Genomic DNA, 57,671 nt, shown 5'->3' with positions numbered 1-57,671 from the left:
TCGTCGCCGCCGGCGCGCAGGGCCTGGTTGGTGGTGGCGTCGGAGACGTTCCCGGTGGCCTGCACCTCGATGTTCGGGTGGAGCTTCTCGAAGCGGGCGATCGAGTCGTCGATCGCCTTGACCTCGCCGGGCGCCGACCAGCCGTGCCAGAACTTCAGCGTGACGGGCTCGGCCGGGTCGTCGTCGGCGCTGCCGGTGCTCGGGTTGGCACAGCCTGCGAGCAGCAGTCCGGCCGCGGCGAGCGCCACGGGCGCGCGCAGGGTTGTACGCCATCGCGGCATGACGAACGTCCTTTACGTATACGGGGATCGGGGGAAGCGGGTGGGAGCGGGGAAAGCGGGTGGGAGCGGGGAAAGCGGGGGCAGGGAAGGCGGGAGGTTCTCGGGCGTCAGGCGTCGCTGGTGTCGAAGACGGTGTCGCGGGCCTGGGTGAGGGCCAGGCGCAGCGCGCCGGTGAGGATGGGGTCCTCGTCCAGGGTGCTCAGGCGCAGCAGCGGCCGGGGCAGGGCGAGTCCGGTGAGCTCCTCCTCCACCCGCGTGCGCAGGGCGTCGCCGCCGGCCCGGGCCACCTGCCCGGACAGGACGACGAGTTCGGGGTCGACGACGGCGACCACGGCGGCGAGCCCGGTGGCCAGGCGCCGCGCCACCTCGTCGAGTACGGCGGCGTCGGCCAGTGCCTCGGCCAGGTCCCGCGCGTCACCGGCGAGCCGGCGGACCGCCGGGGCGGCGACCAGGCTCTGGAAGCCGCCGCCCGCGTCCTCGCGGGCGATGACGTCGGCGCCGCCGCGGGCCAGCGGGGCGCCGGGCAGCGGCATGTAGCCGATCTCGCCGGCGCCGCCGGTGGCGCCGCGCAGCAGCACGCCGCCGAGCACGATGGCGGCGCCGACGCCCTCGTCGACGTAGGCGAGCACGAAGTCGTCGTGGTCCTGGGCGGCGCCCTCGTACTGCTCGGCGATCGCGGCGAGGTTGACGTCGTTCTCGATGGAGACGGGGGTGCCGAGCACCTCCGCCAGGTCGGTGCGCAGGGTGCGCGAGTGCCAGCCCGGCAGGTGGGGGGCGTAGCGCAGCCGGCCGGTACGCGGGTCGATGGCGCCGGGGGTGCCGATGACGGTGGCGGTCAGGTCGTCGTGGCCGAGCCCGGCCTGCCGCAGGGCGCCGCCGGTCGCCTCGGCGACGAGCCGGGCGGTGCGGTGGCGCACGTCCTCGGCGACGGCGTCGGCCTCGATACGGCAGCGGCCGCGCTCGGCGCCGGTGATGTCGGCGACAACGGCGGTGACGCCGGCCGGGTCGGCGGACAGGGCGGCGACGTGCGCGGCGTCGGGGCGGATCTCGTACAGGACGGCGTTGGGGCCGGGGCGGCCGGTCTGGCTGCCGGTGGTCCGCACCAGTCCGGCCGTCTCCAGACGGCCCAGGATCTGCGAGGTCGTCGGCTTGGACAGGCCGGTCAGCTCGCCGATGCGGGTACGGGTGAGCGGGCCGTGCGCGACGAGCAGGTCGAGTGTGGCGCGGTCGTTCATCACGCGCAGCACGCTCGGGGTGCCGGGGACACCTGCCGTACCGGCCATGGACCTGCCTCCTCGTACGCCGCCGCGCCGCCCGCCGTCCGGGGGCGCCGCTGCACACCATCGTGCACTGTTAGGAAAGTTTCCTATCGGACGCGAGGAAGGTAAGGCACCCGTGACGGGGACGTCAATAGGGGGCGCCGCCCGGGCGACCGATGCGTTACGCCCGCCCCTCGCCGGGGCCGGGCGCGGGACGACTCCGCCGCACGCCGCCCTGTTGTGTGTCGTGGCCATGACGAGCTTGTTGACGGTTGCTCAACTCCCTTGTCGCGCCTGCCCGTCACGGGTGAGGCTGGCTCGCAGCCCGGAGCGGAACACAACGCTCCAGGCGGGTGGATGCGCGATCACGCGCGCCCGCCCCCACAGACGCGTGCCCCACCCGGGCACGCCGCCCGGAGGAGGATTCCCTCGTCATGGCACGACTGCGCAGCAGGAAAATACGGTTCGCCGCGATCGCCGGTGCCGCGACGGCCGCCCTGGCCGGCGGGCTCACCTCGGCTCCCGCCCAGGCCGCTCCCGCCGAGGGCACGGTGCTCGCCGCCGGCTCCCCCACCGCGGTCGAGGGCAGCTACATCGTGACGCTCGAGAAGGACGCCGGGTTCAAGGCGTCCTCGGCCGCGGGCGAGAAGCTGGTCGAGCGGTACGGCGGCAGCGTGAGAGCGACGTTCGGCAGCGCGCTCAACGGCTACACCGCCGCCCTCTCCGCCACCGAGGCCAAGCGCCTGGCCGCCGACCCGGCGGTCGCCTCCGTGGAGCAGAACCAGCGGGTGAGCGCCGCCGACACCACGCAGTCCAACGCGCCGTGGGGCCTGGACCGCATCGACCAGACCTCGCTCCCGCTGTCCGGCGGCTACACCTACCCGGACAGCGCGGGCAGCGGTGTCACGGCCTACGTCATCGACACCGGCGTCCGCATCACACACCAGCAGATCAGCGGTCGCGCCTCCTACGGTTACGACGCCGTGGACGGCGACACCACCGCCTCCGACGGCAACGGCCACGGCACCCACGTGGCCACCACGATCGCCGGCTCCACCTACGGCGTGGCCAAGAAGGCGAAGATCGTCGCCGTACGGGTGCTGGACAACAACGGGTCCGGGACCACCGCCGGGGTCATCGCCGGCGTCGACTGGGTCACCAGGAACCACTCCGGCCCCTCGGTCGCCAACCTGTCGCTCGGCGGCGGTGTGTCCACCGCCCTGGACACGGCCGTGCGCAACTCGATCGCGAGCGGTGTGACCTACGCGGTCGCCGCGGGCAACAGCAACGCCAACGCCTCCTCGTTCTCTCCGGCGCGGGTCGCCGAGGCCCTCACCGTGGGCGCCACGACCGGCACGGACGCCCGGGCGAGCTACTCCAACTACGGCTCGGTCCTGGACGTCTTCGCCCCCGGCTCCTCGATCACGGCCGGCTGGCACACCGGCGACACCGCGACGAACACCATCTCCGGCACCTCGATGGCGGCCCCGCACGTCGCCGGAGCGGCGGCGGTCTACCTGGCCGGCCACCCCTCCGCCACCCCGGCCCAGGTCGCCTCGGCCCTGGTGAACGGCGCGACCACCGGCAAGGTGACCGGCCCCGGCACCGGTTCGCCCAACCGGCTGCTGAAGCTCGTGCCGTGACGTCCGGGTCCGCGGCCCGGCGGCGATCCTGTACGGGCCGGACCTGAACCGCCGTGCCCCGGAGGCAGGACCGCCCGCCGGCCTCCGGGGCACGCCGGTGTCCCCGCACCGGGACGCTCTCCTGTGTGAACCGCCCGTGAAAGAAAGGCAGGCTGCCCATGTGTTCCGCGGAATCCGCCTACGACCGCCGCCGGCTGCGCCAGTGGCTGGCCGGTGAGGCCCATGCCCCAGGCGTCCCGCGGCGTGACATGCTCCGGCTCCTCGCGGCGGCCGGTCTCGCCGGCGCCGCTCCCCTGCCGCTCGGCGCCCCCGCCGTCGCCGCGGGCACGGGGAGCGCGCCCGGCACCGCGAACGCGGCGGACAGGGCAAACGCGGCGAACGCGCCCGGTATCGTCAAACCCCTGCCCGACGCCTGGTTCACCGTCCGCGGAACCAACGCCGAGACACGGTTCGCCTCCCTCGCCGGAACCGGCTACCACACGCCCAACGACCGTTTCTTCGTCCGCAACCACACGGCGACCCCGGTGCTGGCCGCCGCCGACTGGTCACTCACCGTCTGGGGCGACGGCCTCTCCCACGACCGCCCCGTCACGTTCACCCTGGACGACCTGAAGCGGTTCCCCACCGTCACCCGCAGCGCGTTCGTCGAATGCGCCGGCAACGGCCGCAGCCTCTTCGCCGCCCAGCAGGGCCAGAGCGTCAGCGGCACCGCCTGGACGCTCGGCGCGATCGGCGCCGCCCGCTGGCGCGGCGTCCGCCTCGCCGACGTGCTCCGCCGCGCCGGGCTCGGCCGCCGCGCCGTGGACGTCATGCCCCGCGGTCTCGACGCCGACTACGTCACCGCCGACGGCACGAACCTCGGCCGGGTCCGCAGGCCGCTGCCCCTGTCCAAGGCGCTGGACGACGTCCTGCTCGTCCACGAGATGAACGGCGAGCCGCTGCCCCACGACCACGGCCACCCGGTGCGGGTGCTCGTGCCGTCGTGGATCGGCGTCGCCTCGGTCAAGTGGGTCGGCGACATCCAGGTGTCCGCGCGCCCGCTGTACTCACCCTGGAACACCGGCTTCTACCGCCTGTTCGGCGACTCTCACCCGGCGCGGGGCAGTGCCCCGCTGACCCGGCAGACGATCAAGAGCGCCTGGGAACTCGACTGGGACGCCGTCCTGCGGGCGGGCACCACGCACCGTCTGACCGGCCGGTCCTGGTCCGGTACGGGCGGTGTGGTCCGCGTCGAGGTCAGCACCGACGGCGGCGGCACCTGGCGCCCGGCCCAACTGCACGACGCCCCGCGCCGCGACGGCTGGGTCCGGTGGTCCACCCACTGGCGGCCGCCGGCGCCGGGCCCGTACACCCTGCTGGCCAGGGCGACGGACACCGGTGGCCGCACCCAGCCCGACACCACGGTCCACAACACCCAGGGCTACCTGTTCGACGCGGTCGTACGGCATCCGGTGCGGGCCCGGTGAGATCGGCCGGCACCGCCCCCGGCATGGGCCGGGGCCCCGGCCCCCAAGCCGTGCTCACCGCCCGCGGGCTCGCAGAGACCACCCGCCCGGCCGCGGCCCGCGGTGCCGTTTCCCCCTGCCGCGCCGACTCGTTGGACCGGTCGCCCCAGGTCCTCGACGAAAGGCACCGGTGTCCCGTGGAAGCACTACCGGACCAGATGCAGATCGCGCGGCTCGCCGCGGGCGGCTGCTTCTCGAGAGCGCTCGCGACGGCCGCCAGACTCGGCATCGCCGACCTCATGGACGGTGGCGCTCTCTCCCACCACGTCCTCGCGGAACGCACCGGCTCGGACCCCGATGTCCTGCTGCGGCTCCTGCAGGTGCTCGCGCTCGGCGGCGTCGTCGAGCACGACGGGAACGGCGCCTTCGCGATGACCGAGGCGTTCGCCGCGCTGCGCAGCGACCACCCGCGCTCCCTGCGCAACTTCTGCATCCTGACGGCCGAGACGTACGACGACGCCTTCGGCGCGCTGCCGCACACCGTCCGGACCGGGGAGTCCGGTTTCCGCCAGGTGTTCGGCGTGCCGCTCTACGAGTACCTGGAGGCCGATCCGGAGGCCGGGCGGATCTTCGACGGGGCCATGTCCGAGCTGGCCCGGCCGGTGGTGGCGGCGCTCGTGCGCCGCCACGACTTCTCGTCGGTGAACACGGTGGTGGACGTCGGCGGCGGAGACGGCACGACGCTCGCCGGCATCCTCGCCGCACACGAGCACCTGCGCGGAGTCTGTGTCGACCGCCCCGGCGTGTGCGCGCGGGCCGGTGAGGCCCTGCGCGCGTCCGCCGGTCCCCGGATCGGCGAGCGCGTCACCTTCCACCCGGCGGACATCTTCGAGGAGGTGCCGGCGGGCGGCGACCGGTACCTGCTGAAGAACGTCCTGCACGACTGGCCGCCGGAGCGGTGCGAGCGGGTCCTGGCCTCCATCGGCCGGGCGATGCGGCGTACCGCCGAAGCGCGGGAGCCCGGCCTCGCCCCGCCCCGGCTGCTCGTGCTGGAGCCGCTGCCGGACCAGGAGTCCGACGCCGCCCATGTGCTCTTCCGGATGGTGATGTGCGGGAAGGACGCGGGCGGTTTCGGGGAGGGTGACCTGCGCGGACTGCTTCAGCGGTCGGGGTTCGTGCCCGTCCGGGTCGAGCGGCTGGCCGGCGGGCACCATGTCTTCGAGTGTGTGCCGGACGGTGCCGGACAGGGGTGAGGCGTCACATGGCGACGAGCACCTTGCCGCGGTTCGCCGTCCGGTTCCGGTACAGGCTCTGGTACGCCTCCGGGATGCGGTCGAAGCCTCGGTAGATGGTCTGGTCGTAGCGGATCTCGCCGCTCCGGATCAGGCCGCCCAGTTCCTCGTGGAGGGCGGTGAAGTCCTCGTCGGTGTACCAGTCCTGTGCGTAGATGCCGCGGATCGTGGTGCGCGGGCGCATGATGTGCTCCAGCAGGCGCGGGCCCATCCGGTCTCCGCCGACCGTGGTGTCCCACTGCCATGACACCGCCACCTGGCTGTACCGGTTCAGCATGGTGAACACCGCGTCGGTGAGGGTGCCGCCCATGTTGTCGAAGTACTTGTCGACGCCGTCCGGCGCGGCCCGGCGCAGTGCCGGGTACACCCGCTCGGCGTCGTCGCCCTGCCGGTAGAGGAGTACCTCGTCGAAGCCGAGTTCGGTGAGGTAGGCCGCCTTCTCGGGGGTGCCGGTGGTGCCGACCACCCGGGCGCCGGCCCGTTTGGCTAGCTGGCCGACCAGGGAACCGATGGTGCCGGTCGCGCCGCTGACCACGACCGTGTCACCGGGTTCGACCGTGAAGAACTTGGTCATGGTCCCCCAGGCGGTCAGCCCGGGCACGCCCATGACGCCCAAGGCCGTGGTGATCGGCAGTGCGTCGTCGTAGCGCTCCGGAGGCAGTCTGCGGAAGGGTGTGACGTCGAAGAGGAACGACCCGGTGTCCCAGACGTAGGGCTTGCCGTCGCTGACGACGTGGGTGCGCCAGCCGCCGAACCCCTCCACCAGGTCGCCCGGCCGGAAGGCGGCGTCCGGTCCGGCGTCGAGCACCTCCATGACGGACAGGCCGGGCGCGTGGTGGCCGAGCGGCGTCACCTGGGTCAGTCCGTTCAGGAAGGGGTCGACGGACACGTACAGGGTTCTGAGCAGCATCTCGTCGTCCTCGAGGGCGACGGAGATCTCCTCCACCACCTTCTCGTAGACCCTGCTGACGTCGGGGACGCCCTCGGTGTGTTCGCGTACCACCCATTTTTTGATCTCCATGTGTGTGCCCTGTCTGTGTGCGGCTGTTCGTCTACGGGGATGACGATGTGAGCCGGTGAGGGCGAGCCGGGTCGACGTGTCGCGTACGGCGAGGGCGTCCCGCAGCCCGGGGAACCGCTCCTCCGGGAACGTCGCCGAGGTCTCGCGTCCCTGGCGCTTGGCCGTGCAGTGCTCGCGTCCGTGGCGCGGCGGACGGGTGTGCACGGTCCTGCCCTGGTACCGGCGGGTGTGCTGTCCGGGCTGTCCGGCGCCGAGTGCGCGCCGGGGACGGCGTCGGGGAAGCGGGGGGCGCAGACGACCGTGGCCGCCTTCGGGGAGAGCCCCGGGAAGCGTCGGCTCCGGAACCGCGCGCCGGGGCCGGGGCGGGCGGATGCGCCGGTGCCGCCGCCACCGGCTCGTCCGGCAAGCGGGCGGGGCACGGCTCGCCCCGCGGGAAGGGCCGGTCCAGGCCGGGCGGTCCGCCCTCGGGCACACCGGCGGAGAGGGAGGCGTGCGAGGCCGGCCGGAAGGAGAACGGCAGCGCGGGGAAGGCGGGGTGTTCCTCGTGGGGGACGAAGCCGTACGCCTCGCGGGGCAGCGGGTCCTCGGATCTCGCCGGGCACTCCGTCATCAGCGCCGCCACGGGCTCGCGGACGGCGTCGGAGCAGGGCGGGAACGACGCCGGCGCGCGCCGGCGTCCGAACCGGACCACCGGGCCGGCCGGTCCGAGGAAGGGGCGGACGGCAAGGCGCTCCCGGAACCGGCGCGGGCCGTGGCAGAAGTCCCGGATCGGCCTGGCGCCTGCGGGTGAGACCGCCGGCAGGTGCCGCTCCAGCCGGCCGGGACCACGGGAGAACGCCACCGCGCGGCCGTCCTCGCCGGCCACGGTGCCGGACACGCCGGAGTCGGCGGTCCGGCGTTGCCCGCGCCGGTGACGAGGACCCGGTCCCGGGGCCGGGCGTGCGGTCGCGGCGGCCCCGGTCGTCCGGCTCGGCTTCACCTGTCACCCGTACGGTCCCCCTCCCCCGCCCCCGCCCCCCGCGGACGGGCCGTGTCGAAGGAGACGGGGAGTTCGTGGAGGCCGTTGACGATGCCCCCGGTCTTCCAGCGCAGTTCGTCCTCGGGTACGGCGAGCCTGAGCCCGGGCAGGCGGCGCAGCGCCGCCTCCAGGGCCACCTGGAGTTCCAGCCGGGCCAGGTGGGCGCCGAGGCAGTAGTGCGGGCCGTGTCCGAAACCGAGGTGGGGGGCACCGGCCCGGTCCAGGAGCAGGTCGTCGGCGTCGGGGAAGGCGGCCGGGTCGCGGTTGGCGGCGGCCAGTGCCGCGAGCACGGGCTCACCGGCGCGGACCAGGACCCCGCCCAGCTCGACGTCCTCGGTGGCGTAGCGCGGGCCGGCGAAGTCGATGAGCTGCACGTACCGCAGCAGTTCCTCGGCGGCCCGGGGGATCAGTTCCGGTCGCTCGCGCAGCCGGGAGAGGTCGTCGGGACGGATCAGCAGGTGGTAGAGGGAGGCGGCGATCTGTCCGGCGACGGTGACGAAGCCCGCGACGAGCAGGTCGCCCACCAGGGCCAGCACCTCGTCCTCGGTGATCCGGTGGTCCCGGTCACAGGCGCGCAGGAGGGAACTGAGCAGGTCGTCGCCGGGGTCGGCGCGGCGCAGCTCCACCAGCGCGGCCATGTGGGAAAGGAACTCGGCGGCCGTTGCGGTGGCCGGGTCCGTCGCGTCGCCGAAGACGTTGTCCTCCACCCAGGCCCAGAAACGGCCGTGTTCGCGGGGTACGCCGAACAGCTCGCAGTTGAGTGCCGTCGGCAGAGGGAGGGCGAGCCCCTCCACCAGGTCGGCGACCGGCCCCGACTCCACCACGCGGTCCAGCAGTTCCTCGGCGATCTCACGGGCGCGGTCCCGCAGCGGCCCGATCCGGTGCGGGACGAACTCCTTGGCCAGCAGGCCGCGCAGCCTCGTGTGGCGGGGCGGGTCCAGGGACATCAGCCCGACCGGGTCCCAGGCCGTCGCCTCCCCGCGTGGCCGGTCCTTCCCCACGGCTGCGGCCAGGCTGAAGCGGGGGTCCGACAGGACTCTGCGCACGTCGGCGTGGCGGGTGGCCAGCCAGGCGACGTCTCCGAAGGCCATCCGCACCCGGGCGAGAGGGCGTTCCCGCAGCTCCGCGTAGAGGGGGTGCAGTGCGAGCCCGGGGCCCGGCTCGAAGGGATACGTCAGCGGCTCCCGCCAAGTCTGCATGGTAGTGGTCGCCTTTCCGGTCGGAGGGGAGAACGAGGCGTTCCGGAGCCGGTGCTCCGGGGTGGGCGTCGAAGGTGGCGGGCCGTTCACGGAGGCCGCTGGTCATGCGCTCCGTCTTCCGGCGCGGTTCGTCCTCGGGGACCGCCGGCCCCGGTCCGGGCAGGCGGCTCAGCGCCGATTCCAGGGCCGCCTGGAGGTCCGGCCGGGCCAGGTGGGCGCCGACGCAGTAGTGATCCCCGCACACCAAGGGGTTGATACGCGTTTGCGCAGGTGCACCCGAAGGGGTCAACGGCGTTCGAATGTTGACGCGTGAGGGCTGCCGGAACCACTCGGGCGAGGGGATTTCCCCTGAATCACACCTGACGTCCGGATACGCCTCTATGCTCCGCGTTCTGTTCTGGAAGACCGAGCTCAAGGAGCACCCATGGCGCTGACCTTCGAAGAACGTGCGCGTTTTCTGGCGGAACCGCGCGTCGCCGCCCTGTCCGTCGGCGGAGGGGAAGGCCGCGCCCCGCTGACCGTGCCCGTCTGGTACCGGTACTCGCCCGGCGGCGAGGTCCGGGTGATGACCACGGCGGACAGCCGCAAGGCGCGGCTCATCAAGGCGGCGGGCCGCTTCACGCTCATGGTCGAGCGCACGGAGCCGACCGTCCGTTACGTATCCGCCGAAGGGCCTGTCGTCCGCACATCACCCGGCTCTCTCGACCTCTTCCGCGAGGTGGCGCGCCATTACCTCGCACCCGAACTGGTCGATGCCTGCGTCGACTTCAGCACCCGGAGCGGGGGTGACCGGATCGTCTTCCACATGCGCCCCGCACACTGGCTGAGCATGGAGTACGGCCGGGGAATGGGCCGGGCCGGGCAGCCGCCGCGGTGCGCGGCCGGCCGGGCCGCGGGACGAACGTCTCACAGGCCCGGTCGCCGCGCCGGCCTGCGGGAACGGTTCGTCACCGGCTCGGCTCGTCCGCCCGGGCCCCGCGCATCCGGTCACGCCGCCGTCATGGCGGACGCGATGCCGCGGTGCCGGGTGACCTCACGCGCGGAGCCGTGCACGCGTGACGTGCCCTCACGCCCGCCACGAGGGCGGGGCCCGCAGCCGGGTGCCGGCCGGTCGGAGGTCAGCCGCCGACCGCGATGGTCGAGCTTCCGCTGCTCTGGTACCCCTCGGTGGCCGTGATCATGTAGTACCTGAACCGGCCCGGGTTCATGCCCGCCCGCGCCCAGGCGTCGAAGTGGTCGCCGGCGGTGAGGGTGCCGGAGCCGCTGGTCACCTTCGGCTGCCGGACGCTCCAGTAAACGACTGCGCGCGAACGGCCCGGCATGCGTCACCGCGCACGACGCGGCGCAATCCGCGACCGCCGCCCCGTCGAGGCGCGGTGCCGCGCTCGGCCCCTCGAATCGTCGGCCTCACCCGGCCGTCGCACCGACGCGAACCCGCCAAGGGGGGACCGGCCGTTGGTCATAGGCCGGCCCCTCCCGGCATGGGTACGGCATCGGTGGCGTCCACGGCTGTGCGTACGGCCCGCGCGAGCCGGACGGCATCGCCGACGGCCCAGTAGTGGACGAAGAACAGGCGTGGTTCCTCGGTGAGGAGGTGGTGGTGCAGCTCGACGAGCTCGATGCCACCGCGTCGCAGGGCCGCGAGGACGGACTGGACTTCGCCGGCGACCATGACCACGTCGCCGCTGAGGGCGGCCCTTCCGCCGCCGAGCGGCTGGAAGCCGACGGAGGTGGTGGAGCCCAGTCCCGCAGGCAGGACCAGCGGTCCGTCGGTGACGGTCTCGCGACGGACGTAGGTACACCTGTAGATCCCGCTGTCGACAGCGCCCTCGACTCCCAACGCGGCGTCGATGGCGGCGGTGTCCAAGTCGACCGGCGGCGAAGAACCGGGGGGTTCGGCGGGAGGCGTGCCGGTGCGCTTCAAGGCGGCGCACAGGCCGCGGGCGACGGCGACCGGGTCGTGACCGTGGGCATGCACATGCACCCACCAGACGTCCGGCTCGTGGGCGAGCAGGTGCTTGTGCAGAGCGCTCTGCGTGATCCCGTGCCGGTGCAGGAGATCGCAGAACGGCTGCAACTCGCGTTCGGTGACCACGACATCGCCCATCAGCAGCGTGCTGCCGTCTGCGTAGCGGACGAAGGACACGTGTGTGCCCAGGGCGAGCGACGGCTTGATCAGGATGCCGCGGGAGAAGATCCTGAGATCCCGGCGCGGGAACGCCGTGTGATACATGAACCGCCGCATCTCCCCGGGCCGGCCGAACACGTCGCGCACGTCGGCCCAGTCTGCCGCCGTGGTCGTCACCGGTTCGACGCGGGCATGGCTCTCCCGCCCGGCGGACAAGGCGCGCGCCCCGGCCGGTATACCGGCGAGCGCAGGCGCAAGCGCAGCCGCACTCAGCAGACGTCGCCGGGAGGTGGTGGGCCCGGACCGGATCTCCTGCTGTCGCTCGTCAGCCATACCCTCTGCCTCCTGGCACGATCGGACCCATGAATCCGCCTCGCCCGGTGATCCGCGCGGTGACCGTCGAGCGGCTCGGTACGAGGGGACGAGGCCGTCCCGGCTCACAGCCTTCGGCCGCCTGCCGACGGCCCGTCAGGCGTCGGAAGAGTGCCGTTGCCCGCACCGACGCCCATGCCGCGAAGCACGGCGCCACGGCCGTCGGCATCCCCTCGGGCAGCGCACCGGCAGGCTTGCGCGACGCCTGCCGGGGTGAGCGGCCCTGTCGATCGCTCCGGCCCGGAGTCCACGCAATGACGCATGTGCGCCTGTGCGGCCGGCGCGGCGGACAGGCCAACGCCTGTGAGCGCCGGCGCCAGAGCTCTTGTCGTGATGGCGACACGGTGAGCAAGGCTCATGGGAACCCCCCTGTCCGGTCTGCCTCAGGCAGGCATCCGTTGCCTTCCCGATACCGCCCACAGCGGGTAATACACCGCGCTTCACTCCAACGTGTCAGCGCACGCGGGCGCGCGTCACCACCGGCCACAACCCCCTCACCACCACCCGGACGTCCACAAGATCACGGCCGCCGCGGCGCGGCGCTCTCCGCATGCCTCGGCGTGGTCCGCGCCCCGCGCTCGCTCCCGAGCCCGATCGTCCTCATCCGCCGGCACCGGCCGAGGAGCACCGGTCCCCAAAAAATGATCAAGGGCCGGTTTCGGATCCCTCCGAAACCGGCCCTTGATCGGCGACTCTCACGAGTCGGGACGACAGGATTTGAACCTGCGACCCCTTGACCCCCAGTCAAGTGCGCTACCAAGCTGCGCCACGTCCCGTTGCCCGCCTGACCTGGGGTTTCCCCTGGCCGAACGCGCAGGAAAACCATACCGCACTCGTGCCGGTGGTCGCGCACCGCTTTTCACCCGGGAGCACCGCTTGACCTGAAGCTTGGTTGAGGTTGCACGATCGTCGGCATGACGATCACCGAGGAACGCGGGCGTACCCACGGGTACGCCGACCTGCCGGAACTGATGTCCCTGATGACCGGCGACGAGAAGCACGGCCCGGCGGCGACGTCCACACTGGACGTGCTGTGGGTCCTGTACGACCGGGTGCTGCGGGTGAGCCCCCGGCACCGGGACGATCCGGACCGGGACCGGTTCCTGCTGTCGAAGGGGCACGGGCCGATGGCGTACTACGCCGTGCTGGCGGCCAAGGGGTTCGTGCCCGTGGAGTGGCTGCCCGGCTTCGGCTCCTACGACTCGCCGCTCGGCCACCATCCCGACCGCACGCTCGTGCCGGGTGTGGAGATCGGCAGCGGCTCGCTGGGGCACGGGCTGCCGATCGCCGTCGGCACCGCGCTGGGGCTGCGCGCACAGGGGCGCCACGCACCGCGGGTGTGGGCGCTGATCGGGGACGCCGAGCTGGACGAGGGCAGCAACCACGAGGCGATCGCCTTCGCCGGGCCCGCCGGGCTGGAGCGGCTGCACACCGTCGTCGTGGACAACTCCTCCGCCAGCCATGCCCTGCCCGGCGGCATCGCGGCCCGCTTCGAGGCCGCGGGCTGGTCCGCGGTCACCGTCGACGGGCGCGACCACGAGGCGCTGTACGCCGCCTTCACCGCCCCGCATCCGGGGCGTCCGCACGTGGTCGTGGCCCGGGTGGAACCGAAGTCCGCCTGATCCCCGCCCCGCCCCCTCCATCCCCACCATCCCCTCCCCCTCTCCTGCGGTACCAGCTCAGAAAGGCCCTCTGCCATGGACACCATGCGTGACCGGTTCGCCCCCGTCGTCTCCCGGCTGCTGGACGAGGACCCGCGCGTGGCCGTGGTCCTCGCCGAGATCGGCAAGGACGGCTTCGCCGACGCCATGCGCCGGCATCCCGACCGGGTCGTCAACGTCGGCATCCGCGAACAGCTGCTCGTCGGGGCGGCCGCCGGGCTGGCGCTGACCGGGCTGCGGCCCGTCGTGCACACCTTCGCCAGTTTTCTCGTCGAGCGGCCCTTCGAGCAGGTCAAGCTGGACCTCGGGCATCAGGAGGCGGGCGCGGTGCTGGTGAGTGCCGCCGCGTCCTTCGACTGGCCCGCCGGCGGCTACACCCACATGGCGCCCGGTGACGTCGCCCTGCTCGACACCCTGGACGGCTGGACCGTGCACGTGCCGGGCCACCCCGACGAGGCGGAGACGCTGCTGCGGCACGCGGTCGCCGCCGGGGACGACAAGGTGTACGTACGGCTGTCCGTGCAGGCGAACGCCGAGGGCCGCGCGGTCGGCGGGGACGGGTTCCTCACCGTCCGCGAGGGGCGCTCCGGTGTGGTGGTCGCCGTCGGGCCGGTGCTCGACGCCGTGCTCGCCGCCACGGAGGGCCTGGACACGACCGTCCTGTACGCGACGACCGTCCGCCCCTTCGACGGCGCCGCGCTGCGCCGGGCCACGGAGACGGCCGGGACGGACGTCGTCCTGGTCGAGCCCTACCTGGCGGGCACGTCGACGCGGGAAGCGAACGACGCGCTGTCCGGCGTGCCGCACCGGGTGCTGGGGCTGGGCGTCGGCCGCCGCGAACTGCGGCGCTACGGGCGCGTCGAGGAGCACGTCGCCGCCCACGGGCTGGACGCCCGGTCGCTGCGGGAGCGGATCGGCGGTTTCCTCACGGCCGGGCGGTGACGGGCCGGAGGCCGTGAGCGGCCCCGGGGCCGGTCAGCCCCGCTCGGGGCGGCCCCGGGCGGGACGGCCCCGCCCGGGTATCGCCGCGGTGGCCGCCGGTCCGGCCGCGTCGGCGCGGACCAGGCCGCGGATCGCGGGCACCGCGAGCAGGGCGGCGCAGACCACGAGGCTCGTCACCCCGGCGGCGAGCAGCACGTGGTCGGTGCCCAGCAGGGAGGCGGCCGGGCCGGCGAGGGCCTGGCCGACGGGCATCATCGCCAGGGAACCCGCCACGTCGTAGGCGTGGATGCGGTTGAGGACGTCGGACGGGACCTGGGTCTGGACGGTGGTCGCCCACATCACGCCCCAGAAGGACAGCCCGGCCCCGGCGACGGCGGCCCCGGCCGCCATGGCCGGCACGCCGAGGCCGGCGCCGACGGTGGCCGGGAAGGCGGCGAAGCCGAACAGGGCGATCGCGCCGGCACGGAGCATGCGGCGGGGGCGCAGCCGCAGGGCGGCGAGTCCGCCGACGACGGTGCCGGCGCCCAGGGCGGAGTTGACCAGGCCGTAGGCGCGCGCGCCGTGCTCCTGCACCACCTCCGCCGCGACCAGCGGGACGGTCGGCCCCCATACGGCGATCATGTAGAGGCACCAGACGGCGATGACGGCCCACAGCCACGTCCGCGCCCTGAACTCCCGCCAGCCTTCGGCCAGATCGGCCCGGAAGGTCTTCGCCGCGCCACCGCCGGCCCGCTCCCCGTGCCCGGCGGTCCGGCCGGCCGGCGGGAGCGGCGGCAGCCGGAGCAGCAGCAGGCACAGGGCGCTCACCGCGTACGTGGCCGCGTGGGCGGCGAAGACGCCGCCGGGTGCGGCGAAGCCGACGAGCAGTCCGGCCAGGGCGGGGCCCGCGAGCTGGGCGGCGGACTCGGCGACGCGTATGGCGCCGTTGGCGCCCTGGACGTCGGAGGCGAGCCGGGGCACCGTGCTGGCGACGCCGGGCTGGAACACGGCGCCCGCGACGCCGTTGACGAAGCCGATCGCGCAGATCTCCCAGAGCACGACACGGCCGGAGAAGAAGAGCGCGGCGGCCAGGGCCTGGGTGCCCAGCCGCACCAGATCGGCGCCGATCATCAGCTTGCGGGTGCTGAAGCGGTCGGCGATGACGCCGCCGAAGACGACGAGCCCGGCGAAGGCCGCGGCCGTCGCAGCCATGGCGAGGCCGACCGCGCCCGCCCCGTACCCGTGCTGGAGCAGGCCGGCGGCGAGTGCGACGGGCAGCATGGTGTCGCCGAGCCGGGCGACCGCCCGCGCCACGAAGAACAGCGCGAAGTCCCGCGACCAGACCGGCCGCCGCGCCGCGCCCCGCTCCCCCGCGGCTGCCGCCGGGCCTCCCGCCCCGGCACCGGTCCCCGTACCGGCACCGGTTCCGGCGCCGGGACCGTCACCGCGGTCCGGCGCCGCCCCTTGTCCCGCCCCGCCGTGCGCGGGCTGCGACGACGTCCCGGTCATCCTCGCGTGCTCCCCCCTGCCGTGGCACCGCCGGTCCCCGGGCGGCCGGAGCCCCCCTCCGGCCCCGGCCGCCGCTCATCTCTCCGGATCATGCCACGGGGCACCGACAGCCCCTGAGGTGTTTTCAGCCCCCGGCCGGCAGGCCCAGCCGGGGGTGGGCGTCGATCAGCCGGGGCGGAGCCGCCTGGCGCCAGGAGTCGGCGAGGATGTCCCGCAGTTCGTCCTCGTCCTCCAGGGCGGCCAGACGGACCCGGACCCAGGCGAACTGGGCCTCGTGGCCGGCGATCCAGAACTTCCCCGGTTCGGCGAGGACCAGTTCGTCGCGCTCCTCCTTGGGGCAGCGCACGGCCATGGAGGTCTCGTCCTCGGGCAGCGTGGCGAACATCTTCCCGGCCACCCGGAACGTGGGCATGCTCCAGGCGGTCTTCTCCGTGGTGTCCGGCAGGGACAGGGCGATACGGCGTACGTCTTCGGCATCCGGCATGGCAGGCACCGTAGCCGCTGCCACTGACACTCACCCGGCGGCGCGGACGTCTCCGATGTGCTTGTAGTACAACGTCGTCGGCCGCAGCACGCCGTGCGGATCGGCGGCGTAGTCGGGGATCACTCCGGCGCGGGTCCACCCGGCGGAGCGGTAGAGGCGCTCGGCGGGGCTGCCGGTCTCGGTGTCCAGGTGCAGGAGGGTGATACCGCGGGCCCCGGCCGCCGCCTCGGCGGTGGCCAGCAGGCCGCGGCCCAGGCCCCGGCCACGGGCGTCGCGGCGCACCATCAGCTTCACCACTTCGGCGCGGTGCCGGCTGTTGGGCTTGTCGGGCAGGGCGAGGCCGACGGTACCGGCCGGCCGGTGCCCGTCGTAGGCCACCCACACGGCGAGCCGTCCCGCGGCCACCGCGTCGGCGCGCTCCCGCCACCAGGCGGCGGCGTCGGCGGTGTCCAGCGGGGCGAGGAAGCCGACCGAGGCGCCGCCGTCCACGGTGTCGACCAGCAGAGCGGCCAGGTGCTCCGCCTCGGCGAGCAGCCGGGGCGCGTCCAGGCGGACCGTCTTCACGGCAGCACCACCGCCAGCACGTACCGCGTGTCCGCGTCCCCTTCCGGGCACCGGAACCGTGTCGGACCCCAGACCCGTATCCGCAGGCAGTCGCCCGCGTGCAGTCGGTGCGCGGTGTCCTCGGCGGTCACCTCCAGCGTGCCCTCCAGGACCCAGATGTGCTGCTCCAGGCCGGGGACGGGCGGCCGGTCGTAGGCGAGGTCGGCGCCGGCGGCCAGCCGCCCCTCGACGAGTTCGCCGCGCAGCCCGGCGTGCGGCGGGGACACCGACCGGCGGACGAAGCCGGCGGCCCGGTCCTCCCACACCGGCTGGTCGGCGGCCCGCACCAGCGGCGCCGGCTGTGCCTCGACCTCGCTGAGCAGCCGGGACATGGTCCGCCCGTAGACGGCGCACAGCCGGTTCAGCAGCGAGGCGGTCGGGCTGGTCTGCGCGCGTTCGGCCCGGGACAGGGTCGACCGGCTCACCCCGCTGCGCTCCGCCAGCTCCTCCAGCGACCAGCCGTGTTCGGCCCGCAGCGCGGCCAGCCGGGCGCCGAGCCGGACGTCGACGGGGTCCGGTGCCTCCGCAGTGTCTCTCATATGCGGGACGTTATCCCGGATATGAGACGGGGATGTTACGGAACGCTCACGCCCGTGCCGCCTCCGCCAGCGCGTCCAGCACCGGGCGGATCAGCGGGTGTCCTTCGGCGCCCCGGCGTACGGCCGCGAAGACCCGGCGGGTGGGGGCCGCACCGTCGACCGGGCGGACGACCACGCCGGTCAGGTCCATGCCGCGCAGCGCGGAGCGCGGGACGAGGGCCACGCCCACGCCCGCCGAGGCGAGGGCGACGACCGCGCGGAAGTCGTCGGAGGAGTGCTCCAGGCGGGGCTGGAAACCGGCGTGTTCGCAGGCCAGGACCACCACGTCGTGGCAGGGGTTGCCCGGGTAGGGGCCGATCCAGGCGTCCTTGGCCAGCTCCGCGAGCGGCACCTCGGCCGCGTCGGCCAGGCGGTGGCCGACCGGTACGACCGCGTCGAACGGCTCGGCGTAGAGCGGGACGTGGGTCAGCCGCGGGTCGTCGGCGGGCGGGGCCCCGCGGTACTCGACGGCGACCGCCACGTCGACCTGCCGGTCCAGCACCATCGGCAGACTGGCGTCGCCCTCGGCGTCCTGGACGCGCAGGCGGATGCCGGGCGCCGACCGGGCGAGCCGGGTCGCGGCGGGGGCGACGACCAGGGCGATGCCGGTGGCGAAGGCGGCGACGGTGACCGTGCCCGCCTGGCCCGAGCCGTAGGCGGCCAGCTCGGCCTCGGCCCGTTCCAGCTGGGCGAGGACGGCGTTGGTGTGCCCGAGCAGGATCTCGCCGGCCGGGGTCAGCCGTACGCCTTTGGCGCTGCGCTCGACCAGGCGGTGCCCGGTCTCCTGCTCCAGCGCGGTCAGCTGCTGGGAGACCGCCGACGGGGTGAGGTACAGCGCGGCGGCAGCCGCCGTCACCGTGCGGTGGTCGGCCACCGCACGGAGGATGTGCAGCCGCCGCGCCTCGATCATGGGATCGATTCTCTCAGGTCACCCGCCCCTCCAGGCCCCTCCCGCTCAGGCGCCGAGCTCCGCCCGCGCCGCCACGAAGGCGTCCACCGCGCGGTCGACGTCCTCGGTGGAGTGCGCGGCCGACAGCTGCACGCGGATACGGGCCTGGCCCTGCGGTACGACCGGGTAGGAGAAGCCGATCACGTACACGCCGCGCTCCAGCAGCAGCTCCGCCATCCGTCCCGCCCGCGCCGCGTCGCCGATCATGACCGGCGCGATGGGGTGGTCGCCGGGGAGGATGTCGAAGCCCTCCTCGGTCATCCGGCGGCGGAACAGGGCGGTGTTCTCGGCGAGCCGGACCCGCAGGTCGTCCGCCGACTCCAGCAGGTCGAGCACCTTCAGGGACGCGGCGGCGATCACCGGGGCGAGGGTGTTGGAGAACAGGTACGGCCGGGAGCGCTGGCGCAGCAGGGCGACGATCTCGGCGCGGGCGGCGACGTAGCCGCCGGAGGCGCCGCCGAGGGCCTTGCCGAGGGTGCCGGTGACGATGTCGACGCGGTCCATGACGCCGTGCAGCTCGGGGGTGCCGCGCCCGCCGGGGCCGACGAAGCCGACGGCGTGGGAGTCGTCGACCATGACCATGGCGTCGTAGCGGTCGGCGAGGTCGCAGATCTCCCGCAGGGGCGCCACGTAGCCGTCCATGGAGAAGACGCCGTCGGTGACGATCAGGCGGCGCCGCGCGTCGGAGGCGTCCTTCAGCTGCCGCTCCAGATCGGCCAGATCGCGGTTGGCGTAGCGGAGGCGGCGGGCCTTGGACAGGCGGATGCCGTCGATGATCGAGGCGTGGTTGAGGGCGTCGGAGATCACCGCGTCCTCGGGGCCGAGCAGCGTCTCGAAGACGCCGCCGTTGGCGTCGAAGCAGGAGGAGTAGAGGATCGTGTCCTCCTGGCCGAGGAACGCCGACAGGCGGGCCTCCAGCTCCTTGTGGACCTCCTGGGTGCCGCAGATGAAGCGGACGGAGGCCATGCCGTAGCCCCAGCGGTCCAGGGCCTCGTGGGCGGCGGCGATCACCTCGGGGTGGTCGGCGAGGCCGAGGTAGTTGTTGGCGCAGAAGTTGAGGACCTCGCCGGGACGGCCGCCCGCGGTGACGTTGACGGTCGCGGACTGGGGGGTGCCGATGACGCGCTCGGGCTTGTGCAGGCCGGCGGCGCGGATCTCGTCGAGGGTGGCGCGCAGGTCGTCGCGCACGGAGTCGAACATGGGAAAGCTCCTAGAAACGCACGGGAAGAGGGGTGACTCACGCGGTCCAGTCGAGGATGACCTTGCCGCCCTTGCCGCTCGCCGCGTCGGCGAACGCGGCCTCGAAGTCGTGGCAGGCGTACCGTCCGGTGATGACGGGGGCGAGGTCGAGGCCGCCCTCCAGCAGCACCGACATCGCGTACCAGGTCTCGAACATCTCCCGGCCGTAGATGCCCTTGAGGGTGATCATCGAGGTGACGATCCGGGCCCAGTCGACGGGGAACTCCTCCGACGGCAGGCCGAGCATCGCGATCCGGCCGCCGTGCGTCATGTTGGCGATCATGTCGCGCAGCGCCGCGGGGCGGCCGGACATCTCCAGGCCGATGTCGAAGCCCTCGCGCAGGCCCAGTTCGCGCTGCCCGTCGGCGATCGTGTGCTCGGCCACGTTCAGCGCCAGGCTCGCGCCGACCTTGCGGGCCAGCTCCAGCCGCTCCTCGCTGACGTCGGTGACGACGACGTTGCGCGCCCCGGCGTGGCGGGCGACGGCGGTGGCCATCAGGCCGATCGGCCCGGCACCGGTGATCAGCACGTCCTCGCCGACCAGCGGGAAGGACAGGGCGGTGTGGACGGCGTTGCCGAACGGGTCGAAGATCGCGGCGACGTCGAGGTCGACGGGGACGCGGTGCACCCACACGTTGGACGCGGGCAGCGCGACGTACTCGGCGAACGCCCCGTCCCGGCCGACGCCGAGGCCGACCGTGGCCCGGCACAGGTGGCGTCGCCCGGCCAGGCAGTTGCGGCACTTGCCGCACACCAGGTGGCCCTCGCCGCTGACCCGGTCGCCGACGGTGACGTCGGTGACGTCCCGCCCGGTCTCGACGACCTCGCCGACGAACTCGTGGCCGACGACGAGCGGGGTGCGGATGGTCTGCTGCGCCCAGCCGTCCCAGGCCCGGATGTGCAGGTCGGTGCCGCAGATGCCGGTGCGCAGCACCTTGATGAGGACGTCAGCGGGCCCGATGGCGGGCTCCGGGACGTCCGCGAGCCAGAGCCCGGGCTCCGCCTTCTCCTTGACCAGCGCCTTCAACGCTATGGCTCCTGACGGTGAGATCCCGGCGCCGGGCATGCCGAAGGAGCCCGTGTCCGGGAGAGCAGTGGAATCGCACAGCAATCTGCCCTATCGCGCGGCGCCGGTCCATCGAGGTTTTCTTAAGCGCGGCCGCAGCTCTTCTTCACGCCCCGCCCGGCCTGGCCCGCACGCCGAGCCCGGCGGTCACCGCGGCAGCCCGTCGTCCGCGCGCCGCTCCAGCCGCGCCACGAGCTCCGCCGCCGTCGCCTTGATCGTCTCCAGCCCCGCCTTCCCCCAGGGCCGGGGCCGTACGTCGGCGGCGCCGACCGTGCCCAGGACCGTCCCCGTGCTGTCGATGAGCGGGGCGCCGAGGTAGGAGCGGATGCCGAACTCGTCGACGACCGGATTGCCCGCGAACCGCGGGTAGTCGCGGACGTCCTCCAGGACCAGCGCCTTGCGCCGGGCGGCCACGTACGGGCAGAAGCCGTGGTCGCGGGGGTGCGCACGGCCGAACACCGGCCCGGGGCCGTCGCCGTCGGCGGCGGGCGCGGGGTCCGGGGCGTGCAGGCCGGCGAAGAACTGCCCGTTCTCGACGAGGAAGTTGACCATGGCGTAGGGCGCGTCGGCGAGCTCGGCGAGACGGTCCGCGAAGGCGTCGAGCCCGGGCTCCGGGCGCCGGCCCAGGCCCAGCCGGCGCAGCCGCCGCACCCGGGCGGGGGCCTCCCGGTCCTCGGGCGTGAGCAGCAGACGGCCGGCCGGACGCGGCGGGTCGTAGCTCATCGGCGGGCTCCGGGGCGGGCGGCGTCCGTGCGAGGGACGCGCGTGCCGTGGGTGTACGTCATGGGCGGCTCCGTGACGGGGGATGCAGGACGGGGGTCACAGGGGTGCGCCGGTCCCCGTCGGCGGGGCGGCCGGCGTGTGGGCGAGGAGGTGGCGTACGAGGGTCAGCAGGGTCTGCACGCCGGAGCTGGAGATGCGGGCGTCGCAGCGCACGAGGGGCACCTCGTCCGGCAGGTCGAGGGCGGCACGGACCTCCTCGGGGGCGTAACGGTGGGCGCCGTCGAACTCGTTGACGGCGACGATGAAGGCGAGTCCGCGCTGCTCGAAGAAGTCGATGGCCGGGAAGCAGTCCTCCAGGCGCCGGGTGTCGGCCAGGACGACCGCGCCGAGCGCGCCCTCGCACAGTTCGTCCCACATGAACCAGAACCGCTCCTGGCCGGGCGTGCCGAACAGGTACAGCACGTGGTCCGGGCCGAGGGTGATGCGGCCGAAGTCCATCGCGACGGTCGTCTCGAGTTTGTTCTCGACGCCGTCGAGGTTGTCGGTCGCGGCGCCGACGGTGGTGAGCAGTTCCTCCGTGCTGAGCGGCGCGATCTCGCTGACCGCGCCGACGAAGGTGGTCTTGCCCACGCCGAATCCGCCCGCCACGAGGATCTTCAGCGCGGTGGGGAACGGATCGGTGCCGTCGCCGTGGTCAGAGCTGTCGTCGTAGTCCATCGAGCACTGCCTCCAGAAGGGCCCGGTCCGTGGGGTGGTGGTGGAACGCGGGGGGCTTGGTGGTCAGCGCCCCGCAGTCGACGAGGTCCGACAGCAGCACCTTGGTGACCGCCGCCGGCAGCCTCAGATGGGCGGCGATCTCGGCGACCGGGACGGGCGTGCGGCACAGGTCGAGCGCCTGCGCGTGCTCCGGGCCGAGGTAACCGAGGGGGGTGGCACCGGTGGCCATCACCTGCGACATCAGGTCGAGGGCGACGGTGGGCCGGGTGCGGCCGTTGCTGACCGTGAAAGGCCGCACGAGCCGCCCGGCCGCGTCGTCGAGCCAGGGCCCGTCGCCGGCCGCCGTCACGCTCAAGACCTCATCGCCGGGGATGCCGGGGTCGCCGGGGAGCCGGCGGTGTGCTGCCGGGGCGCGGTCACCAGGTAGGGGCGGACGCTCTTGACGAGCATCGCCATCTCGTAGCCGAGCACGGCCGCGTCGGCCTCGCGTCCGGCGAGCACGGCGAGGCAGGTGCCGGAGCCGGCCGTGGTGACGAACAGCAGCATCGAGTCGAGCTCGACGACGACCTGCCGTACGTCGCCGCCGTCGCCGAACCGGACGCCGGCGCTGCGGCCGAGGGAGTACAGGCCGGAGGCCAGGGCCGCCATGTGGTCGGCGCTGTCCGGGTCGAGGCCGTGGACGGACTTCACCAGTCCGTCGCACGACAGCAGCACCGCGCTGGTGGTGTGCGGTACACGCTGCACGAGGCCGCTCATCAGCCAGTCGAGATCGGATACATGGCCGGTGGCCACATCGCTCGCCATGGGGGGATCGACTCCTTGAGGTACGAAGGTCAGCGGGAGCGCTGGGGATGGGGGGCGGGAACCGGGGTGGTCGTCCTGGTCATCCGGCCGGTGCGCTCCCGTCGTGCCGGACGGTGGGGCCGGACCGGGACACGGGCATGCCGTGCCCTTCCGGGGTCTCGGGGGACGCGGGGGCGTGCTCGGGCCTCGCCTCGGCGGCCTGGAGCACGGGTGCGGGCCGCCCGTCGGGACGGGCCGGCGGCTCCCGGTGCTCCGCCTCCAGGTGCTGCTGGGCCTCGGCGAGGCCGATGCCGCGCCGGAAGGCGGCCATCAGGCCGGGGTCGTGGCCGGCGGGGGCGCCGGTGTCCCGGCGGGGCGCGGGGCCGCCGCGCAGTTGCGGGACGAGGTGCTCCTGGGCGCGGCGGCGGGGCAGCCGGGGCTTGTCCACGGTGCCGCGCACGGCGGCGTGGCGCGGGACGAGGGGCGCCGCCGCGTTCTCGGCGAGGGCGCGGCGGTGGTCGGGCCGCAGGCCGGTCACGGCGTCGGCCGGGTTGGGCCGGTCCGGGTGGGCACCGCGCACGGGCAGCGGAGGGGGGTCGCCGCCGTGCACCGCCGGTGCCGGGGACCGGGTGCCGTCCTCGTGCCGGGGGCCCGGCGTGACGGGGGGTGCGGCGGGGGCGGGCAGGGCGGGCTCCGGTCGCCGGGCCGGCGACGGCTGCCCGGAGTGCGGCTGCGGTTCTTGCGGCGGCAGGACCGTCTGCCGGCCGCCGGCGGGCTCCTGGGCCTGCGCCACCGTCTCGGAGGCCTCGGGTTCGGCCCCCAGCAGGGCCTGCGGGACGACGACGACGGCCTGCACCCCGCCGTAGATGTTGGTCTGCAGGCGGACCGTGACGCCGTGCCGCCGGGCCAGCTGGGAGACGACGTACAGCCCGATGCGGCCGTCCGCCAGCAGCCGGGCGACGTTGACCTGGTCGGGGTCGGCGAGCAGGGCGTTCATCCGCTCCTGCTCCTCGGCGGGCATGCCGAGGCCGCGGTCCTCGACCTCGACGGCGAGCCCGGAGGTGACGCGGCCCGCGCGCAGCAGCACCTGGGTGTGCGGGGCGGAGAACACCGTGGCGTTCTCGACGAGTTCGGCGAGCAGGTGGATGACGTCGGCGACGGCGTGGCCGCGCAGGGTGCCGTCGATCGGCGGCACCAGTTTGACCCGCGAGTACTGCTCGACCTCGGCGATGGCCGAGCGCAGCACCTCCGTCATGCCGACCGGGTTGCTCCACTGGCGCCGGGAGACGGCGCCGCCGAGCACGGCGAGGTTCTCGGCGTGGCGGCGGATGCGGGTGGCCAGATGGTCGACGTGGAAGAGCCCCTTGAGCAGGTCGGGGTCCTCCATCTCGTTCTCCAGCTCGTCGAGGAGGGAGATCTCGCGGTGCACCAGCGACTGCAGGCGCCGGGCGAGGTTGACGAAGACCTCCAGCTTCTGTTCGCTGCCCGTCTGGCCGGAGAGCTGCGCGGCCTGGAGGACGGCGGTGACGGCCCCGTCGTGGGCGCGGGCCAGGTCGGCGGCGAGCAGGTCGAAGTCGTCGGCGCCGTCGGAGGGGCCGCCGTGCCGCCGGTTCGGGGGCGGGGGCGGGTCCTCGCCGCGCCGCAGCGCCTCGACGAGGGCACGCAGCTCGTTCTCCCGGTGCGCGGCGCCGCGGCGCAGGGCGTCGACGCGGTCGCGCACGGACCGGACGGCGCGGCCCGCGGCGACGGCGGCGATGACGACGGCCGCCAGGGTGACGCAGACGGCTCCGGTGAGGACGGCCCACAGGGCGAGCCCGGGCCGGATCCCGGTGGACCGGACGGTGAACAGCACGGCCGCGCCGGCGCCGAGGGCGACCGCGACGGGCGGCAGCACGGCGAGACGCAGCAGCTGGGACCGTATCCGGGTCTCGGGCAGCGCGGGAGCGGTGCGGGCGGCCGGCCGGCCGTGCCGCCCGCCTTCGCGGCGGTCTGCGCGCGTGGCGGGGGCGCGGAGGTGAGACATCGGTGTCCTCGTACGAGTCCGTCGGGGGCGTGGTGGCCCGCGCGGTGGTACCCGCGCAGGCGGCGTCGGACGCAGGGACCGATAGACGGCCCTGCGTCGCCCTGCGGACACTCACAGTAGTTGCCTCCGCATCATGTGCGGTGGGCAGTTGACAAAGTCTCCCGCGCAGCGTCCCGCTCTGGTATGAGGGTTCGTACGACAGACCGATAAGCCGTCGATGGGTTCGGCGGGACCCCGGGGAAAAGCGATCAGGCCCGGTCCGAGGCGGGAGAGCCGTCCGTACGCCGACGGCCCTCCCCCCCTGCGCACCACTGAGCGCCCTTGCCTCGCACCACCCAGCCGGCCGCGCGCCCCGCGCGCCTGCGCGGAAGCGACGGGTTCCTGTACGGGGGCGCCACGGTGCTGCCGCGCACCCGCGCGCGCCTGCGCGGAAGGGCAGGCCGCGGTCCTCGCGCCCGCCCTGGAGGGCTTCTGACGGAAGGGCCGGCCGGCGGTGATCCGGCCCACCGGCGGGGCGGAGAACGCTCGGCGCTCCCTTTCTGCGCACAGCCCCCGGCGCGGTGACTCGTGAGGATGTCATCGACGCACGCACGCCGCGGTGCTCCTCCCGCGCACGACCACGGCGACAGCGGCGGACGCGATCGCTCCCGTCTCCTCCCTTCGGTGGGTTTCGTCTCCGGCGAGCGAAGAGAAGCCGTCCGGTCCTTCCACCATGTCCAGGGCGACAGGCCACCAACAGGCATGAGAGGAGCCGGAGATGAACATGAGCAGGGTGAGGTGCGAGAGCTGGACGGGGCGGCGGCCACGACGGCGCCGGACGGCACAGGACCGGCCTCGGGGGGACGGCCTCCCCGATGAGGGCTCGGCGGGAGAGGGCGCCGGGTTACGGGCCGAAGCCGTCCGGCACGAGCCGCTCCACGACCCCGCCGGCAGATCACCGGACGGCCGCGGGAGACCGTCCGGCGCTCGGAACGGTCGTCGGCGCACGGCGCTTCACGCACCTCTTCGACTTCGATGTGTGCTGCGTGGACCGCACTCCCGGCGGAGCCGGGGAAGTACGCCGTTCGGCAGGGGCGGGACCGGCGGGGGAAAGCCCGCCCCGACGCCCGCGGCAACGACACGGGGCGGTGCCCGGCGGCCGGCGGCGGCCACCGGTGCGGGCGGCGCGGCTTCGGCCGGGAGCGCGCGGCCGGTCCGCTGATCCACACCACCACCGGCCCGGGCCTTCGGGCCGGGTGTGCTCTGTGCCGTCTCCGGCTGCGCCGGACCGGTCCGTCCGCCGCAGCGGCGGTCTCCGGTCCTTCTCCTTCACGGGGACGTGCGGGGACGACAACGCACCAAAACTTCAGACCTATGGCGAACACGGAGGAACGTCTTGAGCCGGGACAAGATCGCGGTTGTCGGTATCGGATGCCGTTTTCCGGGCAAGGCATCTTGTCACCGGACCTTCTGGCAGAACCTGATCGACGGCAAGGACTGCATCACACCGACACCGGCCGACCGGTACGACGTCACCTCCCTCGGCAGCCCCGGCAAGGTCAGACCGGGGCGGCTGGTCGGTGGCCGGGGCGGATACATCGAAGGGTTCGACGAGTTCGATCCGGGGTTCTTCGGCATCAGCCCTCGTGAAGCGGCGCACATGGATCCGCAGCAGCGCAAGCTCCTCGAGGTGACGTGGGAGGCCCTGGAGGACGGCGGGCTGAAACCCGAGGAACTGGCCGGGCGCGATGTCGGGGTGTTCGTCGGCGCCTTCACCCTCGACTACAAGATCCTCCAATTCGCCGACCTGGGCTTCGACACACTGGCCGCCCACACGGCCACCGGCACCATGATGACGATGGTGTCGAACCGCATCTCGCACTGCTTCGACTTCCGCGGCCCCAGCGTCTCGATCGACACCGCCTGCAGTTCGTCCCTCGTCGCCGTGGACCTGGCGTGCCAGAGCCTGCTGCGCGGCGAGAGCGTCCTCGCGCTCGCCGGAGGCACGCTGCTGCACATGGCGCCGCAGTACACCATCGCCGAGTCGCAGGGCGGGTTCCTCTCCCCGGACGGGCGGTCGTGCACCTTCGACGCGTCGGCCAACGGCTACGTCCGGGCGGAGGGCGTCGGCGTGGTGGTGCTCAAACGGCTGGCGGACGCCGAACGCGACGGCGACCCGGTCCACGCGGTGATCACCGGCAGCGGCGTCAACCAGGACGGCCGTACCAACGGCATCACGGTGCCGAATCCGCGGGCCCAGGAGGCGCTCGTCGAGCGGGTCTGCGCGGAGGCGGGGCTCGTGCCCGGAGACCTGCAGTACGTCGAGGCGCACGGGACCTCCACGCCGGTCGGTGACCCCGTCGAGGCGGCCGCGCTGGGCCGGGCCCTGTCGATCGGGCGGGAGCCCGGCGCCCGGTGCTATGTCGGTTCGGTCAAGCCGAACATCGGGCACACCGAGGCGGCGGCCGGCATCGCGGGGCTGATCAAGACCGTGCTGTGCCTGAAGCACCGTACGATTCCTCCCCACATCAACCTGGCGCGGCTCAACCCGGCCATCGACCCCGCGTCCCTGCCCTACGAGATCCCGAGGCAGGTCACCGGCTGGCCCGAGCGCAGAGGACCCGCGCGCGCCGGGGTGAACGCGTTCGGCTTCGGCGGTACCAACGCGCACGTGGTGCTGGAAGAGGCGCCGAGGCCGGAGGGGGGACCGCGTCGCGCCGAGGGCGGGCCCGCGGAAGCGGCGAAGCCGCACTGGACCGTTCTGCCGGTGACCACGCGCGACCCCGCCGCCCTGCCCGAGCGGGCGGCGGGCATCCGGCGCGAGCTCGCGGGCGCCCGCCCCGGCGGGGAGCCGGTCTCCCTGTCCGACCTCGGCCACACGCTGGCCCACCGGCGCCAGCACCTGGAGTCGAGGCTGTCGGTCGTGTACCGCTCGCGCGCGGAGCTGGAGGAGGCCCTGGACGCGTACGTCCGGGGCGAGGAACACCCCCGTGTGCTCACGGGCCGGCGGCGTGAGGCCCGGGACCGGCGGATGGTCTGGGTCTTCACCGGCATGGGGCCGCAGTGGTGGGCGATGGGACGCCGGCTCTTCGAGGAGGAACCGGTCTACCGGGAGGCGATCGAGCGGTGCGACCGCGAGATCGCACGGCTCACCGACTGGTCGCTGGTCGAGGAGCTCTCGGCCGACGAGGCCGGTTCGCGGATGCACGAGACCTGGCTGGCGCAACCGGCCAACTTCGCCCTCCAGACCGGGCTCGCGGCGCTGTGGCGCTCCTACGGCGTGCACCCCGACGCCGTCGTCGGGCACAGCACCGGCGAGGTCGCCGCGTTCTACGAGGCCGGCGTCTACAGCCTCCGGGACGCGGTCTCGCTCGTGGTGCACCGCAGCCGGCTCCAGCAGCGGACGGCGGGCACCGGCACCATGCTCGCGGTGAGCCTGTCCGAGGGCGAGGCCATGCGCCGTCTGCGCCCGTACGGCGACCGGGTGTCGATCGCCGCGTGCAACGGCCCCCGCACGGTGACCCTCTCCGGCGACCGGGACGCGCTCGAGGAACTCGCCGCCCGGTTCCAGGCCGAGCAGGTCTTCGCACGGCTCCTCCAGGTCGAGGTGCCGTACCACAGCGCCCGGATGAACCCCCTCAAGGACGATCTGCTGTCCTCGCTGGCGGACCTGAAGCCGCGCGCGGCGCGGGTGCCGGTGTACCTGACCGGGCGGGAGGGCACCGCACGCGGCACCGAGCTCGACGCGGACTACTGGTGGGACAACGTCCGGGGCACCGTGCGCTTCCGGTCGGCGGTCGACCGGCTGGCCGACGACGGCTACCGCGTCTTCCTGGAGATCGGCCCGCACCCCGTGCTGGGCCAGGCGATCCAGGAGTGCCTGGCCGCACGGGGCGTCGACGGCACGACGCTGGCGTCGATCCGCCGCCGGGAGGACGAGCCGGAGCGGTTCATGCGCTCTCTGGCCGCGTTGCACACCATCGGCGTCGACGTCGCGTGGGACGTCCTGCAGCCCGAGGGGCGGCCGGTGGCGTTGCCTCCCTACCCGTGGAAGCGGGAACGGCACTGGGTGGAACCCGCACCGGTGCGGCAGGTCCGGCTCGGCGGGCACGACCACCCGCTGCTGGGCCGCCGCATGGCCCGGGCCGAACCCGCCTGGGAGACGAGGCTGGACCTCGGGACGGCCCCGTACCTGGGCGATCACCGCATCCAGGGCGAAGCCGTCTTTCCCGCGGCGGGCTACGTGGAGATGGCCCTGCAGGCGGTACGGGCGATGACCGGCGGCACCCAGGCGGTACTGGCCGACGTCCGGTTGCGCAAGGCCCTCTTCCTGTCCGACGACGGGCCCGCCACCGTACAGCTGTCCTTCTCCTCCCAGGACGCCGCGTTCACCATCGCGAGCCTGCCGGGTGACGGGCGGGACCCGGTCCTGCACACGAGCGGGGTGGTGCGCGCGCAGCAGCCCCGCCGGGCGGACGGGGAACTCGACCTCGACGCGGTCCGCGCGCGCGGCACCCGCCGTCTCGACGGCGCCGCCTGCTACGCGGCCCTGGCCGGCCGGGGATACCACTACGGTCCCGCTTTCCAGGCCATCGAGGAGGTGTGGATCGGCCCCGGTGAGGCACTGGCCCGTATCCGGCCGACCACGCCGATCGGTGACACCGCCGCCCGCCACCACATCCACCCGGTGCTGCTCGACGCCTGCTTCCAGACGCTGCTGACGCCCACGCTGCCGGACGACGGCACACCCGCGCGGGGCACCGGCACGCTGCTGCCGCTGTCCCTGGAGGAGGTGCGGATCGACCCCGTCGGCGACCGCTGTCTGTGGGCGCACGCGACCGTGTCGGAGCACGAGGACGGGCAGCTGGTGGGCGACATCGCCCTGTACGCCGACAGCGGCGCGCCGCTCGGGCGGATCAGCGGCTTCCGCGCGGCCGACACCGAGACGACGACGACCGCGGTCGGCCTGCCGACCGTCGACGGCTGGCTGACCGAAGTGGCCTGGACGGAGCGGCCGCCCGTGCCGGACGAGGTCCTCGCCGCGGGTGGGGCCGCGCGGGACTGGCTGGTGTTCGCCGACGCCCAGGGGGTCGCCGGCGCACTCGCCGCCGCGGTGACCGCGGCCGGCGGCCGCTGCCATCTGGTCCGCCCGGGCGACGGTTACCGCGCGGCGGGCGAGGGCCGGCCCTGGACGGTCGCGCCGGACTCCGCCGAGGACTTCGCGCGCCTGCTCGCCGAGGTGCGTGCCGTCTGCGGCGGGCCGCCCGGCGCCCTCGTGCACCTGTGGAACCTCGACGCCCCGCCGGTGGAGGCGACCGGCCGGCACGCGTTCGACGGGCACACCGCGACCGGCCTGTACTCGCTGGTCGCCCTGGTCCGGGCACTGCGGCGCGAGGAGCCGGAGGGCCCCGGGACCCGGCTGCACATCGTCACCCGGGGAGCGCAGGCGGCGGCGGACGGGGACGTGGTGGAACCGCTGGGCGCGCCCGCCTGGGGAATCGGCCGCGTGCTGCGCCACCAGGAGCTGACCACCCACCCGGGCAAACTCGTCGATCTCCCCCCGGCCCCGCCGGACGATGCCGCGTCCCGCCGCCGGGAGGCCGAGGCCCTGCTGCGCGAGATGGCGTACGACGACGGCGAGGACGAGGTCGCCCTGCGCGCCGGCCGCCGCCTCACCAGCCGGCTGGTACGGGCCGCCGGCCTCACCCGCCCGCTTCCGCTGCGGCTGCGCCCCGACGGCACCTACCTGGTGACCGGGGCGTTCGGGGCCCTGGGGCGGCTGCTGTGCCGCACCCTGGTCCGGCGGGGCGCGCGCCACCTGGTCCTCGTGGGCCGCACCGCCCTGCCCGAACGGGCCCGGTGGCACGGGCTCGACCCCGCGAGCCCGGCCGGGCGCGCCGTGCGTTTCGTCCAGGAGCTGGAGTCCCTCGGGGCGCATCCCGTGCCGGTGTCGCTGGACGTCGCCGACGAGGAGTCCCTGACCACCTGGCTGGCCGGTCACCGGGCGTCCGGGGCGGCTCCCCTGCGCGGCGTGTTCCACCTCGCCGGGCAGGTGTGCGACACCCTCGCGCCGGAGATGGACCGGCGTGTCTTCGACACCGCGTACCGTCCCAAGGCGGTGGGCGCCCACCTCCTCCACCGCCTCCTGCGCGACGAACCGCTCGAACACTTCGTGCTGTTCGCCTCGGTCGCCTCGCTGCTGACGACCGCCGGGCAGGCCAACTACGCGGCCGGCAACGCGTTCCTCGACGCGCTCGCGCACCGCCGCCGCGCGCTCGGCCTGCCCGCGCTGAGCATCGACTGGGGGCCGTGGGCGACCGGCATGATCGAGGAACTCGGGCTCGTCGAGCACTACCGGACCCACCGCGGCATGACCTCGTTGTCCGCGCACGCCGGCATGGCCGTCCTCGAACGGGTGATCGGCCAGGACCGTGCCCAGCTGGTGGTCGCCACGGTCCACGACTGGCCGGTCTTCCTCGGGTGGTACCCGTCCCCGCCGCCCCTGGTGGCCGGCCTGGCCGCCGAGGCGGCCCCGCGCGCGGAGATCCCGCTCCACGGCTTCGCCGACGCCTTCCGGGAGGCCGGCGACGAGGAGCGCCGGGCCCTGCTCACCGACCGGTTCACCGCACTGGTGACGGACGTCCTGCGGGTCAGGGCCGAGGAGGTGGACCCGGCGTGCTCCCTGACCGCGATGGGGCTGGACTCGCTGCTGGCGATGGAGCTGCGCGGACGCGTCCAGGCCGAGCTGGGGATCGCGCTGCCGGTGGTGGCGCTGCTGAGCAACGCCACCCTCGCCGATCTGGTGGAACAGGCCCACGAGGATCTGGCCGGGCTGCTCGCCGCGGACCCGGACGAGGACGCCGGCACCGCGGTCGAGGTGTACGACGACGAGCGGCAGTACCCGCTGACCCAGAACCAGAAGGCGCTGTGGTTCCTCAAGCAGCTCGACCCGGACGGGTTCGCCTACAACATCGGCGGGGCCGTCGAGGTGCGCGTCGCGCTCGACCCCGACCTGATGCTGGCCGCCTTCACCACCGTGATCGAACGCCACCCCAGCCTGCGCGCCAACATCGTCCTGGACGAGGGGCGGCCGGTGCAGCGGATCTCCCCGACGGCGGCCCCGGACTTCCGGGTCTTCGACGTGGAGGGCCGGGAGTGGGACGACGTCCGGCAGATGATCATTCACGAGTACCGCAGGCCGTACGACCTCGCACGCGATCCGCTGGTCCGGCTCCGCCTGTTCCGGCGCGGCCCGGACCGCTGGGTGCTCATGAAAGCCGTCCACCACGTCGTCTCCGACGCCGTGTCGACCTTCACCTTCATCGAGGAACTCCTCCGGGTCTACGAGGGGCTGCGGCGCGGCCGGCCCGCCGTGCTGCCCCCGGTGGCCGCGACCTACCTCGACTTCCTCAACCGGCAGAACCGGCTCCTGGCCGGTCCCGAGGCGCGCAGGATGCTCGCCTACTGGAAGAGCAGCCTCCCGGACGAGGTGCCCGTCCTCGCCCTGCCCACCGACCGGCCGCGTCCGGCCGTGCAGACCCACAACGGCGCGTCCGAGTTCTTCGTCCTCGACGAGGAGCTGAGCGCCCGTGTGCACGCTCTGGCGCGCGAGCACAACGTGACCGTCTTCATGGTGCTGCTGAGCGCCTACTACCTCCTGCTGCACCGCTACAGCGGGCAGGACGACATCATCGTCGGCAGTCCCGTCACGGGGCGCACGCGGGAGGAGTTCGCCTCCGTCTACGGGTACTTCGTCAATCCGCTGCCGCTGTACGTGAGCCTGGCGGGCGAGCCGACGGCCGCCGAGCTCCTGGCGCGGGTGCGCGACACGGTGCTGGGCGGTCTGGACAACCAGGAGTACCCCTTCGTCCTGCTGGTGGAGGAGCTCGGCCTGCAGCACGACCCGAGCCGTTCCGCGGTGTTCCAGGCGATGTTCATCCTGCTCACCCACAAGGTCGCCACCGAGCAGTACGGGTACCGCCTGGACTACATCGAACTCCCGGAGGAGGAAGGGCAGTTCGATGTGACCCTGTCGGTCTACGAGGACGAGGCCGAGCGGCGTTTCCACTGCGTGTTCAAGTACAACACCGACCTCTTCGACGCGGCGACGATGCGGCGGATGGCCTCGCACTACGTCAACCTGCTCGAAGCGCTGACGCACGCGCCTGCGGACCGTCCGGTCACCCGGCTGCCGCTGCTCGGCGCCCGGGAGCGCGACCGCATCCTGACCGAGTGGAGCGGTGCCGGGCGCCGGGCGCCCCTCGACCGCCCGGTGCACGAGCTGTTCGTCAAGGCCGCCGCCGAGCATCCCGGGGCCGTCGCCGTGTCGGCCCCCTCGGAGTCGGGCACCGTCCGGCGCCTGACGTACGCCGAGGTCGAGCACCGCTCCCGGGTGGCGGCGCACCGGCTGCGTGAACTGGGCGTGCGCGAGGGCACCGTGGTGGCCCTGTGCCTGGAGAAGTCGCCCGAGCTGGTCGTCACCGTGCTGGCCGTGCTCCGGGCGGGCGGCGCGTACCTGCTGCTGAACCCCGGCTACCCGGACGACCGCCTGGTCCGCGCGGTGGACGGCGCCGGTGCCTCGCTGGCCGTCGTCGCGGACGGGAGCGGGCGCGCGCGTCTGGCCCCGGCCGCCGGACGGGTGGTGACGCTGGAGGAGCTGGCGCCGCACGGGTCCGGGGCCGCTCCGGGGCCCGAGCCCGCCCCCGAGCCCGCCCCGGGGGTCGCCTGGGAGGCTCCCGCCTACGTCGTCCACACCTCCGGCTCCACCGGCCGCCCGAAGGCCGTCCGGGTCAGCCACCGCAGCCTCGCCGCGGTGTACGAGGGCTGGCGCGAGGAGTACCGCCTCGACCGCGACGTGCGGGTCCACCTCCAGCTGGCGAACCCCTCCTTCGACGTCTTCACCGGCGACCTGGTCCGTGCGCTGTGCTCCGGCGGCACCCTGGTGCTCGTCGGGCGCGACCTGCTGCTCCACACCGGCCGGCTGTACGAGACGATGCGGGCCGAGCGGGTGGACTGCGCCGAGTTCGTGCCCTCGGTGGTCCGCGGTCTGATGGACCACTGCGCACGCACGGGCGCGCGGCTGGACTTCATGCGCCTGCTGATCGTCGGCTCCGACAGCTGGAAGGTCGAGGAGTACCGGCGCCTGCGCGGCCTGTGCGGTCCCCGGACGCGCCTGGTCAACTCCTACGGGGTCACCGAGGCGACCATCGACAGCACGTACTTCGAAGGCCCGGACGACGGACTGGAGCCGAGCGACATGGTGCCGATCGGGCGTCCCTTCCCGAACAGCGAGGTCTACATCCTGGACCGGCACGGCGAGCCGGTGCCGCCGGGCGTGCCGGGTGAGCTGTGGATCGGCGGCGAGGGCGTCGCGCTCGGTTACGCGGGCGCCCCGGAGGAGACCGCGCGGCGCTTCACCGCGCCGGTGGCTCCGGGCGGGTCCGGCGCCATGCCGGCGCGGGCGTACCGCACGGGCGATCTCGCGTGCTGGGACGCCGACGGCGGCGTACGGCTGCTCGGCCGCACCGACTCCCAGCTCAAGGTCCGCGGCCACCGCGTCGAACCGGGGGAGATCGAGGCGCACCTGGCGACGTGGCCCGGCCTGGACCAGTCGGTGGTGACGGTGCGCGGCGACGGACGGGGCGAAGACGTCCTGTGCGCCTACTGCGTCCCCGCGGCGGGCACCGCACTGGATCTGCGCGCGGTGCGCCGCCACCTCGCCGGCCGGCTGCCGACCTTCATGATCCCGTCGTACTTCGCCGAACTGCCCGCGCTGCCGCTGTCCCCGAACGGCAAGGTCGACACGGCCCGGCTGCCCGCCCCGGAGTTCCCGGACGACCGGGGCGACGACGAGCCGCCGGCGACGGAGTACGAGGTGCGCGTGGCCGAGCAGTGGCGCGCCGTGCTCGGACGGGAACGGGTGGGGCTGCGGGACGATTTCTTCGAGATCGGCGGCAGCTCGGTCAGGCTCATCGAGCTCGTCCACCGGCTGGAGTCGGAGCTCGGCGTGCCGGTCCCGGTCAGCCACCTGTTCAAGATCACGACCTTGCAGGGCATGGCCACCACCGTGGAGCACATCGTCACCGGCCGGCTCACCGGCCCGCAGCCCTGGCTGCGGTTCAACGACGGCGACGGAACCCCGCTCTTCTGCTTCCCGCCGGCCGGCGGCCACGGCCTGGTCTACCGCGGATTCGCCGCCCACCTGCCGGAACACCGGATCATCGCGTTCAACCACCTGCCGGGCGACGACAAGACGGACCGCTACGCCGACCTGGTCGAGTCGCTGCAGAGCGAGGGCCCCTGCATCCTGATCGGCTACTCGCTCGGGGGCAACCTCGCCTTCGAGGTGGCCAAGGAGCTGGAGCGGCGCGGCCGGGAGGTGTCCCACGTGATCATCCTGGACTCGTACCGCATCGGTGAGTCCTTCACCCTCGCCCCCGAGCACCTGGAGGCGTTCGAGCGCGAGCTCGGCGAGCACCTGCACAAGCACACCGGCTCGCGGATCGTCACCGAGGAGACGCTGGACCAGGCGAAGGAGTACATCGACTTCTGCGCCCGCACCCCGAACACGGGGACGGTCGCGGCCCGGATCGGCGTGATCTCGGACGAGCAGAAGACGGAGCTGTACGCCGCCGGCCGGGACGGCTCCTGGCACGGCAGCTCGACCACGGGCACCTCGGTCCTGCAAGGCTCCGGCGTCCACGCCGACATGCTCGACCCGCGGCACCTGGAACGCAACGCGGACCTGGTGCGAGCCCTCCTGCTCGGGACCGCGACGGGCACCTCGTGACCCGCCGCCGGCACCCCCTTCCCCAACGTCCACCCGCCCGAAAGGCCGACATCCCCGTGCACACACCGTCCGAACCGCTCGCCTACCCCTTCGCGCCGGGCCCGGGGCTCGCCCTGCACCCGGTCTACGCGGAGCTGCGCGAGCAGCCCCTCGCCCGGGTGCGCATGCCCTACGGAGAAGAGGCGTGGCTCGCCACCCGGTACGCCGACGTGAAGGCGGTGATGTCGGACCCGCGTTTCAGCTTCGCCGAGGCCGTGGGACGCGACCAGCCGCGGATGCGCCCCTGGGCCCGCATCACCGGCGGGCTCTTCGCCCTGGACCCGCCCGAGCACACCAGGCTGCGCGGCGTGGTGGCCAAGCAGTTCAGCGCCCGCCGGGTCGAGCTGCTGCGCGACCGGGCCCGCGGACTCGCCGAGGACCTGCTCGACCGCATCGTGGCGTCCGGCACGACCGCCGACCTGGTCGAGCAGTTCGCCGTCCCCTTCCCGACGACGCTCCTGTGCGAACTGCTGGGAGTGCCCGAGGAGGACCATCGCCGGTTCTGGAACTGGGCGGACGCCAAGCTGTCCGACGCCACGACGGACGACGAACTCAGGGAACAGTCCGCGGAGTTCTCCTCCTACGTCTCCGCCCTGTTCGAGCTGCGCCGCAAGGAACCGCGTGACGACCTGTGCAGCTCCCTGCTGCAGGCCAGGGACGAGGACGGCCTGATCACGGAGGAGGAGATGCTGTCGCTCGCGGGAGACCTCCTCGTCGCGGGGTTCCTGACCCTCAGCCACCAGATCGCGAACTTCTTCCACCGTCTGCTGACCCACCCCGAGGAGCTCCGGCGACTGCGCGAGCGGCCGGACCTGATCCCCTCCGCCGTGGAGGAGCTGACCCGGTACACGCAGCTCAACAGCTTCCTCCTCCCCCGCTACGCCACCGAGGACGTCGAGCTGGGCGGAACGGTCGTCCGGGCCGGGGAGCCCGTCCTCATCGCGGTGGCCGCCGCCAACCGGGACGCGGCGGTCTTCCCCGACGCCGACGAGCTGCGCCTGGACCGGACGGGCCCCGCCCACCTCGGTTTCGGGCACGGAGCGCACTTCTGCGTCGGCGCGCACCTGGCACGCGTGGAGCTGCAGGTGGCCCTGGAGACGGTGCTGCGGCGCCTGCCCGGACTGAGGCTCGCCGTCCCGGAGAGCGGCCTGCGCTGGAAGACGGAGGGCATGGTCTACGGCCTCCACGCGCTGCCCGTCGCCTTCGACGCACCCGGGCGCTTCCCGGCCGGGGCCTCGGGGTCCCGCCCCGCGTCACGCGCACACGACACCGGAAGGAGGCCGACCGGATGACCCCCGGCACCGGAGCGGACGGGAACGGGGACGGCCGCGATCCGGGCCCCGGCGGCGGCCCCCGGGTCCTCATCATCGGCGGGGGCGTCGGCGGCCTGTCGACCGGCTGCTACGCGCAGATGAGCGGCATGCGGACCCGCATCCTCGAAAAGCACGTCCTGCCCGGGGGCTGCTGCACGGCCTGGTCACGGGGCGGTTACCTCTTCGACTACTGCATCGAGTGGCTCACCGGCACCGGTGCGGGCAACGACGCCGCCAGGATCTGGCGCGAGCTCGGGGCCCTCGACGGCAAGACCGTCACGAACTTCGAGGCGTTCAACACCGTCGTCGGCGAGGACGGCCGGTCGGTGACGTTCTACAACGACCCGGACCGGCTGGAGCGGCACCTGCTGGGCCTCTCGCCCGCCGACGCGCGGCCGATCCGGGCCTTCTGCCGCGACCTGCGGCGGTTCACCGGCATCAACCTGTACCCCTTCCTGACCCCGCCGCCGCTGCGGACGACGCGCGAGAAGCTCGTTCTGCTCCGCACCGTCCTGCCCGCCTTCCTCCTGTTCTGGCGCACGGCGGCCACCCGGATGGAGACCTTCTGCGGCAAATTCCAGGACCCTTTGCTGCGCCGCGCCTTCCCCTACATCTTCTTCCAGGACCACGAGGTCTTCCCGCTGCTGCCCTACCTGTTCAACATGGCGAGCGCCTGCCACGGGAACGCCGGTTTCCCGCAGGGCGGGTCGCTGGGGCTGTCCCGGTCCATCGAGGAGCGGTACCTCTCGCTGGGGGGCCGGATCGACTACCGCGCCCGGGTGGAGCGGATCCTCGTCGAGGACGACCGCGCGGTCGGGGTGGAGCTCAGGGACGGCACACGGCACTACGCCGACCACGTCGTCTCCGCCTGCGACGGCCACACCACGATCTACGGCCTGCTGGGCGGGCGGTACACCGGTCCCACCGTCGAGAAGCTCTACACCGAGATGCTGCACAAGCCGGAGTACGTGTACCCGGGCGTGGTCTCCGCGTTCGTGGGCCTAAGCGGTGACGTGGACCCCGCCACCCCGCACAGCACCACCTACCTGCTGTCGCCCCAGGACAGCGCCGCGCTGCCGGCCGTACGGCAGAACAGCCTGGTGGTGCAGTTGCGTTCGCGGTACTGCGACAGCTTCGCACCGGCCGGCAAGTCGGTCATCCACTGCACCTACTTCAGCGACTTTGGCCACTGGAAGACACTGCGCACCACCGACCGCCGGCGGTACCGGGCGCGCAAACGGGAAGTCGCCGATTTCGTCCGCGCGTTCCTGGAGCGCCACCACCCGGGCATCGGGGAACGCATCGAAGTGATCGACGTGGCGACACCGGTGACCACGCTGCGCTACACCGGCAACCACGAGGGCAGCATCCTCGGCTGGAAGTCCTTCACTCCGGCGGAAGACCTGGCGAACAGGCTGGTCGACAAGGACCGCATGCGGCTGCCGGGCCTGCGCGGCTTCACCATGGCGGGCCAGTGGACCGGTGGCGGGAGCCTGATCCGTACGGCGTCCGCGGGCCGCTTCGCCGCCCAGTACCTGTGCGAGGAGCTGGGGCTGGAGTTCCGGGCCTCGGAGAGCCCCGGCGCCGGCCCCTGGCACCGCGGCAAGCTGGGGCGGTTGCCGCAGCTGGACCCCTGGCCCGACCACCCTGCCGCGGGACGGACATGAACGACGGGCGTGAGCGACAGACCGAGCGACGGACGTGAGAAGGGCATCGGCCATGGCTCCGCGACGGCGGGACAGAGAATCGATGATCATCGTCGGCGGCGGCCTGGGCGGCCTGTCCACCGGCTGCTACGCGCAGATGAACGGCTACCGGACCCGGATCTTCGAGATGCACGAGATCCCCGGCGGCTGCTGCACCGCCTGGGACCGCGGCGACTACACCTTCGACTGCTGCATCAGCTGGCTGCTCGGCAACGGGCCCGGGAACGAGATGCACCAGATCTGGCTCGAACTGGGCGCCCTGCAGGGAAAGGAGATGCGGCACTTCGACGTCTTCAACATCGTGCGCGGCCGCGACGGCAGAGCGGTGTACTTCTACTCCGACCCGGACCGGCTGGAGCGGCACCTGCTGGACCTCTCGCCCCCGGACGCCCGGCTGATCCGCGACTTCTGCGCCGGGCTGCGCCGGTTCCGCAAGTGCCTGGCCGTCTACCCCTTCCTCAAGCCGCTGAGCCTGATGGGACGCTTCGAACGGTGGCGCGCGCTGGCCGCGTTCCTGCCCTACCTCAACGTCATCCGCAAGTCGATGGCGGTGCTGATGACGGACTACTCCGCGAGGTTCAAGGACCCGCTGCTGCGGGAGGCGTTCAACTTCATCCTCTACGAGAAGCACCCCAACTTCCCCGTCCTGCCGTTCTACTTCCAGCTGGCCGCGCACGCCGGCCTGTCCGCGGGCGTGCCCGAGGGCGGCTCCCTGGGGCTGGCGCGGTCGATCGAACAGCGCTACCGGCGCCTGGGCGGGGAGATCACCTACAACGCCAAGGTGGAGGAGGTGCTGGTCGAGGACGACCGTGCGGTCGGGGTGCGGCTCTGCGACGGACGCGAGTTCCGCTCCGACATCGTCGTCTCCGCCTGCGACGGCCCCACCACCGTGATGAAGCTCCTGGGCGGCCGCTACCTCGACGACGGCTACCGGGAGCTGTACACCCGCACGATCGAGCAGCCGGGCATGGTGTTCCCCGGTTACGTCATGCTCTTCCTCGGCCTCGACCGCCCCTTCCCGCAGGGCGAGCCGTGCACCACCTACCTCCTGGACGAGAAGACCGCGTCGCAGCTGACCGGCATCCGGCACCCCAGCATCAACGTGCAGTTCCGCAGCAGGCACTTCCCCGAACTGTCCCCGAAGGACACGACGGTGGTCTACGCGACCTACTTCTCCGACATCGCCCCCTGGCGCTCCCTGAACACGGGACAGCCGGAGCAGCGGACCCGCCGGTACCGGGGGGAGACCGTGCACACCCGCCCCTTGCGGCACGGACGCGAGTACTACCGGGCCAAGCACCAGGTGCGCGACGCCCTGGTGACGTTCCTGGACGAGCGGTTCCCCGGGCTGCGGGAGGCGATCGCGGTCCGCGACCTGGCGACGCCGCTCACCCAGGTCCGCTACACCGGCAACCACGACGGGACCGTCCTGGGCTGGCAGCCCTTCGTGGAGAGCGGCGAGACGATGGAGGAACAGGTCAAGAAGTACGGCCCGGCCCTCCCGGGACTGGAGAACTTCTACCTCTCCGGTATGTGGGCCACCACCGGCGGGCTCATCCGGGCCGCCGCCGCGGGCCGCCAGGTCGTGCAGTTCATCTGCCACGACGACGGCAAGGAGTTCACCGCCTGGGTCGACGACAGCGCGCCGCCGCCGACGCACGTCCTGATCCCCGTCGGCGACGGCTCCCCCGCGGCGCGCCGGGCCGGCGGGCCTCTTCTCCACCGGGCGCCTGCACCGTGACGGGCGGCCGGAACACCATGACAGGCGGCCGGAACGCGGCGAGGCCGGTGAGGGCCGCCCTCGCCGGTCCGGGGCTCCTCGGGAGGAGGGTCCCGGCGGTCACCGCGGCTCCCGGCGGGGTCCGGGCCGGTGCCGGGCGGAGCGCGGGGCGCCTTCGCCGGTCCGGCGGGAGTGTCAGTCCCCCTCCGTCCCGAAGGTGCGCAGCAGATCGGCGGCGACGCTCACGGCGATGGTCGCGGGTTCCTTGCCGGTGATGCCGGCCAGCCCGATCGGGGTCTTGATCCGGTCGATGGCGGCCTCGTCGTGACCGCCCTCGGCGGCCAGGCGGCTGCGGAACCGCGCCCACTTGGCCGCCGACCCGATCAGCCCGATGGAGCCGAGGTGGGGGGTGCGCAAGGCGGCGTCGCACAGCGCGGCGTCCTCGGCGTGATCATGGGTCATGATCAGGACGTGGGTGCCGCGCGGCAGGACCTCCAGCACCTCCTCGGGCAGCAGCGGCGTGTGGTGCACGTGCACCTGCGCCACCGCGTCCGCCAGCACGCCGAGCCGCTCCTCGGCGAGGACGTCGGAGCGGCTGTCGACCAGATGGAGGTCGAGGTCCTGACGTGCCAGGATGCGCGCCAGTTCCAGCCCGACGTGCCCGACGCCGAAGATCGCCACCGCCCGTACCACCGGCAGCGGTTCGAGCAGCACCGAGACCGTGCCGCCGCAGCACTGCACGCCGTGCCGGTTGGTCACCTTGTCGTTCAGGGCGAAGTCGATCAGCTCCGGCTCCGCCTCGGACGCGGCGATCATCTCCCGGGCCCGGTCGATCGCGACGGCCTCGACGTTGCCGCCGCCGATCGACCCCCACGTCCCGGTCCGCCCCACCACGAGTTTCGCGCCGGCGTCGCGCGGGGCGTGGCCGCGCACGGTCGCAACCGTCACCAGCACGCCGGGCTCCCGGCGTGCCCGCAACCGTGCGACCGCGGCGACCCAGGTCATGTCAGGCACCGCTCAGCGCTTCCGCGTCGGTCCGGTTGGTGCCGTCGGCGGGCCCGTTTCCGGCGTGGCTGTCGCCGGCGGCCCCGCCCCGGACGTGACCGTTGCGGGAGGCATCGCCCCGGCGGGCCGCCTGGATCGCCCAGTACACCGCCTCCGGCGTCGCGGGCGAGGCCAGCTCGACACTGATTCCGCTCGGCCCGAACGCGGCGGCGGCCTGCCGCAACGCCTCCCGCACCGAGAACGCCAGCATCAGCGGAGGCTCGCCCACCGCCTTGGACCCGTAGACCGCGCCCTCCTCGGTGGCGTTCTCCAGCAGCGTGACGTGGAACTCCTCGGGCATCTCCGAAAAGCTCGGCAGCTTGTAGGTGCTCGCGGCCTGGGTGAGCAGCCGGCCGCGGTCCGGTCCGTCACCGGTGTCCCAGCGCAGGTCCTCCAGGGTCAGCCAGCCCGCGCCCTGCACGAAGCCGCCCTCGATCTGACCGATGTCGATCATCGGGGACAGGCTGTCGCCGACGTCGTGCACGATGTCCACGCGCCGGATGCGGTACGCGCCGGTGAAGCCGTCCACCTCCACCTCGGCCGCGGCGGCGCCATGGGCGAAGTACTTGAACGGCGAGCCCCTGAACGTCTTCGCGTCCCAGTGCAGGCCCTCGGTCCGGTAGAAACCGGCCGCCGACAGCTGGACCCGCTGGAAGTACGCGGTGCGCACCAGGTCGTCCCAGGCCAGCTCCTTGTCGCTGCCCAGGGCGCGTGCGACGCCGTCGACGATGCGCACGTCCGAGGCGTTCGAGCCGAGCTGGGTGGCGGCCACCCGCAGCAGCCGTTCACGCACCTGCTCGCAGGCGTTCTTCACCGCCGCGCCGTTGAGGTCCGCCCCGGAACTGGCGGCGGTGGCGGAGGTGTTGGGCACCTTGTCGGTGCGCGTCGGGGCGAGGCGCACCTTGTGCAGCGGGATGCCCAGCGTGGTCGCGGCCACCTGGAGCATCTTGGTGTGCAGGCCCTGGCCCATCTCGGTGCCGCCGTGGTTGATCAGGACCGAGCCGTCCTTGTAGACCAGCACCAGCGCGCCGCCCTGGTTGAAGGCGGTGAGGTTGAACGAGATGCCGAACTTGAGGCCGGTGAGAGCCAGTGCCCGCTTGGTGTGCGGGTGCGCGGCGTTGAAGGCGGCGATCTCGCGCCGGCGGTCGGCGATGCCGGCGTCGTCCTTGACCCGCTCCCAGACGGCGGAGATCCGTTCGGGGTGCGTGACCGGCTGCCCGTACGGCGTCGACTGGCCCGGCCGGTAGAAGTTGCGCTCCCGCAGCTCCATCGGGTCCAGGCCGAGCAGCGGCGCGCACCGGCCCATGATGTCCTCGATCACCAGCATGCCCTGCGGTCCGCCGAAGCCGCGGAAGGCGGTGTTGGAGACCTTGTTGGTCTTGGCGATGCGGCCGGTGACGCGGGCGTTGGGAAGGAAGTAGGTGTTGTCGATGTGGCACAGCGCGCGGGCCACCACCGGCTCGGACAGGTCCAGGCTCCAGCCGCCGTCCGCGGTCAGGGTGGCGTCCAGGGCCCGGATGCGGCCGTCGGCGTCGAAGCCGATCTTCCACGCGGCGTGGAATCCGTGCCGCTTGCCGGACATGGTCAGGTCCTGGGTCCGGTTGAGCCGCACGCGGACCGGCCGGCCGGTCAGCTTGGCTCCGAGCGCGGCGACGGCCGCGAACCCGTGCGGCTGCATCTCCTTGCCGCCGAAGCCGCCGCCCATCCGCAGGCACTGCACGGTCACCTCGTGGCTGTGCAGCCCGAGCACGTGCGCGACGATCTCCTGGGTCTCCGAAGGGTGCTGGGTGCTGCTCTGGACGAACACCTGCTCGGCCTCGTCGACATAGGCCAGCGCCGCGTGCGTCTCCAGGTAGAAGTGTTCCTGGTCGGAGAAGTGCAGCTCGCCGGTGAACACGTGCGCGGAGTCGGCGAATCCGGCGTCGACGTCGCCGGTCAGCAGCACGGGCCGGGCACCGTGGAAACTGCCCGCCGCGATCGCCTCCTCCAGCGTGACCAGGGAGGGCAGCTCGTCGAGTTCCACCTCGACGGCCGCCGCGCCGAGCCGGGCCGCCTCCAGGGTCTCGCCGAGCACCCAGGCGACCGCGTGGCCGTGGAACATGACCTCGTCGGGGAAGAGCGGTTCGTCGTGCTTCATCCCCGCGTCGTTGACACCGGGCACGTCGGCGGCGGTCAGCACGCGGACCACGCCGGGCACGGCGAGCGCGGGCTCGGTGCGCAGCGCGGTGATCCTGCCGTGGGCCTTCATGACCTGGACCGGGTAGGCGTGCAGCACGTCCTTGGTGCGGTGGACCAGGTCGTCGGTGTAGAGCGCGGTGCCGGTGACGTGCAGGACGGCGCTCTCGTGCGGCACCGGGACGCCGACGACAGGCTTCTCGGGACGCTCGGACAAGTGGCTCATGACGGCACCGCCTCGGTGGTCTGCGCGTACAGCTTCAGCAGGCTCTGGCCGAGCATCGCGGAGCGGTACTCGGCGCTGGCACGGTGATCGTTCATCGGCGTGCCTTCGTCCCGCAGCACCCGGGCCGCGGCCTCGACCGTCTCCGCCGCCCATGGCTCGCCCTCCAGGGCCGCCTCGGTGGCGAGGGCGCGGATCGGGGTGGCGGCCACGCCGCCCAGGCCGATGCGTGCCTTGCGGACGATCCCGTCCTCGAGATCGAGCGCGAAAGCGACCGCCACACTGGAGATGTCGTCGAAGCGCCGCTTGGCGATCTTGTGGAAGGCCGCGACCGGCGACAGCGGCAGCGGGATGCGCACCGTGCGGATCAGCTCGCCGGGACGGCGCACGCTCTGCCGGTAGCCGGTGAAGTAGTCCGCCAGCGGCACCTCGCGCTCCCCGTCGGCACCGGCGAGCACCACCGACGCCTCCAGCGCGAGCAGCACCGGCGGGCTGTCGCCGATGGGGGAACCGGTACCCAGGTTGCCGCCGAGGGTCGCACTGTTGCGGATGAGCCGGGACGCGAACTGCGGGAACAGCTGCGCCAGCAGCGGGACTTCGCCGTCGAGGCGGCGCTCGATCTCGGTGAGCGTCAGCGCCGCCCCGATCTCGATGAAGCCGGGCCGGACGCGCAGCTCCCGCAGTTCGGGCAGCCGGTCGACGGCGACCACGCAATCCGCCCGGCGGGAGCGGATGTTGACCTCCACGCCCCAGTCGGTGGAGCCGGCGACCACCACCGCGCCGGGCCGCTCGCGCAGCACCTCCAGCGTTTCGGCCAGGGTGCTCTTCCGCAGGAACACGCTGCCGTCCCGGGTGTACTCGGTGGCGACCGGGGCGGGCGGGGCCTGTTCGCGGCGCTGTGCGAGCGGGTCCTCGCCGTCGGGTTCCCTGACGGCGAACGCGGCATCGCGGATCGGGCGGTAACCGGTGCAGCGGCACAGGTTTCCGCTCAGCGCGTGCAGATCGAAACCGTTCGGGCCGTGCTCGGCGCCGGCGCCCTCGGCCGGGTCCGCGTGCGCGCAGCGGTCGGGCCGGTAGTACTCGGCCGCCATGCTGCAGACGAAACCCGGTGTGCAGTAACCGCATTGGGAGCCGCCGCGGAGGGCCATCTCCTCCTGCACCGGGTGCAGGACGGGCGGCCTGCCGGGTTCACCGGCGGTGGCGAGACCTTCCGCGGTGACGACCTCCTGGCCGTCGAGCGCCGCGGCCGGGACGAGGCAGGCGTTGACCGCCACCCAGTCGGTGGGCTTGTTCACCCCGGGGCGGGCCACCAGCACCGAACAGGCGCCGCATTCACCTTCGGCGCAGCCCTCCTTGGTGCCGGTGAGGCCACGCTCGCGCAGGAAATCCAGCACAGTGGTGTGGGGCGCTGCCGGTGAGATGGGTGTTTCTTTCCCGTTGACCGTGATCCGCGCCGCTACCATGCCAGACCTTCATTTCGGTGCGCGATCGGTCGGTTCGTCGTGTTCGCCAATGTCAGGCAGCTTTCTGTGTTCGGACGCGCCACAGGAGAGGAGCGGGCGCACCACGGCACGCGTCAGCGACGTGCCGGGAAAAGGTGAAGGAAAACCTGGAATGTGCCACGAACGGGCACATCAGAACGGCGCGTTCAGCAGCCGTGCGCGATACGACCCGGAATCCAGACCGTGCGGCGGGCAAGGCGGCCGAGATCGGAGCTGGTGTACATCCGCCGGTCGCCTCCTTTCCGCGGTCATGGGTCGACGTCCACCGCAAATTAGTGGCCGGAACCACAGAGGTCAAGAGGCCGGCCTCGGCGAGGTCACTCCCCGGTCGACGTCACCGCTCGCCCGCGAGGCCGAGATCACCTGCCCGTTCCGGCTGCGCCCTCGGCACACCGGCGGCGCCACGGGTACGCGGCCGAGACGGCACACCCGCTTGCCCCGCCTCCCCCAGCGACACCCTTCACCCACTCCCCTGCTCCGCCCACGCACGCGGCGCCGGTTCGGCGGCGCCCCTCACTAAAGGGGAATTACTTATTCCGCCAGAGGCGGCGTTTGACGCAGCCGGAGGCTCCCGTGATCCGCCTCACACGAAGCGTGCGGAGTGAACCTTCCCGGTAAGGTCATGTCCGCGCTGCCGGCCTCTCCGCCACTCGGATTCATGCCGAACACCACACAGTGCGAATGATTGCCTGGAATTGACCGGCCGGGGGCGGACCGACATTGACGAAATCGACGGCTGTCCGTCTTCGGCGCTGCCACTTTCCCGTCTGGCTGATTCCGTTCCTCTGGACCGTCGCGCTCGGCCTGTGGGGGCTGTCGCGGCAGCACAGTGTCTGGCGGGACGAGGCCGCGACCTGGCAGGTCGCCCTCCGGTCCACCGGCGAGATCGTGTGCATGCTGGAGCACGTCGACGCCGTGCATGGTCTCTACTACCTCATCATGCACGGGCTGTTCGAGTGCTTCGGCCCTTCGACCACGGTGTTGCGGCTGCCCTCCGTACTGGCCGTCGCGGTGGGAGCGGCGTGTGTGGCGGCGCTCGGACGGCGGTTGGCCGGGGTGCCGGCGGGCTTGGGCGGAGGCATGGCGTTCGGACTGCTTCCCTCCGTGCAGTTCCACCTCCAGGAAGGCCGTCCGTACGCCCTGGTGGCGGCCGGGGCCGGGCTCTCGACACTGCTGCTCGTGGCGATGCTGCAGGGACGACGGGACCGGTGGACGTACTGGGCCGTCTACGGCTGCACGGTCCTCGTGTGCGGCCTGCTGAACTGGCTCTCGTTGCTGATCCTGCCCGCGCACCTGTCGACTCTGGCGTGGGCACGTGTCGCGCGCGGGACGTGGGCCCGCTGGGCCGTGTCGTCCACGGCCGCGACGACAGGCGCCGCACCACTGGTCCTCTTCAGTCGGACTCAGTCCGGTCAGGTGTCCTGGATACCTCCGCTGACCTGGCACGTGTTGACCGGACCGGCGGTCCTGCTGGCGATCGCCGGGCTCGGGGCCCTCCTGGACCGTCCCCGGGCAGGACGGCTCTCGGCAGCGGCCGTCGGGCTGCCGCTGCTTGCGGTTCCGCAGCTCGGTCTCGTCGGGATCTCCCTGTTCAAGCCACTGTTCGTGGACCGGTACGTCCTGTTCAGCCTGCTGGGCCTGGCCCTGATGACCGGTGTCGTTCTCGGCGCGCTCGTGCGGGCGGTGTCCCGGTGGTCGTGGAGCGCGTCACGGTGGGTCCTTCCCGCCGCGGTCGCCGTCGCGTCGGCCGCTCTGCTGCCGCAGGCGCTGGCGAAACGCTCGCCGCAGAGCCGCGTGGACGACGTCCTGACAGCGGCGGCGCGGGTGGAGCGGCTGAAGGAGCCCGAGGACGCCGTACTCTTCGTCCCGGCGGCACGGCGGGACACCCGGATGGTCTCCCCGCACGCGTTCACGGATCTCCAGGACATCGCCCTGGAGGAGACCCCGGAGCGTTCCGGAACGCTGAAGGGCGTGGAGTGGGACCCGGCACGCATCCGGACGGAGATGCTCGCGCGACAGCGCATCGTTCTCGTCACCGACGCGGCGGAGGTGTCGAAGCCGGTGAGGTCGGCCGGGGACAAGACGAAGATCTCCACGTTGCGGAAGTACTTCACGCCGGTGACCGACGAGCAGGTCCGCGGCCGGAGAGTGACGGTGTACGAGAGGCTCACGCCCGGCCGCCCGTCGTGACCTCTGCCCGGACCGCCCTTCCGGGCCTGCGAGGACACCAGGTGACGTCCCGACGGCCGGCGAGACGGCCCTCGACGAGGTCGCCGTAACCAGAGTGTGAGTGGGTGGCGTTACGAGCTCCGTCCCCGACATGGTCGCGGGGACTTCCGTCACGCGCTCGGACCCGTCCCCGGTCAGCTCTCGCCCACGAGGCCGAGGTCGTCACGGGACGCCACCGGATCGATCTCCGGGACGGGCCACTCGCGGTTCAGCGGCAGGGACACATCCCGCCACCAAGGGCGCGTGGGGAGGGCCCCGGCAGGCTCGAAGGGCTCGCCCGGTACAGGGACGGCGAGCGCCTGACCGACCGCGCCGGCTGCGGCCAGCGTCCACTCCCCGGGTTCGGCCCACGGATGCAACGAGAGGTTGAACGTTCCCCAGTGGATCGGCAGCATGACACCGCTCGGCCGGCCTTGCTGCAGGTCCAGGTGGCTCTGGATCCCTTGCGAGGGGTTCATGTGGATGTCCGGCCACGGGCCGGGCAGCGGCGTACGGCCCGTGTGGTTCTCGGGCCAGTAATCCGAGTAGGCCCCTGTCTGGATCATCGTGGCGTCGAACGGGCCGTGTGCGGCGCCGATGTCCCGGAAGCCGTCGAAGTAACCGGTGTCGCCGCTGTGGTAGACGCGGTGCCGCTCGCCGGCGACGACCCAGGAGGCCCAGAGCGTGTGCTGGGCGTTGCGCAGCCCTCGGCCGCAGAAGTGGCGGGCCGGGGTCGCGGTGAGGGTGAGGCCGCCGATCCGGGTCGACTCGTGCCAGTCCAGTTCGCGCAGCCGGTCCGCGGGCACGCCCCAGTGTTCGAGGTGGGCGCCGACGCCGAGGGGCACGGCGAAGAGGACGTCCGTGCCGGCCAGCGCCTTGATGGTGGGCATGTCCAGATGGTCGTAGTGGTCGTGCGAGATGACGACGACGTCGACCGGGCCGAGCGCGGCCAGGGGCAGCGGCACCGGGTGCAGCCGCCGGGGCCCGGCGAACGCGAAGGGGGAGCAGCGCTCACCCCACACCGGGTCGAACAGCACCCGCTGCCCGTCGATCTCGGCCAGCACGCTCGCATGCCCGAGCCAGGTCAGGCGCAGCCCGGTGGCGGGTGGCCGGGCGAGGTCGGCGAGCGTCGTGGCGTGCACCGGCACCGTGCCCCGGGGGGTGCGGCGCCGCCGCGCGTCCTTGTCGAAGTAGAGCTTCGCGAAGTCCCTGCCCGCTCCGGAAGGGCGGGTCCGGGTGGGACCGCCCGGATTGCGGAAGACGCCGTCGGCGAAGTGCGGTGAGGCGTGAATACGGGCCAGGCGCTCGCCGCCCGGGTCCCTGCCGAAGGCCGCGGGCCGCGGCACACGCGGCCCGGAGCTGGGGAATCGGACGGCGGCCACGGCACCTCCGGACGGAGTGGATGGGGCCCTCATTATGGCCGGTCCTTCCGGCAACGGGCCCGGCCCCCTCCCACGGCAGCCGCCCCCTCCGGCAACGGATTCGAGGACCCTCCCACGGCGACCGCCCCCTCCCCCCTCCCAACAGCCGCCGCACCGCATGTCACATCCACGCCCCCTCCTCCCGTCGTACCGGTGAGGCGCCCGCACGGCGCGCCCGGCTCGGTTCGGAGTCCCGCACACCAGGAGGTGGCCCATGGCCCGCGTATCCCTCACCCCGCCCCGGACGCTGCTCTTCCGCGTCATGGAGTGGTACTCCAGGCGCATGTACGGCAAGGTCATCGATCCCGGCAGGGCGCTCGCCCACAATCCGCGCGTGCTCTGGGGCGACCTGCGGTTCGAGCAGTCCGTGGCGAAGTGGGACAAGCTCGACGCCGACCTGAAGGCACTCGCCGTGATGGCGTCCGCGGCGTCGATCGGCTGCTCGTGGTGCATGGACTTCGGCTTCTGGGAGAACGCCGAGCGCGGCATGGACCCGCGCAAGCTGCGTGACGTGCCGCTGTGGCGGGACAGCGACGCCTATACGCCGCTGGAGCGGGACGTCATGGAGTACGCCGAGGCGATGACGGCGACCCCGCCCGTCGTGACGGACGACCTGGCGGAACGGCTGTGCGCGCGGCTGGGCGAGCCGGCCTTCGTGGAGCTGACGGCCATGGTCGCCGTGGAGAACCTGCGCTCGCGCATCAACGCGGCGCTCGGCCTGACGAGTCAGGGGTTCAAGGACTCCTGCGATCTGCGCGACCCGCACGGCCTGCCGCGGACGGCCGCCGGGCGCCCCGCGGAGGGCACCCGGCGGTCCGGCACCGGCTGAGCGGGTGGAGCGGGCGGGCAGGCAGGAGTGGCGCGGGCACCGCGCAGTACAGGGGCCGGTCCGCCCGCCCCCCCCTCAGGCCACCGCCGCGATCCGCATGCGGATGTCCTCCGGGGAGAGCGTCCCCTTGGGCGTCACGTGGTCGCCCGACGACTGGCCCCGCAGCCGGCGCCCGATCCACGGCACCAGGTACTCGCGGGCCCACTGGACGTCGTCCCGCCGGACGTCGAGGGTGCCGCGCGGCGGCAGCGGCGGCCAGGGCTGTTCGGGGTCCGCGGGCACCGGGAGGCCGAGCACCTGGCCGGCGCGCAGGGCCACGCGCGTGTGCCCCTCGGGCGACAGGTGCAGCCGGTCGGCGTCCCAGGCCCGGCGGTCCTGCACGCTGCGCAGCGACCACAGGTCGAGCACCGGGCAGCCGTACCGGTCGGCGATGGCCCGCACGTGCCCGTTGTAGGTGGCGATCTTGCCGCGCAGGTGTTTGAGCAGGGGCACCCCGCGGGTGTCGAAGCCGGTCGTCACCATCACGGTGCCGGCCGCGGCACTCAGCGCGGCGACCGCCCGCTCGAACCGTTCGGCCACCTCGTCCGGGTCGGTGCCGGGGCGGATGATGTCGTTGCCGCCCGCGCAGAACGAGACCAGATCCGGCGCCAGCTCGACGGCACGGGGCACCTGGTCCGCCACGATCTGGTCGAGCAGTTTGCCGCGCACGGCGAGGTTCGTGTAGGTGAAGTCGCCTTCGGGCCGGCGGTCGGCGAGGAGTACGGCGAACCGGTCGGCCCAGCCGACGAACTTCCCGTCGGGTCCGGGGTCGCCGACGCCCTCGGTGAAGCTGTCCCCCACCGCCACGTACGACCCGATCACTGATCTGCTGTCACTCTTCGAATCGTCTGCCACATCGGCCCATCATTCACCTTGGAATGTGACCTACGCGACCGTAGGAAGGGGTTGACGGACGGTGAGATAAGCCACTCCTAAAGTGTTCGCCAATTCCGGAATACGGCGGCACCGCCGCGAGTGCCGGACAACGCCGAAGGCCGGCCCCGGGGTTCGGGGCCGGCCTTCGGTGTGCGCGAGGGGCGCGGGCGTCAGACGGAGACGCCGTGCGAGCGCAGGTAGGCGATCGGGTCCACGTCGGAGCCGTAGTCCGGCGTGGTGCGGATCTCGAAGTGCAGGTGCGGGCCGGTCACGTTGCCGGTCGCGCCCGACAGGCCGATCTGCTGGCCGGCGGTGACGCTCTGGCCGGCGGAGACGGAGATCGAGGACAGGTGGGCGTACTGGGCGTAGTGGCCGTCGGTGAGCTTGATGACGACCTGGTTGCCGTACGCGCCGCCCCAGCCGGCGGAGACGACGGTGCCCGCGCCCACGGCCTTCAGGGAGGTGCCGGTCGGGACGACGAAGTCCGTGCCGGTGTGGTAGCCGCTGGACCACATGCTGCCCGACTGGTGGTACGGCGTGCCGACGGTGCCGCCCGGTACGGGGGACACGAAACCGCTGGAGGCGGTCGCGGTGCCGGCGGACTGGGCGGTCGCCTCATCGGAGGAGGACTGCTTCGCGGGGGCGTCCGACGACGGCTTCTGCGACGGCGTGGCCGGCTTCGACGGCGCGGCGGCCTTCGCGGAGGAGGCCGCCGAGGAGGAGGACTTGGCGGCGCCCGCCTCGGCCTTGCCGCCGATGACGAGCTTCAGGCCGGGGTGGATGAGCGACGGGTCGGCGCCGACGGCCTCGCGGTTGTCGGCGTAGAGCTTCTTCCAGCCGCCGCTGACGTTCTGCTCGTCGGCGATCTTCGACAGGTAGTCACCGCTCTTCACGGTGTACGTCCGCGCGTCCGAGTTCTTCCCGGCGCTCTTTCCGGCGGCGTTGTCCCGGGCCGCCGGAAGGGACTGAACGGCCTTTTCGGAAACCGGCTGCGCAGGAGCGGCGTGAGCGCCTGCGGCCCCCATGAGCGGGAGGGCGAGCGCCGCGCCACCGGTTCCGGCGAAGGCGATGGTACGGGCGAAAAGCTGGGCCTTGGGCCGGCGATGCTTACCCTTCGCGGGCATGACGAATTCCTCTCCGGCGCCTGCGAGGTGAGCTGTCGGGTGCGGGCTGGAGATGCCCGGCCGCACGGGGGTGCGGCTTTACCCCAAGCCTTTCCGGAGACCGGAACAGGCGGTTGTACCTGTGGGTCCCCCGCTCCTGCCGTGTACGGGTGGTGGGTGAGTGCGGCTCCGGTCGGCGGCAGGATTCGGCGTCCGTCCGGATCGGTGGTGAACGTAAGCGACCAGGACGCACAGGGACAAGCAAGAGATTGCCGGGGCAGGCGTTTCACCTGATCCTTTTCGGGAAAATGACGTCACTCTGCGTCGATTCCGAGAGGGCCGCATGACGCAAAAGCCCTTGAAGAGCGTGCGAATTACGTGAGCATGACGGGCGACGCACGGTCACGGATATGACGCTCCTCACGCGTCGGCCCCTCAGATTCTTTTATTCCGGAGCGAGTTGTAAGGATTGTGGCGATCCGGGCATCTCAAGCAAAATTCTCAATACAGACACAAGCTCCTAATTCCTCCCTTCGTCGGGGGTGGTGCGCCCCGGCGGCAAGGGCGCGCGGGCGCCCCCGTCATGCCTGTGGACAACTCATTGCCCCAGGCAAGGGATGCCGTATCGTCGGGAGGGTGCCCGCCGCACGCAGCGCCGGTGGGACGGACTGGGAGGAGCCCTCGTGACGCAGCAGGTCCCGTCGACCGAACCCGAGCTGACCGGAGTGCGCAACTTCCGCGACGTGGGCGGACTGCCGACGGTGGACGGGCGCCGGGTGCGGTACGGAGTGCTCTTCCGCAGCGGCCACCTCGCGCACGCGACCGAGGACGACGCCGCGTTCCTCTCCTCCCTGGGCCTGCACACGATCTTCGACTTCCGCAACGCGGCCGACCAGAAGCTGGAGGGCCCGGACGTCGCGCTGCCCGGCGTGCGCAACGTGAACCTGCCGCTGTCCGACCCGGCCGACGGCGCCGAGTTCTGGAAGATGGTCCGCGACGGCGGCCTCGACCAGCTGCGCGAGATCCTCGCGGACGGCAAGGGCGCGCAGCGGATGATCGACTCGTACCGCATGATCATCAAGGAGCGCACGGCGGAGCACTCCCGGGTGCTGCACGCGCTCGCCGAGGACAGCGTCCCCGCCCTCATGCACTGCGCGGCCGGCAAGGACCGCGCGGGCCTGTCGGTGGCGGTGACGCTGCTCGCCCTCGGCGTCGAGCGCGAGGCGATCGTGGAGGACTACCTGAAGTCGAACGCCAAGCACCGCCGCTACAAGGTGCGCCGCAGCGGCACGTCGGCCTCCGCCTACTCCCCCGAGGTCATGGACCTGCTCAGCCCGCTGTTCGACGCGCGCGCCGAGTACCTGGCGGCCGCCTTCGACACGATCGAGGAGACGTGGGGCGGCGTGGACGCCTACCTGGCGCAGGGGCTGGAGCTCGCCCCGCAGACCCGGGAGCGGCTGCGCGAGCGCCTGCTCGACTGAGGCCGGCGACGGCCGCCGCTACTTGGCGCCGGCCTCGAACAGCAGGTAGATGAAGGCCGCGAAGACGTGTCCGACGGCGATGTAGACGATGAGCCGTATCCACAGGGCGCGCGGGAACTTCTCTTCCATGTCTCTCATGGCGTTCCTTCGGGGTCCGGGCCCAGGCACAGGGTGGCCGTGGGGCTCTGCAGCAGGGTGTGGACGAACAGCAGCTCGACCCCGTCGGCGTCCTGGGCGGCGATCCGGTGCGGGGTCAGCGAGTCGAAATGGGCACTGTCGCCGGGGCCGAGCCGGTGCGTGGCGTCCCCGAGGCACAGCCGCAGCCGCCCGCCGAGGACGTACAGCCACTCCTCGCCCGGGTGCACGCGCACGATGTCGCCCTGGGAGCCGTGGGGCACGTGGACGCGCAGGGCCTGCATGCCGCGGCCGGGCGCACCGGCCTGCCAGTACGTCCAGCCGCCCGCGGCCGTCGGTTCCATGGCGGCGGCGCGGACCACGGCGTCCCGGTCCGCGACCGTCTCGCCGAGCAGCTCGGAGACGGTTGTGGCGTAGATCCGGGCGAGGGCGAGCAGCATCGGCAGGGAGGGCTGGCGCTGCCCGGTCTCCAGGCGGGACAGATGGGCGGGCGACAGCCCGGCGGCGCGGGCCGCGGCCTCCAGGGTGAGGCCGGCGCGCCGCCGCAGGGCGCGCAACTGCGGCGCGACGGCGGCCACCGGTTCGGCAGGACCGGGCGGCCCGGACGGCCCGGACGGCCTGGTCGGCCCGGACGCGGGGAAGCTCATGCCTCCATTGAGCCGGAGCCTTGCCCAGAAGACAATTTCTTTGCCTGTGAGGCAAGGCGCCGCTCGGGTCCGTCCGGCCTCAGCGGTTCGCCACCGCCTGCTTGACCAGCGTCTTCCCGAAGTCCCACAGCAGACCGCCGCCCTCGTGGGCGTCGTCCATGACCTCGGTGAAGGCGTCGACGAACCGGTCCACCTCCCGCTCACCGATGATCAGCGGCGGAATCAGTTTGATCACCTCCAGGTGGTCGCCGGAGACCTGGGTGAGGATCCGGTGCCGTTGCAGCAGCGGGACGACCACCATCTGCGCGAACAGGCCCTTGCGGGCGGCCTGCAGCATGGTCCAGCGGCTGCGCAGCTTCAGCGACCTGGGCCGGCCGAACTCGATGCCGATCATCAGGCCCCGGCCGCGGACCTCGGCGAGCAGCTCGTACTTGTCCACGAGGGCGGCGAGCCGGGACCTGAGCAGCTCCCCGGTGGCGGCGGCGTTGGCGACGATCCGCTCGTCGTCCATGACGGACAGCACGGCGAGCCCGGCCGCCATGGCCTGCGCGTTGGACCCGAAGCTCGCCGAGTGGACCAGCACCCGGTCCATCGACGAGTAGACCTTCTTGAAGATCCAGTCCTTGCCGAGCGTGGCGCCCACCGGCACATAGCCGCCGGACAGCGCCTTGGCCACGCACACCAGGTCCGGTTCGACGCCGTCCTCGTGCTGGTAGGCGTAGAAGCGGCCGGTGCGGCCCAGGCCCGTCTGCACCTCGTCGGCGATGAGCAGCGCCTTGTGCCGGTGCAGCAGTTCCTGCGCGGCGCGCAGCCAGCCGGGCGGGGCCTCGTACACGCCCTTGCCCTGGACCGGCTCGACGATCAGGGCGGCGACGTCGCCCTTCCTCAGCTCCCTCTCCAGCGCGTCGAGGTCGCCGAGCGGGACGGCCGTGTCGGGCAGCAGCGGGGCGAAGCCGTCACGGAAACCGGACTCGCCGTTGACGGACAGGGAGCCGGTGGTCAGGCCGTGGAAGGCGTGCTCGCAGTACAGCACCCTCGGCTTCCCGGTCGCGTACCGGGCGAACTTCAGCGCGCCCTCGACGGCCTCCGTACCGCTGTTGCCGAAGAACACGCGGTCCAGGTGCGGGCTGTACGACAGCAGCTTCTCGGCCAGCAGTCCGGGCAGCGGCTGGCAGTCGAAGCGGGTGAGGTCGGCGAGGGAGGCGTCGAGGACGTCGTGCAGCGCCTTGCGGACGACGGGGTGGTGGCGGCCCAGGCCCATCACCCCGAACCCGGCGAGCATGTCCAGGTAGTCGTTGCCGTCCGCGTCCCAGAAGTACGCGCCCTGCGCGCGCTCGTAGACCTTGTCGAAGCCGATGGTGTGCAGCATGCGCGGGAGCTGGTGGTTCAGGTACCTCGTGTGCAGCTCGTAGCGCTCGGCCCCGCGCTCGGCCAAAAGCGCGCCGAGGTCGAACTCCGTGGTCATTCAGTTCTCTCCTTGAACGGGCGGGACGGTCCGCTGGTCCTGTGCGGCCAGGCTCGCGCCGATCCGCCCGGCCACCTCGACGGGCGTGAGACCGATGTCGGCGAGCACCTCGGCGCGCTTGGCGTGCGCCAGGAACTGCTCCGGGACGCCGAACCGCCGTACCGGTACGTCGACGTCGGCGTCGCCCAGCGCCAGCGCCACCGCCGAACCGACGCCGGCCGCGCGGCTGTTGTCCTCCACGACGGCGACCAGCCGGTGCCGGGCGGCCAGGGGCGGCAGCGCCGGGTCGACGGGTTTGACCCAGCGCGGGTCGACGACGGTGCACCCGATGCCGCGGGCCTCCAGCAGTCCGGCGGCCTTCAGGCAGACCGGCGCCATCACGCCGACGGCCACGAGCAGCACCTCGGGCCGGTCTGCCGCGTGCAGGACGTCCAGTCCGCCGATCCGGTCCAGCGCGGGGATCTCCGGCCCGGCGGATTCCTTCGGGAAGCGCAGCAGGGTGGGTGCGTCGTCGACGGCGACGGCCTCGCGCAGCTGGGCGCGCAGCTGGCCGGCGTCGCGGGGCGCGGCGATGCGCAGTCCGGGGACGACCTGGAGGACCGACAGGTCCCACATGCCGTTGTGCGAGGGACCGTCGGTGCCGGTGACACCGGCCCGGTCCAGCACGAAGGTCACGCCGCACCGGTGCAGCGCCACGTCCATCAGGAGTTGGTCGAAGGCTCGGTTGAGGAAGGTGGCGTAGACGGCGACGACGGGGTGCAGGCCGCCGGTGGCCAGTCCGGCGGCGGAGACGGCCGCGTGCTGCTCGGCGATGCCGACGTCCCAGACCCGGTCGGGGAACCGCTCGGCGAAGGCGCCCAGGCCCACCGGGTGCAGCATGGCTGCCGTGATCGCCACCACGTCCTCGCGTTCCTCGCCGATCCGCACCATCTCCTCGCCGAACACCGAGGTCCACGACGGCCCGCCGGAGGGGGTGAGCGGCTCGCAGGTGCGCGGGTCCATCACGCCGACGGTGTGGAAGTGGTCCTCCTCGTGGGCGAGGGCGGGTTCGTAGCCGCGGCCCTTCTCGGTCAGGCAGTGGACCAGCACCGGCCCGTGGAAGCGTTTCGCGCACCGCAGTGCCGACTCGACGGCGCCGATGTCGTGGCCGTCGACCGGGCCGACGTACTTCAGGCCCAGGTCCTCGAACAGGCCCTGCGGCGCGAAGGCGTCCTTGAACCCCTTCTTCGCGCCGTGCAGGGCCTCGTAGACGGTGGTGCCGACGACGGGGGTGCGCCGGAGCACGTCCTTGCCCCAGGCCAGCACCTTCTCGTAGCCGTCGGTGGTGCGCAGGGCGGCCAGGTGGTGGGCGAGGCCGCCGACGGTCGGCGCGTAGGAGCGCTCGTTGTCGTTGACGACGATGATCAGCGGCCGGTCCCGGGCCGCGGCGATGTTGTTCAGCGCCTCCCAGGCCATGCCGCCGGTCAGCGCGCCGTCGCCGACGACGGCGACGACGTGGCCGCCCTCCCCCCGCACCCGGCGTGCCTTGGCGAGGCCGTCGGCCCAGCCGAGGGCGGTGGAGGCGTGGCTGTTCTCGACGACGTCGTGCTCGGACTCCTCCCGCGACGGATAGCCGGACAGGCCGCCCTTGCCGCGCAGCTTGGAGAAGTCCTGGCGCCCGGTCAGGAGTTTGTGGACGTAGCTCTGGTGGCCGGTGTCCCACAGGATGCGGTCGACCGGTGAGTCGAAGACCCGGTGCAGGGCGACGGTGAGCTCCACCACCCCCAGGTTGGGTCCGAGGTGACCGCCGGTCCTGGCGACCGCCTGCACCAGGAACGCGCGTATCTCGCCGGACAGTTCACCGAGTTCCGCCTCGGACAGCGCCTTCAGGTCGTGTGGTCCCCGGATGCTCTCCAGGATCGTCACGCTCGGCCCCCTTCGGTCCGTGCCGGTCAGCTCACGGTGACGGCCGGCTCCCCCGGCCCGGCACCGTCCTTCTCCATCTGTTCGGCGATCTTCATGGCCTCCTCGATGAGGGTCTCCACGATCTTGGACTCGGGGACGGTCTTGACGACCTCGCCCTT

At 73.1% G+C, this 57,671-nt stretch carries 39 protein-coding genes, 1 tRNA gene, 3 pseudogenes and 1 riboswitch (1 of these 44 running past the window's edge); of the genes and pseudogenes, 13 read left to right on the top strand and 30 right to left on the bottom strand.

Annotated elements, in window-relative coordinates:
• Window positions 1-281: the start of an ABC transporter substrate-binding protein gene (locus ABZ340_RS05735; protein WP_358780477.1), read on the bottom strand. It extends 1,057 nt beyond the left edge of the window; the window shows 281 of its 1,338 coding nt (coding positions 1-281); its start codon is at window positions 279-281; its stop codon lies off the left edge, out of view.
• 107 nt (window positions 282-388) lie between these two features.
• Complete coding sequence (locus ABZ340_RS05730; RefSeq protein WP_358780476.1) at window positions 389-1,564, bottom strand: ROK family transcriptional regulator; 1,176 nt, start codon at window positions 1,562-1,564, stop codon at window positions 389-391.
• Between the two features lie 410 nt (window positions 1,565-1,974).
• Between ABZ340_RS05730 and ABZ340_RS05725 the strand changes: the two genes are divergently transcribed.
• The 3 genes from ABZ340_RS05725 to ABZ340_RS05715 all read left to right on the top strand — a co-directional run bounded on the left by ABZ340_RS05725 (window position 1,975) and on the right by ABZ340_RS05715 (window position 5,881).
• Window positions 1,975-3,183, top strand: a complete 1,209-nt coding sequence (locus tag ABZ340_RS05725) for a S8 family peptidase (protein ID WP_358780475.1) — start codon at window positions 1,975-1,977, stop codon at window positions 3,181-3,183.
• A gap of 158 nt (window positions 3,184-3,341) precedes the next feature.
• Window positions 3,342-4,649 carry a sulfite oxidase gene (locus tag ABZ340_RS05720; protein WP_358780474.1) on the top strand — a complete coding sequence of 436 codons (1,308 nt, stop codon included), beginning with the start codon at window positions 3,342-3,344 and terminating at the stop codon, window positions 4,647-4,649.
• A 176-nt stretch (window positions 4,650-4,825) separates the two neighbouring features.
• Window positions 4,826-5,881: a methyltransferase gene (locus ABZ340_RS05715; protein ID WP_358780473.1), complete on the top strand. Its 1,056-nt coding sequence runs from the start codon at window positions 4,826-4,828 to the stop codon at window positions 5,879-5,881.
• Between the two features lie 4 nt (window positions 5,882-5,885).
• On the opposite strand, the gene ABZ340_RS05710 is transcribed toward ABZ340_RS05715, so the two are convergent.
• Window positions 5,886-6,941 carry an NADP-dependent oxidoreductase gene (locus ABZ340_RS05710; RefSeq protein ID WP_358780472.1) on the bottom strand — a complete coding sequence of 352 codons (1,056 nt, stop codon included), beginning with the start codon at window positions 6,939-6,941 and terminating at the stop codon, window positions 5,886-5,888.
• Window positions 6,942-7,916: 975 nt separating this feature from the next.
• On the bottom strand, window positions 7,917-9,158 hold the full coding sequence (locus ABZ340_RS05705; RefSeq protein WP_358780471.1) for a cytochrome P450: 1,242 nt from the start codon (window positions 9,156-9,158) through the stop codon (window positions 7,917-7,919).
• Between the two features lie 424 nt (window positions 9,159-9,582).
• Here ABZ340_RS05705 and ABZ340_RS05700 point away from each other — a divergent pair.
• Window positions 9,583-9,999, top strand: a pseudogene (locus tag ABZ340_RS05700) (pyridoxamine 5'-phosphate oxidase family protein); the annotation flags it as partial.
• 277 nt (window positions 10,000-10,276) lie between these two features.
• Here the strand turns inward: ABZ340_RS05700 and ABZ340_RS05695 are convergent.
• The 3 genes and pseudogenes from ABZ340_RS05695 to ABZ340_RS05685 all read right to left on the bottom strand — a co-directional run.
• Window positions 10,277-10,453: pseudogene (locus tag ABZ340_RS05695) on the bottom strand (glycoside hydrolase family 11 protein); the annotation flags it as partial.
• A 164-nt stretch (window positions 10,454-10,617) separates the two neighbouring features.
• The gene (locus tag ABZ340_RS05690; RefSeq protein WP_358780470.1) at window positions 10,618-11,619 is read right to left on the bottom strand and encodes a DUF1259 domain-containing protein; all 1,002 of its coding nucleotides are present in this window, start codon (window positions 11,617-11,619) and stop codon (window positions 10,618-10,620) included.
• Between the two features lie 741 nt (window positions 11,620-12,360).
• Window positions 12,361-12,434, bottom strand: a tRNA-Pro gene (locus ABZ340_RS05685).
• A gap of 138 nt (window positions 12,435-12,572) precedes the next feature.
• Between ABZ340_RS05685 and ABZ340_RS05680 the strand changes: the two genes are divergently transcribed.
• Window positions 12,573-13,280 carry a transketolase gene (locus ABZ340_RS05680; protein ID WP_358780469.1) on the top strand — a complete coding sequence of 236 codons (708 nt, stop codon included), beginning with the start codon at window positions 12,573-12,575 and terminating at the stop codon, window positions 13,278-13,280.
• A gap of 75 nt (window positions 13,281-13,355) precedes the next feature.
• A complete protein-coding gene (locus ABZ340_RS05675) occupies window positions 13,356-14,261 on the top strand; it encodes a transketolase (RefSeq protein WP_358780468.1) in 906 nt (301 codons plus the stop codon).
• Window positions 14,262-14,294: 33 nt separating this feature from the next.
• Here ABZ340_RS05675 and ABZ340_RS05670 read toward each other — a convergent pair whose 3' ends face one another.
• The 12 genes from ABZ340_RS05670 to ABZ340_RS05615 all read right to left on the bottom strand — a co-directional run bounded on the left by ABZ340_RS05670 (window position 14,295) and on the right by ABZ340_RS05615 (window position 24,914).
• On the bottom strand, window positions 14,295-15,749 hold the full coding sequence (locus ABZ340_RS05670) for an MFS transporter (RefSeq protein ID WP_358780467.1): 1,455 nt from the start codon (window positions 15,747-15,749) through the stop codon (window positions 14,295-14,297).
• Window positions 15,750-15,873: 124 nt separating this feature from the next.
• Window positions 15,874-16,233: an MmcQ/YjbR family DNA-binding protein gene (locus ABZ340_RS05665; protein ID WP_358780466.1), complete on the bottom strand. Its 360-nt coding sequence runs from the start codon at window positions 16,231-16,233 to the stop codon at window positions 15,874-15,876.
• Window positions 16,234-16,263: 30 nt separating this feature from the next.
• Window positions 16,264-16,797, bottom strand: a complete 534-nt coding sequence (locus tag ABZ340_RS05660) for a GNAT family N-acetyltransferase (RefSeq protein WP_358780465.1) — start codon at window positions 16,795-16,797, stop codon at window positions 16,264-16,266.
• A complete protein-coding gene (locus ABZ340_RS05655; RefSeq protein WP_358780464.1) occupies window positions 16,794-17,375 on the bottom strand; it encodes an XRE family transcriptional regulator in 582 nt (193 codons plus the stop codon). Before ABZ340_RS05655 ends, ABZ340_RS05660 begins: the two co-directional genes overlap by 4 nt.
• A 46-nt stretch (window positions 17,376-17,421) precedes the next feature.
• A complete protein-coding gene (locus tag ABZ340_RS05650) occupies window positions 17,422-18,324 on the bottom strand; it encodes a LysR family transcriptional regulator (RefSeq protein WP_358780463.1) in 903 nt (300 codons plus the stop codon).
• Window positions 18,325-18,369: 45 nt separating this feature from the next.
• Window positions 18,370-19,563 (bottom strand): glycine C-acetyltransferase, encoded by a 1,194-nt coding sequence (locus ABZ340_RS05645; RefSeq protein ID WP_358780462.1) that lies wholly within the window; start codon window positions 19,561-19,563, stop codon window positions 18,370-18,372.
• A gap of 37 nt (window positions 19,564-19,600) precedes the next feature.
• Window positions 19,601-20,629, bottom strand: a complete 1,029-nt coding sequence (gene tdh, locus ABZ340_RS05640; RefSeq protein ID WP_358780461.1) for an L-threonine 3-dehydrogenase — start codon at window positions 20,627-20,629, stop codon at window positions 19,601-19,603.
• 186 nt (window positions 20,630-20,815) lie between these two features.
• Entirely contained in the window at window positions 20,816-21,391 is a 576-nt protein-coding gene (locus tag ABZ340_RS05635) for a GAF domain-containing protein (RefSeq protein ID WP_358780460.1), read from the bottom strand.
• 96 nt (window positions 21,392-21,487) lie between these two features.
• The gene (locus ABZ340_RS05630; RefSeq protein WP_358780459.1) at window positions 21,488-22,108 is read right to left on the bottom strand and encodes an ATP/GTP-binding protein; all 621 of its coding nucleotides are present in this window, start codon (window positions 22,106-22,108) and stop codon (window positions 21,488-21,490) included.
• Complete coding sequence (locus ABZ340_RS05625) at window positions 22,086-22,457, bottom strand: DUF742 domain-containing protein (RefSeq protein WP_358780554.1); 372 nt, start codon at window positions 22,455-22,457, stop codon at window positions 22,086-22,088. Before ABZ340_RS05625 ends, ABZ340_RS05630 begins: the two co-directional genes overlap by 23 nt.
• Before the next feature lie 2 nt (window positions 22,458-22,459).
• Window positions 22,460-22,912, bottom strand: a complete 453-nt coding sequence (locus ABZ340_RS05620) for a roadblock/LC7 domain-containing protein (RefSeq protein ID WP_358780458.1) — start codon at window positions 22,910-22,912, stop codon at window positions 22,460-22,462.
• A 79-nt stretch (window positions 22,913-22,991) separates the two neighbouring features.
• On the bottom strand, window positions 22,992-24,914 hold the full coding sequence (locus ABZ340_RS05615) for an ATP-binding protein (RefSeq protein ID WP_358780457.1): 1,923 nt from the start codon (window positions 24,912-24,914) through the stop codon (window positions 22,992-22,994).
• Window positions 24,915-26,289: 1,375 nt separating this feature from the next.
• Between ABZ340_RS05615 and ABZ340_RS05610 the strand changes: the two genes are divergently transcribed.
• From ABZ340_RS05610 to ABZ340_RS05595, 4 genes are all read left to right on the top strand, one after another.
• The gene (locus ABZ340_RS05610) at window positions 26,290-35,682 is read left to right on the top strand and encodes an amino acid adenylation domain-containing protein (protein ID WP_358780456.1); all 9,393 of its coding nucleotides are present in this window, start codon (window positions 26,290-26,292) and stop codon (window positions 35,680-35,682) included.
• 56 nt (window positions 35,683-35,738) lie between these two features.
• The gene (locus tag ABZ340_RS05605; RefSeq protein WP_358780455.1) at window positions 35,739-37,013 is read left to right on the top strand and encodes a cytochrome P450; all 1,275 of its coding nucleotides are present in this window, start codon (window positions 35,739-35,741) and stop codon (window positions 37,011-37,013) included.
• The gene (locus ABZ340_RS05600) at window positions 37,010-38,701 is read left to right on the top strand and encodes an NAD(P)/FAD-dependent oxidoreductase (RefSeq protein ID WP_358780454.1); all 1,692 of its coding nucleotides are present in this window, start codon (window positions 37,010-37,012) and stop codon (window positions 38,699-38,701) included. The genes ABZ340_RS05605 and ABZ340_RS05600 overlap by 4 nt, the downstream gene beginning before the upstream one ends.
• An 82-nt stretch (window positions 38,702-38,783) precedes the next feature.
• Window positions 38,784-40,481: an NAD(P)/FAD-dependent oxidoreductase gene (locus ABZ340_RS05595; protein WP_358780453.1), complete on the top strand. Its 1,698-nt coding sequence runs from the start codon at window positions 38,784-38,786 to the stop codon at window positions 40,479-40,481.
• A gap of 174 nt (window positions 40,482-40,655) precedes the next feature.
• On the opposite strand, the gene xdhC is transcribed toward ABZ340_RS05595, so the two are convergent.
• Genes xdhC through ABZ340_RS05580 form a run of 3 tightly spaced genes read right to left on the bottom strand, consistent with a single transcriptional unit; the run spans window position 40,656 to window position 45,365 of the window.
• A complete protein-coding gene (xdhC, locus tag ABZ340_RS05590; protein ID WP_358780452.1) occupies window positions 40,656-41,465 on the bottom strand; it encodes a xanthine dehydrogenase accessory protein XdhC in 810 nt (269 codons plus the stop codon).
• 1 nt (window position 41,466) lies between these two features.
• Window positions 41,467-43,905, bottom strand: a complete 2,439-nt coding sequence (gene xdhB / locus ABZ340_RS05585) for a xanthine dehydrogenase molybdopterin binding subunit (protein WP_358780451.1) — start codon at window positions 43,903-43,905, stop codon at window positions 41,467-41,469.
• Window positions 43,902-45,365, bottom strand: a complete 1,464-nt coding sequence (locus tag ABZ340_RS05580; protein ID WP_358780450.1) for an FAD binding domain-containing protein — start codon at window positions 45,363-45,365, stop codon at window positions 43,902-43,904. Before ABZ340_RS05580 ends, xdhB begins: the two co-directional genes overlap by 4 nt.
• 759 nt (window positions 45,366-46,124) lie before the next feature.
• Here ABZ340_RS05580 and ABZ340_RS05575 point away from each other — a divergent pair.
• Window positions 46,125-47,594: a glycosyltransferase family 39 protein gene (locus tag ABZ340_RS05575; protein ID WP_358780449.1), complete on the top strand. Its 1,470-nt coding sequence runs from the start codon at window positions 46,125-46,127 to the stop codon at window positions 47,592-47,594.
• Window positions 47,595-47,767: 173 nt separating this feature from the next.
• Here the strand turns inward: ABZ340_RS05575 and ABZ340_RS05570 are convergent, their stop codons facing one another.
• On the bottom strand, window positions 47,768-48,994 hold the full coding sequence (locus ABZ340_RS05570) for an MBL fold metallo-hydrolase (RefSeq protein ID WP_358780448.1): 1,227 nt from the start codon (window positions 48,992-48,994) through the stop codon (window positions 47,768-47,770).
• A gap of 253 nt (window positions 48,995-49,247) precedes the next feature.
• Between ABZ340_RS05570 and ABZ340_RS05565 the strand changes: the two genes are divergently transcribed.
• Window positions 49,248-49,862, top strand: coding sequence for a carboxymuconolactone decarboxylase family protein (locus tag ABZ340_RS05565; RefSeq protein ID WP_358780447.1), 615 nt, complete (start codon window positions 49,248-49,250; stop codon window positions 49,860-49,862).
• Window positions 49,863-49,937: 75 nt separating this feature from the next.
• Here ABZ340_RS05565 and ABZ340_RS05560 read toward each other — a convergent pair whose 3' ends face one another.
• Both ABZ340_RS05560 and ABZ340_RS05555 read right to left on the bottom strand, forming a co-directional pair.
• Entirely contained in the window at window positions 49,938-50,723 is a 786-nt protein-coding gene (locus tag ABZ340_RS05560) for an SGNH/GDSL hydrolase family protein (protein ID WP_358780553.1), read from the bottom strand.
• Between the two features lie 224 nt (window positions 50,724-50,947).
• The gene (locus tag ABZ340_RS05555; protein ID WP_358780446.1) at window positions 50,948-51,901 is read right to left on the bottom strand and encodes a peptidoglycan DD-metalloendopeptidase family protein; all 954 of its coding nucleotides are present in this window, start codon (window positions 51,899-51,901) and stop codon (window positions 50,948-50,950) included.
• A gap of 4 nt (window positions 51,902-51,905) precedes the next feature.
• Window positions 51,906-52,063: riboswitch (cyclic di-AMP (ydaO/yuaA leader) on the bottom strand.
• Between the two features lie 500 nt (window positions 52,064-52,563).
• Between ABZ340_RS05555 and ABZ340_RS05550 the strand changes: the two genes are divergently transcribed.
• On the top strand, window positions 52,564-53,361 hold the full coding sequence (locus ABZ340_RS05550; protein ID WP_358780445.1) for a tyrosine-protein phosphatase: 798 nt from the start codon (window positions 52,564-52,566) through the stop codon (window positions 53,359-53,361).
• A gap of 18 nt (window positions 53,362-53,379) precedes the next feature.
• On the opposite strand, the gene ABZ340_RS05545 is transcribed toward ABZ340_RS05550, so the two are convergent.
• The 5 genes and pseudogenes from ABZ340_RS05545 to ABZ340_RS05525 form a co-directional block, all read right to left on the bottom strand.
• Window positions 53,380-53,499, bottom strand: a complete 120-nt coding sequence (locus ABZ340_RS05545; protein ID WP_358780444.1) for a DUF6126 family protein — start codon at window positions 53,497-53,499, stop codon at window positions 53,380-53,382.
• Window positions 53,496-54,143, bottom strand: a complete 648-nt coding sequence (locus tag ABZ340_RS05540; protein WP_358780443.1) for an XRE family transcriptional regulator — start codon at window positions 54,141-54,143, stop codon at window positions 53,496-53,498. The genes ABZ340_RS05545 and ABZ340_RS05540 overlap by 4 nt, the downstream gene beginning before the upstream one ends.
• 79 nt (window positions 54,144-54,222) lie before the next feature.
• Complete coding sequence (locus ABZ340_RS05535; protein ID WP_358780442.1) at window positions 54,223-55,608, bottom strand: aspartate aminotransferase family protein; 1,386 nt, start codon at window positions 55,606-55,608, stop codon at window positions 54,223-54,225.
• Window positions 55,609-57,513: a 1-deoxy-D-xylulose-5-phosphate synthase gene (dxs, locus tag ABZ340_RS05530; protein ID WP_358780441.1), complete on the bottom strand. Its 1,905-nt coding sequence runs from the start codon at window positions 57,511-57,513 to the stop codon at window positions 55,609-55,611.
• Window positions 57,514-57,539: 26 nt separating this feature from the next.
• Window positions 57,540-57,671 (bottom strand): annotated as a pseudogene (locus ABZ340_RS05525) (4-hydroxy-3-methylbut-2-en-1-yl diphosphate synthase); the annotation flags it as partial.

This window comes from Streptomyces sp. NPDC006134, assembly GCF_040628835.1.
Taxonomy (GTDB): Bacteria; Actinomycetota; Actinomycetes; order Streptomycetales; family Streptomycetaceae; genus Streptomyces.
Note: the sequence above shows the minus strand (reverse complement) of the source record. Positions and strands in the feature narration are given on the sequence as shown.

What these genes read in the sequence shown, in the direction of transcription:
- ABZ340_RS05665 (WP_358780466.1), bottom strand. Translation starts at nt 16,233, where the DNA reads ATGCCGGATGCCGAAGACGTACGCCGTATCGCCCTGTCCCTGCCGGAC.
- ABZ340_RS05725 (WP_358780475.1), top strand. Translation starts at nt 1,975, where the DNA reads ATGGCACGACTGCGCAGCAGGAAAATACGGTTCGCCGCGATCGCCGGT.
- ABZ340_RS05645 (WP_358780462.1), bottom strand. Translation starts at nt 19,563, where the DNA reads ATGTTCGACTCCGTGCGCGACGACCTGCGCGCCACCCTCGACGAGATC.
- ABZ340_RS05705 (WP_358780471.1), bottom strand. Translation starts at nt 9,158, where the DNA reads ATGCAGACTTGGCGGGAGCCGCTGACGTATCCCTTCGAGCCGGGCCCC.
- ABZ340_RS05600 (WP_358780454.1), top strand. Translation starts at nt 37,010, where the DNA reads ATGACCCCCGGCACCGGAGCGGACGGGAACGGGGACGGCCGCGATCCG.
- ABZ340_RS05595 (WP_358780453.1), top strand. Translation starts at nt 38,784, where the DNA reads ATGATCATCGTCGGCGGCGGCCTGGGCGGCCTGTCCACCGGCTGCTAC.
- ABZ340_RS05650 (WP_358780463.1), bottom strand. Translation starts at nt 18,324, where the DNA reads ATGATCGAGGCGCGGCGGCTGCACATCCTCCGTGCGGTGGCCGACCAC.
- ABZ340_RS05545 (WP_358780444.1), bottom strand. Translation starts at nt 53,499, where the DNA reads ATGAGAGACATGGAAGAGAAGTTCCCGCGCGCCCTGTGGATACGGCTC.
- ABZ340_RS05535 (WP_358780442.1), bottom strand. Translation starts at nt 55,608, where the DNA reads ATGACCACGGAGTTCGACCTCGGCGCGCTTTTGGCCGAGCGCGGGGCC.
- ABZ340_RS05620 (WP_358780458.1), bottom strand. Translation starts at nt 22,912, where the DNA reads ATGGCGAGCGATGTGGCCACCGGCCATGTATCCGATCTCGACTGGCTG.
- ABZ340_RS05540 (WP_358780443.1), bottom strand. Translation starts at nt 54,143, where the DNA reads ATGAGCTTCCCCGCGTCCGGGCCGACCAGGCCGTCCGGGCCGTCCGGG.
- ABZ340_RS05675 (WP_358780468.1), top strand. Translation starts at nt 13,356, where the DNA reads ATGGACACCATGCGTGACCGGTTCGCCCCCGTCGTCTCCCGGCTGCTG.
- ABZ340_RS05655 (WP_358780464.1), bottom strand. Translation starts at nt 17,375, where the DNA reads ATGAGAGACACTGCGGAGGCACCGGACCCCGTCGACGTCCGGCTCGGC.
- ABZ340_RS05670 (WP_358780467.1), bottom strand. Translation starts at nt 15,749, where the DNA reads ATGACCGGGACGTCGTCGCAGCCCGCGCACGGCGGGGCGGGACAAGGG.
- ABZ340_RS05565 (WP_358780447.1), top strand. Translation starts at nt 49,248, where the DNA reads ATGGCCCGCGTATCCCTCACCCCGCCCCGGACGCTGCTCTTCCGCGTC.
- ABZ340_RS05710 (WP_358780472.1), bottom strand. Translation starts at nt 6,941, where the DNA reads ATGGAGATCAAAAAATGGGTGGTACGCGAACACACCGAGGGCGTCCCC.
- ABZ340_RS05615 (WP_358780457.1), bottom strand. Translation starts at nt 24,914, where the DNA reads ATGTCTCACCTCCGCGCCCCCGCCACGCGCGCAGACCGCCGCGAAGGC.
- ABZ340_RS05690 (WP_358780470.1), bottom strand. Translation starts at nt 11,619, where the DNA reads ATGGCTGACGAGCGACAGCAGGAGATCCGGTCCGGGCCCACCACCTCC.
- ABZ340_RS05580 (WP_358780450.1), bottom strand. Translation starts at nt 45,365, where the DNA reads ATGGTAGCGGCGCGGATCACGGTCAACGGGAAAGAAACACCCATCTCA.
- xdhC (WP_358780452.1), bottom strand. Translation starts at nt 41,465, where the DNA reads ATGACCTGGGTCGCCGCGGTCGCACGGTTGCGGGCACGCCGGGAGCCC.
- ABZ340_RS05555 (WP_358780446.1), bottom strand. Translation starts at nt 51,901, where the DNA reads ATGCCCGCGAAGGGTAAGCATCGCCGGCCCAAGGCCCAGCTTTTCGCC.
- ABZ340_RS05720 (WP_358780474.1), top strand. Translation starts at nt 3,342, where the DNA reads ATGTGTTCCGCGGAATCCGCCTACGACCGCCGCCGGCTGCGCCAGTGG.
- ABZ340_RS05730 (WP_358780476.1), bottom strand. Translation starts at nt 1,564, where the DNA reads ATGGCCGGTACGGCAGGTGTCCCCGGCACCCCGAGCGTGCTGCGCGTG.
- ABZ340_RS05630 (WP_358780459.1), bottom strand. Translation starts at nt 22,108, where the DNA reads ATGGACTACGACGACAGCTCTGACCACGGCGACGGCACCGATCCGTTC.
- ABZ340_RS05635 (WP_358780460.1), bottom strand. Translation starts at nt 21,391, where the DNA reads ATGAGCTACGACCCGCCGCGTCCGGCCGGCCGTCTGCTGCTCACGCCC.
- ABZ340_RS05680 (WP_358780469.1), top strand. Translation starts at nt 12,573, where the DNA reads ATGACGATCACCGAGGAACGCGGGCGTACCCACGGGTACGCCGACCTG.
- xdhB (WP_358780451.1), bottom strand. Translation starts at nt 43,905, where the DNA reads ATGAGCCACTTGTCCGAGCGTCCCGAGAAGCCTGTCGTCGGCGTCCCG.